Source organism: Streptomyces sp. NPDC051310 (assembly GCF_044455245.1).
GTDB lineage: Bacteria > Actinomycetota > Actinomycetes > Streptomycetales > Streptomycetaceae > Streptomyces.
Genome location: NZ_JBITEO010000019.1, coordinates 57,672 through 113,730 on the forward strand (window position 1 = coordinate 57,672; position 56,059 = coordinate 113,730).

Here is a 56,059-nt window from a genome sequence, read left to right on the forward strand (position 1 = left end):
TGGTGTCGAACTCCTTCATGCGGTCCAGCACGCCGTCCGCCGTCGGGCGGAGCATCTCGTCGACGATGCGGCCGTCGGCGAGGAAGACCACGCGGTCCGCGTACGACGCGGCGACCGGGTCGTGCGTGACCATCACGACCGTCTGGCCGAGCTCACGGACCGAGTTGCGCAGGAAGCCCAGCACCTCGGCGCCCGACCGGGAGTCCAGGTTGCCGGTGGGCTCGTCACCGAAGATGATCTCGGGGCGCGAGGCCAGGGCGCGGGCGACCGCCACGCGCTGCTGCTGGCCGCCGGAGAGCTGGGCGGGCCGGTGCGACAGGCGGGCGGACAGCCCCACCATGTCGATGACCTTGCGCACCCACTCCTTGTCCGGCTTGCGGCCCGCGATGTCCATCGGCAGCGTGATGTTCTCCATCGCGGTCAGCGTCGGCAGCAGGTTGAACGCCTGGAAGATGAAGCCGATCTTGTCCCGGCGCAGCTGCGTGAGCTGCTTGTCCTTGAGCGTGCCGAGCTCGGTCTCCCCGATGCGCACCGAGCCGGAGCTGAAGGTGTCCAGACCGGCCACGCAGTGCATCAGCGTCGACTTGCCGGACCCGGAGGGCCCCATGATCGCGGTGAACTCGCCCTGCCGGAACTCGACGGTGACCCGGTCGAGGGCGACCACCTGGGTCTCGCCCTGTCCGTAGACCTTGGACAGATCCGTGGCGCGGGCGGCCACCGTGGTGGCGCGGTGAGCGAGGGGGGTCGTGGTCACGAGGGGGGCTCCTGTCGGGGCGGTTCTGTGCTGCGAGGACCCGTCCATCGTCTGCTGCGGCCACCCCCCGGGACGTCCGCCCGCATGCCCGTTCCCGGGGCAGCCTGGAGTCGGACCGGGGGGCCCGCCCCTCCTCCTGAGGTATGACGGTGCCCCTGAGACCGCCGGGGCCGCCCGCGGCGCCCCGGACCCCTGCGCGGGCGCCTGTATGCCCGGCCGCCGAGGGGGCAGGGCCCGGCCCGCGGCCCCCCGCCGGGACCCCGGGGCGGACGGGGGCTGCCGCCCGTGCGGAGGCGGCGACTTTCCGTCATTCCTTTGCGCACATATTTGCGGCCGCGAGCCCCGCGTCGCTGCTGTGCAACGCCCTCCACCTGCGCTGACGCTCCCTCAAGCGTCAATAAAATAAGACAACATCGGGCCACTCTTCCGCTGTTCGGGGGACGCGTCCGGATAGGCTCGTGTGCCAACGCGGAGCCGCGTGCCGCGCCCGGATGGTGGAATGCAGACACGGCGAGCTTAAACCTCGCTGGCCTTCGGGCCGTGCCGGTTCGAGTCCGGCTCCGGGCACTCACGACCGCCGCCCCGGGAGCGGTCCCACACCCTTTCTCCGTTACGGTCCGAAAGATCCTCCCGGAGCACTAGGGTGTTTCTTTTGCGTCCCCATTACTCTTGTCTCAAGGCCGCGCACGGCGGCCATGGAGGAGTGAGATGAGGAGCAGCAACCCGGTCTTCTCGCGACGGGGGTTCAGCCGCGACAACGGCGGCTATGCGGGCTTCAACGCGCAGCAGCCGGCCGGGGGCCCCGCCGCTGGAACCGACCCGTACGCGCAGAACCCGTACGCGACCAACCCGTACGCCACCAACCCGTACGCCCCGCAGCAGGACGCGCAGACGGGCCTCCCGCAGGCACCGGCCCGCCCGGGCGCGATGACCATCGACGACGTGGTGACCCGCACGGCCATCACGCTCGGCACGGTCTTCGTCACCGCGGCGCTCGCCTGGCTCCTGCTGCCCGTCGACCCGGCGAACCTCGGCAAGTCCTACGGCATCGGCATCGGCGCCGCCCTGGTGGCCTTCGTGCTCGCCATGGTGCAGGCGTTCAAGCGCAAGGCGTCGCCCGCGCTGATCCTGGGCTACGCCGCCTTCGAGGGCGTCTTCCTCGGCGTGATCTCCAGCGCCGTCTCCACGTACGTCACGGCCGGCGCGGTCCCGCAGGCGGTGCTCGGCACCATGGCGGTCTTCGCCGGTGTCCTCATCGCGTACAAGATGCGCTGGATCCGCGTCACCCGCCGCTTCTACGGCTTCGTGATGGCGGCCGCGATCGGCTTCGTGCTGCTGATGGCCGTGAACGCCCTGTTCGCGCTCTTCGGCGGCGGTGACGGCCTGGGCTTCCGCAGCGGCGGTCTCGGCATCATGTTCGGCGTCATCGGCATCATCCTCGGTGCGTGCTTCCTGGCCCTGGACTTCAAGCAGGTCGAGGACGGCATCACCTACGGCGCCCCGCGCGAGGAGTCCTGGCTGGCGGCCTTCGGCCTCACCATGACCCTGGTGTGGATCTACCTCGAGTTCCTGCGGCTGATCTCGATCCTGCAGGGCGACGACTGACGCGTCCGGGCCCGCTCGCGGGCCCGACGGGGTCCGGCGGTGACCCCGGCCCACGGCAAGGCCCCGTACCGGCGAGAGCCGGGACGGGGCCTTGCCCGTGTGACCGTGGTGTCACCGCCGCCGTCTAGAGCAGCTTGCGCGCGGCCCTGCGCAGGTCGTACTCGTGGATGATCGCCTTGGCATGCCCGTACGCCAGGTTGTGCTCGCCCCGGAGCCAGCTGACCTTCTCCTCGAAGCGGAGGAGGGAAGGGCCTTCCTCTACGGTGCGAAGCCAGTCGGCCACTTCACGACCGGTGCAGGCGGGAATGCGCGAGAGCAGATTTCGGTGGGTCTCTTCGGAGAAGACTTGGGACATCGGCGCCTCCGGACGCTGTGCGCGTGTGCTCCTTCCCGTCACCGTGCCCGAGCGGGGGCGTATTGGCAACAGTGCCGTCCCGGCGCATAGGGTCGCGGCGTGGTTGACACGACTGAACTGACCGCCGCCGTCGAGCGCTTCGCCGACCGGCTGCGAGCCGCGCCGCAGAGCCGCCTGACGCGGGGCGCGGCGGCCGAAGGGCTGGCGCTGGCAAGGGAGTTGGCGGTGCGGGCGCAGCGGCTGGAGGAGCCGGGCGCGGAGCCGCGGATCATGCCGGACGCGGGCGTCTTCGCCGTCGCGGACCAGATTGTGGTGGCCAGCAACGATCTGGCGGAGATTCTGCGAACGGCCCCGCCCGGGCCCGCGGCGGCGGAGCTGGACGAGGCCGTGGAGGCGGTGCGCCGGGCGGCGGCGAGGGCTGCGCTGTAGCGGGCGGGCCCGCGGGGCTCCAGGGGCCGGCGGGACTCCGGGGCGGCCGGCGCGGGTGGGGCCGGCGGGGCTCCGGGCGGGCCGGCGCGGGGGCCGTGCGGGGCGGGTGCTCCCCGGGCGGCGCTGCGGGGTCAGAGCGAGGCGATGACCCGGTCGGCGAGGACGTAGACGTTCTCGGCGTCGTCGCCCTCGCCGCAGGAGAAGGTCAGGGCGTAGCCGCCGGAGAGGCCGGAGCCGCCCAGCAGCACCGGCGCACCGCCCTTGCGCAGGCAGTCCGCGAGGCGCTCGGCGGTCTCGCGGTGGCCGGGGGTCATGCACAGCGTGGTGCCGTCGGCGAAGACGTACACGTCGAGCGTGCCGAGCGGGCCGGGGCGTACGTCGGTGAGCGCGGTGCGGGTCTCGGCCAGCTCCTCCAGCCGGGCGACGGTGCGCTCGTGGTCGGTCACGACGGGCGTCTGCACCGGCACGAAGTCGGGGTGCGAGGGATGGCGGCGGCGGGCCGCGGCCAGCTCGGGGGAGTCCTCGGGGAACTCCGGGAGCTCGTACTCGGCGGCGAACTCCGCGTACTCGGCGTCCGTGTCGTCGCCGTCGAGGTCCAGCGCGTCCAGGCCCGCCAGATCGGCCTGGCGCGGGACGAAGAAGGGGCCGTCGTCGCCCGGACCGGGCAGGCCGCCGCCCAGCAGCGTGCCGGGCGCGTCGGAGGCGTCGCGGGCCTCCTGGGCGGCCCAGAAGGCCCGCGCCTCGGCGAGCTCCCGCTCCCGCTCCTCGGCGAGGGCCTCGGCCACGGCGGCGCGTATGTCGTCGGTGGTCGAGCGGGCATGGGGTACGGCGGGGGTCCGGCCGGTGGTGCCGTTCGCGGCGGCGAGCTCGCTGCGCAGAGCGGCCACCTGCCTGCGCAGCCCGTGGGCGGCGTGCAGGGCAGCGGCGCCCACGGCCGTGGCGGTGGCCGTGGTCAGCAGCAGGGCGAGAGACATGGCGCTCACTGACTTACTCCCGGTTTCAATCGATCCCCCGCACTTCCTACATCAGCTTGTCGTGACCCCGCGCCCCCTGTCAGTGCATTACGTCACGAATTGGACAGGTCTTTTTCCCTTGCGATTTCGCGGAAACCGGCGCTGACCTGCAGAAACGAATCTCCCCCGGGATATAGGTCACATCCTGGGGGAGATTCGGTCACGGCTGGGACGCGACGGGGTTGGAACGCCCGGTGCGGGGCCGCCCCGGGCGGCCCCGCACTCGGCTCCGGATCGGCTCAGGCTCAGCTCAGGCGCTCGATGACCATGGCCATGCCCTGGCCGCCGCCGACGCACATCGTCTCCAGGCCGAACTGCTTGTCGTGGAACTGCAGGCTGTTGATCAGCGTGCCGGTGATGCGGGCGCCGGTCATGCCGAAGGGGTGGCCGACGGCGATGGCGCCGCCGTTCACGTTCAGCTTCTCGAGCGGGATGTCCAGGTCCCGGTAGGACGGGATGACCTGCGCCGCGAAGGCCTCGTTGATCTCGACCAGGTCGATGTCGCCGATGGTCAGTCCGGCGCGCTGCAGCGCCTGCTTGCTCGCCTCCACCGGCCCGTATCCCATGATCTCCGGCGAGAGGCCGGAGACGCCCGTGGAGACGATCCGCGCGAGCGGCGTGAGGCCCAGCTCGCGGGCCTTGGTGTCGGACATGATCACCAGGGCGGCGGCGCCGTCGTTCAGCGGGCAGCAGTTCGCGGCGGTGACCAGGCCGTCGGGGCGGAAGACGGGCTTCAGGCCCTGGACGCCTTCGAGGGTGACGCCGGCCCGCGGGCCGTCGTCCTTGGAGACGACCGTGCCGTCGGGCAGCGTCACCGGGGTGATCTCGCGCTCCCAGAAGCCGTTCTTGAGGGCTTCCTCGGCGAGGTTCTGCGACCGTACGCCGAACTCGTCCATGTCCTCGCGGGTGACGCCCTTCAGCCGGGCCAGGTTCTCCGCGGTCTGGCCCATCGCGATGTACGCGTCGGGCAGCAGGCCGTCCTCGCGGGGGTCGTGCCAGTCGGCGCCCTCCTGCTGGGCGCGGGCGGCGGTCCGGGCCTCGGCCTCGGCGAAGAGCGGGTTGTGGGTGTCCGGCAGGCCGTCGCTGGTGCCCTTCACGGAGCGGGACACCATCTCGACGCCGGCCGAGATGAAGACGTCGCCCTCGCCCGCCTTGATGGCGTGCAGGGCCATGCGGGACGTCTGGAGGGACGACGAGCAGTAGCGGGTGACGGTGCAGCCGGGCAGGTGGTCCATGCCCATCTGCACGGCGACGATCCGGCCGAGGTTGTGGCCCTGCTCGCCGCCGGGCAGGCCGCAGCCGAGCATCAGGTCGTCGATGTCGCGCGGGTCGAGCTCGGGGATCCTGTCGAGCGCGGCCTGCACGATGGTGGCGGTCAGGTCGTCCGGCCGCAGGTCCTTCAGCGAGCCCTTGAAGGCCCGGCCGATGGGGGATCGGGCGGCAGAGACGATCACGGCTTCGGGCATCGGGGCTCCAGGTGCGGTGAGGCGGATGGCGGACCTGTCAGGGAAGTTACCCGCCCGTATCGCGAAGGTCATCGGGCGGAACGTGTGACGAGCACCGCATTTCTAAGCGCTCGCTCAGGCAGCGTTATTCCCGCCGCGGGTGGCATCCACCCCTCCGGGCACTCCGGAGCCTGCGTCCCCGGGCCGCGGCACCCGTGCCCCTGGGGGCCGCAGGGGTGGCAGCCACCCTTCCGGGCGCGCTGAAGCGTGCGCGGCCGGGTCCCGCGGCTCCGGTGCCACCGGGGCCGCGGGGCCGTCCCGCGGAGGGGCGTCGTGGGTCAGGGGCGGTGGTCCCGGGACGGCGGCGCCGGGGCGGGGTCCGTGACCGGGGGGAGGCGCCGGCGGCGGCGGTGCTTCAGCAGGGCCCACGGCGCGCGGGCGCCCGTGACCTCCGTACCGGCCTCCTCCGCGGCCTCCGCGGCCGCCTGCGCCACGGTCAGCATGCCCTCCCGGCGGTCCGCGTCGAGCCGCTCCTCCTCCGGCCAGACGCCCAGCACCGCGCACACCGTCGGCAGGACCGCCATCGCGGCCGTCGCGTAGCCCTCCGCCGACGGGTGGTAGTTGTCCGCGCCGAACATCTCGCGCGGGTTCGCCGCGAACTCCGGCCCCAGCAGGTCGCCCAGCGAGACCGTACGGCCGCCCTGCTCCACGACCACGATCGTCTGCGCCGCCGCCAGCTGGCGCGACGCGCGCCGGGCCAGCCACCGCAGCGGCTGGTAGACCGGCTCGATGGTGCCCAGGTCGGGGCAGGTGCCGACCACCACCTCGGCGCCCGCCGTGCGCAGCCGGCGCACCGTCGTGGACAGGTAGCGCACCGATTGCGTCGGCGGCATGCGGTGCGTCACGTCGTTCGCACCGATCATGATCACGCAGATGTCCGGGACCCGCCCCGGACGCGCCAGCAACAGCGCGACCTGGCGTTCCAGGTCGTCCGACCGGGCGCCTGGCAGCGCCACGTTCCGCAGCTCCACGGGGCGCTCCGCCACCGCCGCCAGTCCCGAGGCCAGCAGCGCGCCCGGTGTATGGCCCGCCCGCCGCACCCCCTGGCCCGCCGCCGTGGAATCACCCAGAAGAGCCATCCGGATGGGCTCACCGGCCCCCTGGAAGCCGCGCCCGTACAGCCCGTCCGCCGCCGGCGGAAGCGGTGCCGTCCCGCCGCTCACGGAACGTTTCGCCAGCTGCATCTCGGCCAGCAGGACCCCTACCGCCGCGGCGCCGAGAAGCCCGATGCCCCCGCCGCCGTACGCCGCACCCGCGGCGATCCGTCGCGCCACCCTCGCCCTCGACATCGGGGCAACCACCTCCTCCAGGCCGTACAAGAGCTAACTGCCCCGTAACCGCCTCCGACTACGCATACGCTGGCGGGACCATTACGGAGACCCCGGAGAACTACGGTGCAATTCCACGACTCGATGATCAGCCTCGTCGGCAACACCCCGCTGGTGAAGCTCAACAGTGTGACCGCGGGCCTGCAGGCCACCGTCCTCGCCAAGGTCGAGTACTTCAACCCGGGCGGCTCGGTCAAGGACCGGATCGCCCTGCGCATGATCGAGGCGGCCGAGCAGAGCGGTGCCCTCAAGCCCGGTGGCACCATCGTCGAGCCGACGTCCGGCAACACCGGCGTCGGCCTCGCCATCGTGGCCCAGCAGAAGGGCTACAAGTGCATCTTCGTCTGCCCCGACAAGGTATCGACCGACAAGATCAACGTCCTGCGCGCCTACGGCGCCGAGGTCGTGGTCTGCCCCACGGCGGTCGACCCGGAGCACCCCGACTCCTACTACAACGTGTCCGACCGGCTCGTCCGTGAGACGCCCGGCGCCTGGAAGCCGGACCAGTACTCCAACCCGAACAACCCCCGCTCGCATTACGAGACGACCGGTCCCGAGCTGTGGGAGCAGACGGACGGGCGGATCACCCACTTCGTCGCCGGCGTCGGCACCGGCGGCACCATCAGCGGGACCGGCCGGTACCTGAAGGAGGTCAGCGGCGGCAAGGTCCGGGTCATCGGCGCCGACCCGGAGGGCTCGGTCTACTCCGGCGGCTCCGGGCGTCCGTACCTGGTCGAGGGTGTCGGTGAGGACTTCTGGCCCAGCGCGTACGACCGGAACGTCACCGACGAGATCATCGCCGTCTCGGACAAGGACTCGTTCCAGATGACGCGCCGCCTCGCCAAGGAGGAGGGCCTCCTCGTCGGCGGCTCCTGCGGCATGGCCGTCGTCGCGGCGCTGCGCGCGGCGGAAGGGCTCGGCCCGGACGACGTCGTCGTGGTCCTGCTGCCGGACAGCGGCAAGGGCTACCTGTCGAAGATCTTCAACGACGAGTGGATGGCCGACTACGGCTTCCTGGAGGACACCGGTCCGTCCGCCCGCGTCGGGGACGTCCTGCGGCACAAGGAGGGCGACATCCCCAAGCTCGTCCACATGCACCCCGAGGAGACGGTCGGCGAGGCCATCGACGTCCTGCGCGAGTACGGCGTCTCCCAGATGCCCATCGTGAAGCCGGGCGCCGGCCACCCCGACGTCATGGCCGCCGAGGTCGTCGGCTCCGTCGTCGAACGGGAACTCCTGGACGCCCTGTTCACCAAGCGGGCCTCGCTCGACGACCCGCTCGACAAGCACATGAGCTCGCCGCTGCCGCAGGTCGGCTCGGGCGAACCGGTCGCCGACCTCATGTCCGTCCTCGGTACGGCGGACGCGGCGATCGTGCTCGTCGAGGGCAAGCCCACCGGTGTGGTGAGCCGTCAGGACCTGCTGTCCTTCCTCGCCAAGGACGGAAAGTAGCTTCGCGCAAACGGTACGAGCACGTCATGTGGCGGCAGCACCCGCTTAACACTGCTCGTGCACTGTTGTCCGTGTCGGCGTCAGGAACTTCCGGAGCGGCTCCCGGACCTCCATGCACGCCGCGGACGCGGAGACCGGCCCTGACCCGGGCCCGTGTCCCCCGCGGGGACCGCCGTCGTCCCGCCCCCCGGTAACGGGGGTGCGGCGGTCCCCGCGCTTTTATCAGGGCTCGGTTCGGCTCCGGGGCGCCTGTTGCCGGTGTCGACGGTCGATCGTGCTCGGTTCCTCGTTCCTCGGAACCTCCGCGCGTTCTCCCTTTCGACACCGCCGCGCCCCTTCGCCTCACTCGCCGCAGGTACCCGGGGGCGAGCCGGGAGGCCCACCGGGCCGGCCCCCGGTACCCATGGCGACGCCCCTGCGCCAGGGGTACCCGGGGGCGGGGCCGAACAGGTGTCGGCGGGTTCAGGCCACCGGGGCGGCGGCCGAGCGGATTTCCGCCTGGTCCGGGAGGAGCTCGGTGATCCTCGTCCAGATGGTCTTCGCGTCCACGCGGACGAGCCGGAACGGGCTCGTCGGGGTGATGCGCTCGGCGGGTACCGGCTCCTCGGGGAGCTCCCGCAGCCAGTAGCCCAGGGGGCCGCAGTCCCAGACCGCGAAACCGCGCGCCGAGACGCCCGCCTGCTCCCCGGAAGTCCCCCGCCAGGCGGCGGTCATGCGCCAGCTCGACCGCAGCTCGCAGATCAGCTCCGCGAGGTGCGTGGCCGAGGGCTCGGCGAGGGGGCCGCCCGTCGTGATGGAGCGGTGCACGAGGGCCCGCTCCTCCTCGCCGGACCGGGCCCGGGATGCGCCGTCGAGACCTGCGAGGCCCGCCTCGACCGTGCCGACGGTGGTGTCGAGGAGGGAGAGTGCCGTGTCGTGGGAGGCCGGCGACTGCTGGAGGTTCACCATGTCGGCGAGCTTCCAGACCAGCATCTTCGGCTGCACGAGGGAGTACTCGGCTTCGTCCGTGCCGGGCCACGCCTCGTGGGCGACGACGTGGTCCTCACCGATGAGCATGCCGTGGCGCAGTTCGCCCTGCCGGCCGCCCGCCTCCAGGGATATGACCACCCCGGGATTCAGGACCGTCTTGAGCAGCGGCAGGAGCGAATGGACCAGTTCACCACCCGGGTTGATCAGGCCGCTGTCCACCAGCTCCTTACGGGCGGTGGCCAGATCTTCGGGCACCTCGTTCCCGGCCGCGACCTCGCACAGCACGATGAGGTGATCGTCGGCCAGGCGGAACCGGGACCGGGAAATGTCGAACGAAGGCATACACACTCATTTGTTAGTCGCGGTCAGGGGGTGTAGGTCTCGGCCCAGAAGTGGGAGATCCTCGCGATGCCGGCGCGCACCGCGCCTCCCCTGGTGAGAACGGCCCGGTCGACTCCGGAAAAGAGGACCGCCAGGGCCAGATCGGCGGGCAGGACCCGGCCGTTCGCCTGGACGGAGACCTTCTTGCCCTTCCCGAGCCCCGACTGCCGCACCGTGAGGACGACGCCGGGGTCGTCGGCGTCGGGCGTCCGCGCGAGCGTGTACGCCTTCCGGTCGATCGCGGTCAGCCTGTAGTGGTCACCCAGGTACGTCATGCGCAGGGAACGGCCCCTCTTCGTCATGGCGAACCTGTTCCGGCTCAGTGACGCGAGGCCGTCGCCCACGCGCACGGTCGAGCGGTTCAGGGACGGCAGCACCAAAAGCTCGGCGTGGATGCCGCGGGTCTCCAGGGTCACCGTCGGAATGAGCTCGCCGCTCACCTGTGTGGCGATGCGCTCGTCGACGTGGGGAGGCGCGGGCCAGAGGACGCGGATGTCCCCGTATTCCGGAGACGTACCCTGCCAGCCGCGCGGCCGCGGCTTGCCCGGAGGCCGCTCCCCCTTCCAGAAGGTGAGCGTGAACGGGGTGATGGTGGTGTGCATGGGATCTTTCGCTAGTCGAACGGATTGAGGGCGCTGCCCAGCTTCTTCGCACCGCTGGAGATGCCTTCCCCGAGGTCCGATGCCTTGTCGCCGATCCAGTCGCCCGCCTTCTCGATCCCGTCGCCGATGGCCTCGTGGTTGTCCCAGATCAAGCAGCCGGCGTACACCACGCCCGTGCCGATCGTTAGACCGAGCGTCACCGGGCTGGGTGCCACGGTAAGCGCGGTCAGGGAGCCGTTGAAGGCCGTGCCGCTGAGGTCCGAGGCGAACTTGGCCGGGTCGGCCTTGATCATGTCCCCGTTGTATGTGCTCAGGTTCGCCAGACCGTAGGCGGTTGCCGCGACGCCACCCACCACACCGGCGCCACGAAGCCAGCCCGCGGTCTTCGCCGCTTCCGCGAGACCGCCGTTCTTGGCGACGGTGATCAGGCTGGCCTCGGCCGCTGTGGGGACGAAGGCGGAGCCGGCCCTCGCGTACGCGAGCTTGGCGGCCTCGTCCGAGCCGGTGAGGGCGCCCACCAGATTGGGTGGCATACGGCTCCAGAAGCTGCCCGGGGCGGCGGAGGCGATCCGCGCGTTGATGCGGCTCCCCAGGAAGGTGCCGGCCGCGGTGATCGGCTTCTCCTTCTTCAGGTACTTGTACAGCTTCAAGCCGGACGAGCCACTCTTGCTGATAGCCCTGGCGAAGGCCCCGGCGGTGATCGTGCCCTTCTGGACGGCTGCGAAGAGATCCGCTATCTCCTTGCTGCCGCTGATCTTCTCCACACCGGTGCGCTGCAGGCGCAGCAGGTAGTCCTCGAGGGTCTCGTTGTCGCGGATCTTCAGCGCGGCGAGCTGCGTACGGTCCTGCTTCTGCTTGTCGTCCGCCTGCGACACCTTGCCGGCATCGCCGTTGAAGCCGGTGCCGAGGGTTTCGTCGTTCTTGTTGCCGTAGCCGTCCTTGACGACGGCCTCCAGATCCTTCTTCAGGTCCTTGTCGGCGTCGTCGACGGCCTTGACGCACGCCTTGATGTAGTCGGCCCAGGACTGCTCGCTCTCGCGGACGGTACGGGCGTGGTCCGGGTCGTGGCGGGCCGCGGTGCGCTCGGCCGGGGTGAGCTTGTCCCAGTCGTAGGCGACGTTGCCCTGCTCGGACACCTTCATCCCGGCCTTGACGGCGTCCGCGCGGGCGTTCTCCAGCTGCTTCTTCAGCTCGACGAACTGCTGATGGGCGTTGCGCAGCAGGGTGGCGGTGGCCTTGGCCTGGGTCTGGGCGGCCTGGTACTCGTAGCGCGTGGCGGCGAAGTTGGTGTGCGCCACGGTGGCGCTCTCACCCAGCCACTGCGGGCCCAGGGTGATCTTCTGGACGCTGTCCCGGTAGGCGAGCTCCACCTTGTGGATCTCGTCCGCCATCGACTGCCACTTGTCGGCAGCGGTGTTGAGAGGTCCGAAGTCGGTCGACATGATCTCGTGGTACGTCAGCATGGTGGTTCCCTACGGGCGACGGTGCATCGGCATCGGACGGGTCACGTACATGACGGCCGGTCAGTACGTGTTGATGTTCGACGGGATGCTGCCGATCTGCTGACCGCGGCCCACATCGACGCCCGTCAGGGTGGTGACGGTGGCCCGCAGGGCGCCCTTCTCCCGGTCCAGGCGGCCGATCAGGGTCTTGACCTGCTTGTCCCACGTGTCCTGGACGGTCTTGAGGCCCGTTGCCGTCTCCCAGCCCTTGAGCGCTCCCATGGCGCCCGTCGTGGCCTCGTCCGCCCAGTCGGTGGCCTTCTTGGTGTCCGGCACCAGAGTGGTCTCGATGGTGTTGGCGGCCGCGCGCTTTTCGGAGGGTGTGGACGCCATCTTCCCGCCGGCACCCCCGCCGCCCTGGTCGGCGGGCAGCTGGTTCAGCCGCATCGACGCCCCCCGCCGCTCAGCGGCCTCGGCCCGCAGCTGCGCCCATTCCTCGTCGAATCCCATGCCGACCCCCGTGGCTGTTGATCAAAGGTGTGTCGCATTGTATGTGCGGCGTGCTGGAGATGACGGAACCGGCCGTACCGGAAAGACCTGCGATGTGCCGGACAACACGGCTGCCAGGCAAGCGGATTGGGGGCTGTGAGGATCCGGTGGAGAATGCGAGCGGATTACCGGTCCGTGCTCTGAGGGCGGCGCAAGGGCCACCGGGACAGGCCGCGGGCGACCTGCGCCGCGTTCGCGCCGACGATGCCCAGCCAGGTCACGACCAGGCCCGCGAGGCCCGTGTGGGACACCGCTATCGCGGACAGCGGAACCGCCAGGACCAGCGACACGGCCGCGAACCCGACCCGCTCGCCGAAGCCGCCGGGCGACCCGGAGCCGCCGGGCGACCCGGAGCCGCCCGCCCGGCCGTCCCGGGCCACGGTGAGCTGGCGCTCGGCCAGCCCCCGGCGGACGTGCCGGTCGATCGTGCTGTCGAGGCGCTCCTCCACCTTCTCCAGGAAGGACTCGATCAGCGCCGACTCGTACTCCGTGCCGAGCTCGCGGCGGGCTTGGAGGGTGGCGTCCAGGTCGCGCTTGAGTTCCGTGTCGCGGGTCTCCATGCCCTCCACGCTAGGCGGGTCCGGGCGCCGTGTCGGTGGGGCTAGCCCCCGCTTTCGCCGGGCCCCGGCTCTTGCATATGGTCTATTCAGTCACTGGGGTGACTGAATAGACCAGGCGAAGGACAGGGGGACCGGCATGAGCGACACCCCGGGCGCACGGCTCCAGGCGCTCTTCGAGGGGCACCGGCTGACGCCGACCCAGCGGCGGATCGCCCACTGGATGGTGCGGCGCGCCGCCGACGTGCCGTTCCTGTCCAGCGTCGAACTGGCCGAGCTCGCCGGGGTCAGCCAGCCGTCGGTCACCCGCTTCGCCGTCGCCCTCGGCTTCGACGGCTACCCGGCGCTGCGCAAGCACCTGCGCGAGGTGGCCCCGGCCGAGCCGGCCCCGAGCGGCTCCGGGTTCAACGAGTACCAGCAGGCCGTCCACGCCGAGATCGAGAACCTGCGCCACCTCGCCGAGCTGCTCGCCGACCCCGCCCCCGTCGAGCGGGCCGGCCGGCTGCTGGCCTCCTCGCGACCGCTGCCCGTGCTGGGACTGCGCGCCGCCTCCTCGCAGGCGCGTGGTTTCGCGTACTTCGCGGGCAAGGTCCACCCCGACGTACGCCTGCTGGACGAGGGCGGCACGATGCTCACCGACCGGATCGACGGGGCGGTACGGGCCGGGGCGACGGTGCTCCTGTGCTTCGCCCTGCCCCGCCATCCCCGCGAGGTCGTCGAGGCCCTGGCGTACGCGAGGTCCGCCGGGCTGACGGTGGTGACGGTCGCCGAATCGGCGTTCGCGCCGGTCGCCAAGCACAGCGACGTCCTGCTGCCCGCCGCCGTCGGCACGGGCCTCGCCTTCGACACCGCCTGCGCGCCGATGCTGCTCGGCCGGGTGCTGCTGGAGACGATGTGCGACGGACTGCCGGACGCGCAGGCGCGGCTGGAGGAGTTCGACACCGCGGCGGCCGCACGCGGCCTGTTCGTCGAGTAGCACGCCCGGACCGGCTTCCTCTCAGGAGACTTTAAGAGTCGGGCGTTACGCTCCCGCCGCACACACGCAGGTCGAGCAGGGAGGCGGACGTGGGGCGCGGAGGGCAGGCGCTGGCGAGGGTGGCCGTGGTCGTACGGGCCGGGGCGGCCCCTCTGTGGTGGCCGGGGCTGCTGGCCGCCGGGGTGGGCGCGCTGGTGCCCGGGATGACCGGGCGGCGCATCGGACTGCTCGCCGGAGCGGCGCTCTTCCTGGTGACCGCCGCCGCCGTGGCGCTGGCCCGGCACGGCCGCTACACCCGGCTGGCGGACGGGGCCGTACGGGCCGCCCGCGCCGACTTCCTCCAGGACCGGGCCGTGACCGTGCGCAACTGGCGGCGGTCGCGCCGCTGGTGGCTGCTGCTCGCGTTCCTCGCCGCGCTCGGCTCGTCCTTCGTGCTGCCCGGCGCGGGCGGGCTGTGCCTGGCGGGCGCCGGTGCGGGGCTGTGGCTGAAGGCGGTCCGGCTGGGCCGCCGGGAGAGCGGGTGCGAGGTGCTGCTGTGGGTGCCCGTGGACCGGCTCGCCAAGGGGCCCGCGGGCCGGCCCGTCGAGGCGTACCGCATCACGGGCATCGCCGCGGGCGACGCCGCACCCGGCGGGGCGCGGCGCCGCCGCTGAACGTCGCGGCGTTCAGACCTCCAGCTCGGACTCGATCCGCCGGAGCTGGTGGCGGGCCATCGCCAGGTTGGCCCGGTCCTTGTCGAGGGCGAGGTACAGGAACAGGCCGGTGCCACCGCGGCTCTTGAGCAGCCGGATGAGGTGGTACTGGCTGCCCAGCGTGATCAGGATGTCCTCGATCTCCTCCTTGAGGCCGAGCATCTCCATGGTGCGGACCTTGGCGCGCACCACGTCGGTGTTGCCCGCGGCGGCGACGTTCAGGTCGAGCTCCTTGCCACCGCCGAGCGTGCCCAGGGCCATGCCGCTGGTGTAGTCGACGAGAGCGGCGCCCAGGGCACCGTCGATACCGGTGGTGGCTTCCTTGAGGGCGGTTTCGATGTTGGCCATGGACCTCTCACGCTTCCTTCGGTTTATGGGACGGGCGGGGTGGTACGGGGGTGGCGGTGATCTCGCGGTCCCGGCGCTCCAGCGCGCCGTCGACCAGTTCGCCGATGCGGGCGCTGGAGCGCCGGGCCTCCAGATGCAGCCGGCCGACGTTGATGCGGGGCTCCGCCAGGAGGGTCAGCACGGCCGAGCCGCCCGCCGCGTACGTCGCGACGTAGCCCTGGTCGCCCCGGACGAGCAGCTCGCGGAAGCCGCCCTGGCCGGTCGTGTCCGTGAGCCGCAGGGCGACGCCGAGCGCGGCCGCGGTGAGCGCGGCCACGCCTTCCGCCGCGCCCCTGTCGCCGGTGTCGTGGGCGAGGACCAGGCCGTCGGCGCTCGCCGCGAGGGCCCCGGTCAGCTGCGGGAGGCGGGCCCGCAGGCGTCTGAGCTCGCCGAGCACCTCGCCGAGCGCTTCGGTTTCGGCCGCCGTCATGACCACCTGTCTCCTTCCGGCGCGCTGTCGCAGGGCGCGCCTCATGACTCGGTGTGGGGCGTCACAGCTGGGCCTCCAGGGCGTCGCGGAGCCTGCGGAGCAGGGCGATGTCGGGGTCGGGCGCGATGTCCCCGACCCAGGACGGGACGGGTGGAACGGGCGGGGCCGACGAGGCTGCCGGGGCCTGCGGGGGGTACGGGTCCCGCCCGGGCCGGCGGACGGGCAGCACCGGCGGTGGCCCGCCGCCGGCCGGCCCGCCGGGGGGCGGGGGCAGAAGGTGCGGTACGGACGCCCCGGCCGCCCCGGGCGGAGCCCCGGGGTCCCAGGGGCCGGGGCCGCACGGGCCGGCCTGCCATCGGCCGGGCCCCCGCCCGTCGGCGTTCCACCGGTCGGGACCCCACTGGTCGGGCACCCGGGGGCCGGGCACCCTCCCTGCGGCGCCCGCGGAGCCGGGGTGAGGGAAACCGGGGCGGGTGGTGGCGGGGGGAGTGAAGCCGGAAGGAGTGGATCCGGGGTCCGGGGCGCCGGGGTCCGCGGAGGCGGGGGGAGTGAAGCCGGAAGGAGTGGATCCGGGGTCCGGGGCGCCGGGGTCCGGGGCGCCCGGCCGCGGAAGCGCGGGCGCGGGGGGCTCGCCGGCCGGACCTTCGGCGGACGGGGCGTCGAGCGGTGTGGCGACGAGACCGGCCGCCGCCAGCCGCCGCACGTCGAGCAGCGTGTGGAAGGCGGGGCGGCCCAGCACCCGCGCCAGGTCGGACGGTGTACGCGTCCCGTCCGCGTACCCGAGCAGTTCGCGCTGGCGGGCGGTCACCGGCTGGCCGGGGGCGCCCGCGCGGCGCACCACCGGCGTGGTGTCGACGGCCGGATACGGCCAGACGCCGTCCAGGAGCTCCCGGCGGCGCAGGGTCTCCCGCTCGACCTCCGCCACGGAGACCGGGCGCACCGTGCCGAACCAGTGCCCGACCCCGTACCGGAAGCGCGCCGGGCCGCTGCCGGGCGTCAGCGCGAAGAACGCCGCGTCGAAGAGGGCGCCCAGGTGGCATATCTCCAGCTCGCCGTCGCCGAGCCGTCCGCTGTCGACCAGGAACCGCCCGACCGCGTGGCGGGCCCCGGCCCGGGCGACCGCCTCGTCCCAGCTCCCCCGGGGCAGCCGTCCGCCCGCCGTGAGCAGGACGTCGACGCCCGGAGCGACGGGGCTCTCCGCGTGCACGACGCGCCCGTCGAGCAGGTAGAGCGTGCCGTGGTCGCGCAGCAGCGCGCCGGTGGCCCGCTCGGCGGCCAGCCGCAGCAGCATCGGTGAGACGACGGTCATCCCAGGACCAGCCGTTCCGCGAGGTCGCGCAGGCGGATGCGGGCCATGGCGAGGTTGCCGGTGGACCGGTCGAGCCACAGGTGGAGGAAGACGCTGCTGTCGAAGGTCGTCTCGACGAAGCGCAGGACGTGGTAGCCGGTGCGGGTGGTGACGATGACGTCCTCGACGGGCTGCCCCTTGGGCAACTCGTCGGTCGCCGCGTCGGAGGGGGCGAACGACTCGTACTCGGCCGCCGCGCGGGCCAGTTCGGCCGTCTCGGCGGCGGTGGTCTCGTGGTCGCCCACCGGGGAGTCGCCGATCACGCCGAGGGCGAGCCCGCTGGTCCAGTCGACGAGGGCCGCGCCCCGTGCACCCGGCACGGTCATGGCTTCGAGCAGGCACTCGTCGATTCCGGGCACGCGGGCTCCCCTCCCATTTCCCCGTTGCGTGGGACACGGCTGTGACGGCGACGTTACTCAACGTTCGCTCGCTCAGGGGGAGTTCTGGCATTTGCGGCTGGAACATGCCCCCGAGGCGCTAGGGTTCGCCCGACGTCCCGACGTGTACGTCCCGCCCGTGCGCGTCCGTCACGCCCGCGCGCCCGCCCGCAGGCCGCCCGCGCTCCGTCCCGCGCCTACGCCTCCCCGCGTACGCGCATCACCGTCTTGTTGAGCACCCACAGCCCGATGCCGATCGCCAGCAGGACTCCGGCTCTGATGTACACGTCCGCCTCCCGGTCCGCCAGGGGGCTGGCCAGAATCAGAGCCGTGATCGCGCCCAGGACCGGCAGCGCCGTCGGTGTGCGGAAGTGCGGGTGCTCGACGCGGTCACGGCGCAGCACCAGGACGGCGGTGTTGACCACGGCGAAGACGCACAGCAGCAGGAACGCCGTGGTGTCGCCGAGCCCCGCGATCTCGCCGGTCGACACCAGCCCGATCGCCAGCGCCGTCACGAAGAGGGTGCCGGTCACGGGCGTGCGCCGCACCGGCAGGACGCGGCCCATGACGCGCGGCAGGATCCGCTCGTTGGCCATGCCGTAGCAGAGGCGGGACGCCATCATGATGTTGATGAGCGCGGAGTTGGTGACGGCGAACAGCGCGATCAGCGCGAACGCCTTGGGCGGGAAGTCCAGCCCGCCCGCCTTGACCACCTCCAGCAGCGGTCCGCTGGACTTCTCCAGCGTGCGGTGGTCGACGAGGAGCGAGGAGACCAGCGCGACGAGGACGTACACGGTGCCGGTCACGGCGACGCCGGTGAAGATCGCCCGGGGGAACGTGCGGACCGGGTCGCGGGTCTCCTCGGCCATGTTGACCGAGTCCTCGAAGCCGACGAAGGCGAAGAAGCCCAGTGCGGTCGCCCCGAGCACGCTGCTGAGCAGCGCGTATCCGGCGCCGCTCGCCTGGAACTCGCCGAGCCGCGACGGTTCGCCCTCGCCGGTCAGCACCGCCCACGCGCCGATGGCGAGGATGATGACCAGACCCGTCAGCTCCACGAGGGTCAGGACGACGTTCGTCCTCACCGACTCCGACACGCCCCGCAGGGCGAGGGCGGCGAGGGCGACGATGAACAGGATCGCGATCAGGGTGGGCGGCACCGCGTCCGTGAACTCGGCGAGATAGTCGCCGCTGAAGGCGCGCGCGGCGGCGCTCGCGGACGACAGGCCCGAGCACATCACCATGAAGGCGACGATGAAGGTCAGGAACGGCACCCGGAAGGCCTTCTGGGTGTAGAGGGCGGCACCGGCGGCCTTCGGGTACTTGCCGACCAGCTCGACGTACGACGCCGCCGTCAGGACCGCCACGACGAAGCCGATCACGAACGGCAGCCAGAGCGCACCGCCGACCTTGCCCGCCACCTTGCCGGTGGTGGCGTAGATGCCGGTGCCCAGGATGTCGCCGATGACGAAGAGGAGCAGCAGCTTGGGCCCGATGGCCCGCTTGAGCGGGGGCGCCGGCGCGGCCCCGCGGGGCTCGCCCGGCCCCGTGGGCTCCCCGGGGCCGCGGGGGGTGGTCTCTTCTCCTGGCATGCGGGAGTTCTGCCCTCCGGGGTCCGGCTGATTCCCGGTCAGTCGCGGAGTAGTACGTCCGGGTGTCCGCCACCTGCCTCGGCGACGATCTCGGCCACGGTCTGCGGTTCCCGCACGGTCGCGAAGCGCACCGACCCGTCCTCGCGGACGGTGAAGCCGTACACGCCGGGCCGGGTCAGTGAGTTGTACCCGTAGTGGTGCGCGAAGTAGTACGCGCCGGTGTCCAGCGCGGCGACCAGGTCGCCCGGCTCCAGCAGGGGGAGGGGGCGCTTCACGGCGAGCAGGTCGCCCGCGAAGCAGGCCGGCCCCGCCACGTCCTGGTCGACGGCCGGGCCGGTCCTCGGCTCGCCCGCGGCGTCGTACGCGGCGATCCGCAGCGGCCAGGAGGCCGGGTCGTAGACGGTACGGGTGGCGACCTGGACGCCCGCGTGGGTGAGGGCGATGCGGCGGGAGCCGGAGGTCTTGGTGTACTCCACTCGGGCGAGGACCGTGCCGTGCCGGGCCAGCAGGGACCGGCCGAACTCGGTGACCAGGCCGTAGCGCCCGTCGAACAGGCCGGGGATGCCGTCGGCCAGGAGCCGGGCGTACTCGGCATGGGTGGGGGTGTCCTCGTCGGAGGCGAAGTTCACCGGGAGGCCGCCGCCGATGTCGAGGGTGTCGACCTGGCGGCGCCCGGCGGCCGTGTTGATCTCCTCGGCCAGTTCGTACGCCGCGCGGACGCCGTCGACGAGCAGTGGCAGCGGCATGCCCTGGGAGCCCGAGTGGGTGTGCAGCCGGGTCAGCCAGGGCCGGTCGAGGAAGGCCCGCACGACCCGGGCGCGGGCGCCCTCGTCGCGCAGCGCGATGCCGAACTTGGAGGTGGGGGTGGCGGTGGACAGGGCGTCGATGGTGCCGCCGCCGATCTGCGGGTTGACGCGCAGCCCGAGCGGGGAGCGGGTGGGCGCCCCCGCGACGAGCGCGTCGAGCCGGGCCAGCTCCTGCGGGTTGTCGGCGTTCACGGCGATCCCGAGGGCCAGCGCCTCGCGCAGCTCGGCAGGCGTCTTGGCGGGGGAGTCGAGGACGATCCGCTCCGGGGCGACGCCGGCGGCGCGGGCCAGGGCCAGTTCGCCGGGGCTGGCCACCTCCGCGCCGAGCCCCTCCTCGTGCAGCAGGCGCAGCACGGGTACCAGGGGGCATGCCTTGACGGCGAAGGCGTGCAGGACGGGCGCGTCGGTGACACCGGCGAAGGCCGCGCGCAGGGCGGCGGCGGAGGCGCGGACGCCGGCGAGGTCGAGGAGGGCGGCCACGGGCGTGGCCGGCGTGAGGAGGGCTTGGTCGACGGCTGCTCGTACGGCCTGATCGCGGCGGTGGGGAGCCATGTCCCCCAGCCAATCACCCGGCGTCGGGCAGCGCAGCCGTTGACTACATCTATTCAGCACGACAAGATGTGAATAGCTCGATCTGCAATCGGCATGCGCACGGCATCCGCACCCCCACCCCGAGGAGGCATCCCCATGTCAGGACCCCGACCCGTACGGGCCCCGCGCGGCACGGAACTGAACACCCTGGGATGGCAGCAGGAAGCCGCGCTGCGGATGCTGCAGAACAACCTCGACCCCGAGGTCGCCGAGCACCCCGACAAGCTCGTCGTCTACGGCGGCACCGGCAAGGCAGCCCGCGACTGGCGCTCCTTCGACGCGATGGTCCGCACGCTGCGCACGCTGAAGCAGGACGAGACGATGCTCGTCCAGTCCGGCCGCCCGGTCGGCGTCATGCAGACCCACGAGTGGGCGCCGCGCGTGCTCATCGCCAACTCCAACCTGGTCGGCGACTGGGCGAACTGGGAGGAGTTCCGGCGCCTGGAGCAGCTCGGTCTGACCATGTACGGCCAGATGACCGCCGGCTCCTGGATCTACATCGGCACCCAGGGCATCCTCCAGGGCACGTACGAGACGTTCGCCGCCGTCGCCGCGAAGAAGTTCGGCGGCACGCTCGCCGGGACCACCACCCTGACGGCCGGCCTCGGCGGCATGGGCGGCGCCCAGCCGCTCGCCGTCACCATGAACGACGGCGTCGCGATCTGCATCGACTGCGACCCGCGGGCCATCGAGCGCCGCATCGAGCACCGCTACCTGGACGTCAGGGCCGACTCCCTCGACCACGCGCTGGCCCTCGCCACCGAGGCGCGCGACGCCCGCCGCCCGCTCTCCATCGGCGTCCTCGGCAACGCCGCCGAGCTCGTCCCGCAGCTGCTGGCGATGGGCGCGCCGATCGACATCGTCACCGACCAGACCTCCGCCCACGACCCGCTCGCCTACCTGCCGGTCGGCGTCGCCTTCGACGACATGGCGTCGTACGCGGCCGAGAAGCCCGCCGACTTCACCCAGCGGGCGCGGGAGTCGATGGCCCGGCACGTCGAGGCCATGGTCGGCTTCATGGACGCGGGCGCCGAGGTCTTCGACTACGGCAACTCCATCCGCGGCGAGGCCCAGCTGGCCGGGTACGACCGGGCGTTCGCCTTCCCCGGCTTCGTCCCCGCCTACATCCGCCCGCTCTTCTGCGAGGGCAAGGGCCCCTTCCGCTGGGCCGCCCTGTCCGGCGACCCCAAGGACATCGCCGCCACCGACCGCGCGATCCTCGACCTCTTCCCCGAGAACGAGTCCCTCGCCCGGTGGATCAAGATGGCCGGTGAGCGTGTCCACTACCAGGGCCTGCCCGCCCGCATCTGCTGGCTCGGCTACGGCGAGCGCGACCGCGCGGGCGAGCGCTTCAACGACATGGTCGCGAGCGGCGAGCTGTCCGCACCGGTCGTCATCGGCCGCGACCACCTCGACTGCGGCTCCGTCGCCTCCCCGTACCGCGAGACCGAGGCCATGCTCGACGGCTCCGACGCCATCGCCGACTGGCCGCTCCTGAACGCCATGGTCAACGTCGCCTCCGGCGCCTCCTGGGTCTCCCTCCACCACGGCGGCGGCGTCGGCATGGGCCGCTCCATCCACGCGGGCCAGGTCACGGTCGCCGACGGCACGCCGCTCGCCGGCGAGAAGATCCGCCGGGTCCTCACCAACGACCCGGGCATGGGCGTCATCCGCCACGTCGACGCGGGCTACGACCGCGCCGACGAGGTCGCCGGCGAGCGCGGCGTCCGCGTCCCCATGCGTGAGGGTGACGACGCGTGACGTTCCACGCCATGTGGGCCGACCTCGCGCCCATCGGCCGCGACGCGGGCAGCGGCGGCTACCGCCGCTACGCCTGGACCGGCGCCGACGCCGACTGCCGCGCCTGGTTCCGCGACCAGGCGGAGTCCCGCGGCCTCACGTACGAGACCGACCGCAACGGCAACCAGTGGGCCTGGCTCGGCGACCCCCTCGGCGAGGGAGCCGTGGTCACCGGCTCGCACCTGGACTCCGTCCCCGACGGCGGCGCCTTCGACGGCCCGCTCGGTGTCGTCTCCGCCTTCGCCGCCCTCGACGAGATCCGCGGCCGGGGAGCGGAGTTCCGCCGGCCCCTCGCCATCACCAACTTCGGTGACGAGGAAGGCGCCCGCTTCGGCCTCGCCTGCGTCGGCTCCCGGCTCACCGCCGGACAGCTGACCAAGGAGGCGGCCCACCGGCTGCGCGACGGCGACGGCGTGACGCTGCCACAGGCCATGGAGGCGGCCGGGTACGACCCCGACGCCATCGGGCCCGACCCGGAACGGCTCGCCCGCATCGGCGCGTTCGTCGAACTCCACGTCGAGCAGGGCCGCGCCCTCGACCTGACCGGGGACGCGGTCGGCATCGCCTCCGCGATCTGGCCGCACGGCCGCTGGCGGTACGACTTCCGCGGCGAGGCCAACCACGCCGGCACCACCCGGCTGGCCGACCGGCGCGACCCGATGCTCACGTACGCCGAGACCGTCCTCGCCGCCCGCCGGGAGGCCGGGCTGGCGGGCGCGGTGGCCACCTTCGGCAAGATCTCCGTCGAGCCGAACGGCGTCAACGCCATCCCGTCGCTGGTCCGCGGCTGGCTGGACTCGCGCGCCGCCGACCAGGAGACGCTCGACACCGTGACCGCGGCGATCGAGGCCGCCGCCCGCGCGGCCGCCGAGCGGCAGGGCATCGACCTCGCCGTCGTCCGCGAGTCCTTCACGCCGGTCGTCGAGTTCGAGCACGCCCTGCGCGACGAGCTGGGCAAGATCCTCGGCGGGCAGGTCCCGGTCCTCGGCACCGGCGCCGGGCACGACGCCGGCATCCTGTCCGCGGCCGTCCCCACCGCCATGCTGTTCGTGCGCAACCCCACGGGCGTCTCCCACTCGCCGGCCGAGTACGCCTCCGAGGACGACTGCGTCGCCGGAGTCCACGCCCTCGCCGACGTACTGGAGGGCCTGGCATGCCGGTGACCACGTACTGGCTGGAGCACGCCTGGCTCGGCAGCCACGCCGAGCCGGGAGTCGCCCTGGAGGTGTCCGGCGGCCGCATCACCGCCGTCCGCACCGGCACCGGCGCCCCGCCGCCCGGCGCGGCCGTCCTGCGGGGCCTGACCGTCCCCGGCCTGGCCAACGCCCACAGCCACGCCTTCCACCGGGCCCTGCGCGGCACGGTCCAGGTCGGCAGCGGCACCTTCTGGACGTGGCGCGAGGTCATGTACCAGGTCGCCTCCCGGCTGACCCCCGACACGTACCACGCCCTGGCCCGCGCCGTGTACGCCGAGATGGCCCTGGCCGGCATCACGGCCGTCGGCGAGTTCCACTACCTCCACCACGCCCCCGGCGGCGCCCCGTACGCCGACCCCAACGCCATGGGTGAGGCGCTCATCGCGGCCGCCGGCGAGGCGGGCATCCGCATCACGCTGCTCGACACGGCGTACCTGTCGGCCGGGTTCGGCGAGCCGCCCAACCGGCACCAGACGCGGTTCTCCGACGGCACGGCAGAGGCGTGGGCGGAACGCGCCTCGCTGCTGAAGGAGCGGGACGGCGTCCGCATCGGCGCGGCCGTGCACTCGGTGCGCGCGGTCCCGGCGGCGCAGCTGTCCACCGTCGCCGAGTGGGCCGCCGCCCGCCGCGCCCCGCTGCACGTCCACCTCTCCGAGCAGACGGCGGAGAACGAGGCGTGCCTCGCGGCCCACGGCTGCACCCCCACCCGCCTGCTCGCCGACCACGGCGTGCTCGGCGCGCACACCACCGGCGTCCACAACACCCACCTCACCGACGAGGACATCGCCCTGCTCGGCGGCTCCGGCACCGGGACCTGCATGTGCCCGACGACCGAGCGGGACCTCGCCGACGGCATCGGCCCGGCCGCCGACCTCCAGCGGGCCGGCTCCCCGCTGTCGCTGGGCAGCGACAGCCACGCCGTGATCGATTTGCTGGAAGAGGCGCGGGCCATGGAGCTCGACGAACGGCTGCGCACCCGCACCCGCGGCCACTGGACCGCCGCGGCGCTGCTGCGCGCCGCCACGGCCGACGGCCACGCGGCCCTCGGGTGGGCCGACGCGGGCCGCCTGGAGGCGGGCGCGCTCGCCGACTTCACGACGATCGCGCTCGACTCGGTCAGGACAGCGGGACCGGTACCTCGCCTGGCCGCCGAGACAGCGGTATTCGCCGCGTCGGCAGCGGACGTGCGTCATACGGTCGTGGGTGGCCGCCATGTCGTGCGGGACGGAGCCCACACAGGGATCCCGGACGTCCCGCGGGCCCTGACGGACGCGATCGCCGCACTGCACGACCGGAACGGCTGAACCGGTCGAAACGGCTGTACCGGCCGGGACGACCGGTACGGCCCCCACGGCTGAAGGAGACACCCCTCATCATGAGCAGCGGTCCCGAGACCACGAACAACCCCCCGGCGACGCCGGCCCCCGCCACGACGAACAGCGCCGTCGCGGCGGCGGCCACCGCCATCACCAACATCGCCAGCCTGGTCACCAACGACCCCTCCCTCGGTGACGGATCCCCCCTCGGCCTGATCCAGGACGCGGCCGTCGTCATCGACGGCGACCGCATCGTCTGGGTCGGTGAAACCAGCAAAGCACCCGCCACTGACAACCGGGTCGACGCCGGCGGCCGGGCCGTGATCCCCGGCTTCGTCGACTCCCACTCCCACCTCGTCTTCGCGGGCGACCGCACCGCCGAGTTCAACGCCCGCATGTCCGGGCAGCCGTACGCCGCCGGCGGCATCCGCACCACCGTCGCCGCCACCCGCGCCGCGACCGACGAGGCGCTCGACGCCAACGTCACCCGCTACCTGCGCGAGGCCCTCCACCAGGGCACGACCACCTTCGAGACCAAGTCCGGCTACGGCCTCACCGTCGAGGACGAGGCCCGCGCCCTGCGCATCGCCTCCCGCCACACCGACGAGGTCACCTACCTCGGCGCGCACATCGTCCCCCCCGACTACGCCGACGACCCGGCCGGTTACGTCGACCTGGTCACCGGCCCGATGCTGGACGCCTGCGCCCCGCACGCCCGCTGGATCGACGTCTTCTGCGAGAAGGGCGCCTTCGACGGCGACCAGGCCCGCGCGATCCTCACCGCCGGCAAGGCCCGCGGCCTGCACCCGCGCATCCACGCCAACCAGCTCTCCCATGGCCCCGGCGTCCAGCTCGCCGTCGAGCTCGACGCGGCCTCCGCCGACCACTGCACCCACCTGACGCAGCAGGACGTCGACGCGCTCGCCAGCGGCACCACGGTCGCCACCGTGCTCCCCGGCGCCGAGTTCTCCACCCGCGCCGAGTGGCCGGACGCCCGCCGCCTCCTGGACGCGGGCGTGACCGTGGCCCTGTCCACGGACTGCAACCCGGGCTCGTCGTTCACCTCCTCGATGCCGTTCTGCGTCGCGCTGGCCGTACGGGACATGCGCATGACCCCCGACGAGGCGCTGTGGTCCGCCACGGCCGGCGGCGCCGCGGCCCTGCGCCGCACCGACATCGGCCGCCTCACCCCCGGCTCCCGCGCCGACCTCACCCTGCTGGACGCACCCTCCCACGTGCACCTGGCCTACCGCCCGGGCGTCCCGCTGGTGAAGGCCGTCTGGCGCCGGGGCGAGCGCGCGCTCTGACCCGGCGCCGTACCGCACGAGGCACCCCGCGCCGTACCGCACGACGCCCCGGCGCCGCGCACCCCGCGCCCGCCCGTCCCTCCGGACACATGGTCCCCACCCGTCACACTCCTTCACGGATCGGTCACAAGATGGGCGAATGCCCCTGTCGGGGAGGGAAGCGGGCCGGTAGCGTCTCGTACCGGCACGGCTCAGGGGGAGACCGGGGGACCGGCGGCCGGGGGGTCGGAGTTGAGCACTGCACGGAATCAGGCTGTCCGCATCCACGTCAGGAGGCCGGGGGAGCTCCGCACCGGGGACCTCGAAGCGTGGCGTGACCTGCGCGCCGCGTCCCGCGCGCCCGCCAGTCCCTTCATGGAGCCGGAGTTCACCCTCGCGGTCGGCCGGGCGAGACCCGCCACCGCCCGGGTCGGGGTGCTGACCGAGGACGGCGATCCGGTCGGGTTCTTCCCGTACGAGCGGAGCGCCCTCGGCCACGGGCGGGCCATCGGGTTCGGCGTCTCCGACAGCCAGGGCGGGGTGTTCCGGGCCGGGCTGCGGGTGGGCGCACGGGAGGTGCTGCGGGGCTGCGGGCTGGCCGCCTGGGAGTTCGACAACCTCGAAGCCGGACAGGCCGTCTTCGCCCCGCACGCCGCGGAGGAGCTGCCCTCGCCCGTCATCGACGTCGGCGAGGGCTGGGCCGCCTACGAGAACGCGCTGCGCGAGCGGTCGCCCAAGTTCCTGCGGACCACCCGCGCCAAGGAGCGGCGCCTCGACCGGCAGGCCGGCGGGCTCCGCTTCGTGTTCGACGAGCACGACCCGGCCGCCCTGCGCACCCTCATGGCCTGGAAGTCCGCCCAGTACCGCCGCACCGGCCGCCGCGACCGCTTCGCCCAGGAGTGGATCAGCACGCTCGTCCGCGACCTGCACACCACCCGCGCGCCCGGCTGCTCCGGCGTCCTGTCCGTGCTGTACGCCGGCGGCCGGCCCGCCGCCGCGCACTTCGGGCTGCGCTCCCGCACCGTCCTGTCCTGCTGGTTCCCCGCGTACGACCCGGCCTTCGCCAGGTACTCACCGGGCCTGGTGCTCCACCTGCGCATGGCCGAGGCGGCGGCCGCGGCCGGTATCGGGATGCTCGACCTCGGGCGCGGCGGCGCCGAGTACAAGGAGGCCCTGAAGACCGGCGAACTGCGCGTGTACGAGGGCTCCTGCGTGCGCCCCGGGGTGCGCGCGGGCCTGCACTGGATCGGCCGCGCGCCCGTGCGGCGCGCCCACCGCCTCGTCCGCGGCCGCCCCCGGCTGGCGGGGTTCGCGCAGCAGACCCTCAACCAGGTCGGCCGCCTGCGCCACGGCCGCTGAAGGAGGCCCCTCATGCCCATCGCCGTCGCCGATCTCGACCTCGACGCACTCGACGGGACCGTCCTGTCGTTCCGCTGCGACGACGTCCCCGAAGGCCGCGTCCACGCCCTCGTACGCCTCCGGGGGCGCCCGGTCGGCACCGTCCTCGCCCACCTCCCGCCCGGCACCGGCGACCCCGCCCGGGCCCTCGCCGCGGTCGCCCGCGAGCGGCTGGCCGGCCGGGCGCCGCGGCCCGTGGCGTACGGCACCCCGCCGCGGACGTCCGTCGTCGTCGCCACCCGCGAGCGCGCCGGCGTGCTCCCCGGGGCCCTGGACTCGCTCCTCGCGCAGGACCACCCCGACTACGAGGTCGTCGTCGTCGACAACGCCCCCCGCACCCCGGCCACCCGCGAGCTGATCGAGGCGAAGTACCCCGGCGTCCGGTACGTGCGCGAGGACGTGCCCGGGCTCGCCGGCGCCCACAACCGGGGCGTCGCCGCCGCCGACGGCGAGGTCCTCGCCTTCACCGACGACGACGTGGTCGCCGACCCGCACTGGCTGACCGCCCTCACGGCGCCGTTCGCCGCGGACCCGCGCATCGGCTGCGTCACCGGGCTGATCCTGCCCGCCCGGCTGCGCACCCCGGCGCAGATCCTGCTCGAGAGCCACGGCGGCTTCGCCAAGGGCTTCACCCCGCGCACCTGGGACCCGCGGCACCCGCCCGCCGGCGAGCCGCTCTTCCCGTTCGCCGCCGGCAGCTTCGGCTCGGGTGCCAACATGGCCTTCCGCGCCACCGCCCTGCGCGCGGCGGGCGGCTTCGACCCGGCCACCGGCACCGGCACGCCCGCCCGGGGCGGCGACGACCTGTACGCCTTCGTCCGCGTGCTCACCGCCGGGCACCGGCTGCACTACACGCCCGACGCCCTCGTCTGGCACCACCACCGCGAGACCTGGCAGGACCTGCGCGGCCAGGCGTACGGCTACGGCGCCGGCCTCACCGCGTACCTCACCGCCCTGGTCGTCCGCCGCCCGGACCTGCTGCCCGCCCTGCTCGCCCGCCTCCCGCGCGGCCTGGCCCACGCGCGGGCGATGACCGCCGCACGCGGCGCCGCGGAAGCCGGCACGCCGGGCGCACACGGCGCGCAGGGCCACCCCTGGCCGCGCGGCCTGTCCCGGCTGGAGCGGCTCGGCATGCTCTACGGGCCGATCGGCTACGCCCGCGCCCGCGCCCGGCTGCGCGCCCGCACCGGACCCGGCGGCACGGCCCCGCTGCGGCGCACCGGCACACCGGGCACCGAGGGCGGTGGGGCGCGATGAGAACACCCGTACCGGTGCTCCTGTACCACGCGGTGACGGACGACCCGCCGCCCTGGATCGCCGAGTTCACCGTCACGCCCCGCGCCTTCGAGGCCCAGCTCGACGCGGTCGTCGCCAGCGGCCGCACCGCCGTGCCGCTGTCGGTGCTCGCGAGCCACCTGGCCGGCCGGGGCGGGCTCCCGCCCCGGCCCGTCGTGCTCACCTTCGACGACGGCTTCGCCGACCTGCCGGGCCGGACCGCCGAGGCGCTCGCCTCCCGCGGCCTGCCCGCCACCGCCTACCTGACGACCGGGGCCCTCACGCCCGGCCGGGCCTGCCTGCTGCCGCCCGCGCCGATGATGGCGCTCGCCCAGGCGCCCCTGCTGGAGCAGTACGGCATGGAGGTCGGCGCGCACACGGTCACCCACCCCCAGCTGGACACGCTGGCGCCCCGCGCGCTCCGCCGCGAACTGTGCGAGGCCAAGGCCACGCTGGAGGACGTGCTGGGGCACCGGGTGGCGCACCTGGCCTATCCGCACGGCTACAACAGCCGCGCCGTGCGCCGGGCCGCGCTCGACGCCGGGTACGCGTCGGCCGTCGCCGTACGGCACGCCCTCAGCTCGGAGTCGGACGAGCCGTACCGCATCGCGCGGCTCATCCTGCGCAGGTCGCACACCGTCGCCGACGTCGAGCGGTGGATGGAGGGGCACGGCGCGCGGACCGCGCCCTTCCCCGACTCGCCGGCGACGGCCGGCTGGCGGATGTACCGGCGGGCCAGGGCCCTGGTCCGCGGACCGGGATTCGCCGGCTGAACCACGAGCCGGCCCACCGGCCGATCCACGACAGACGACTTCGTACGAGAGCCGCCCGGACCCGAAGAACGTTCCCGTACTTCGCTCGAGCGGCCGCATGCGTGGGGGGAGTGGCACAGTGCAGCAGCAGCACCGCGTGCCCGCACCGGCCGCCGCCCGGCCGGCCGGTGACGGGGCGGACGCCGGGGCGGGCGCGCCGCCGCCGGGAGGCGGCGGATGGCCGCTGCAGACCCTCTTCAGCTGGCTGCCCCTGCCCGGGGCGGCCGCCCTGTGGGTGTACGCGCTGCCGCGCACCGGCTTCCGGGACATCGGCGACCACGGGCTGCTCGACCGCTTCCCGGCGGCGTACTACGCCGCGCTCGCCGTCCTGACGGCCGGGTTCGTCATCACCCTGCGCCGCGCCGGCACGGCGCGCCGCTGGCCCGCGACGTACTGCGTGGCCATGCTGGTGGCGCTCAAGGCGCCGCCGGCCGTGCTGTACGACGGGGTGCGGTACGCCTGGGCCTCCAAGCACGACGCCGTGATCACCCGGCTGCTCGCCGACGGCACGGTCCACCCGTACACCGAACTGTCGGGCGGCATGTCGGCGTACGACCAGTGGCCCGGCTTCTTCTCCCTCAACGCCGCCCTGGTGCGGGCCTTCGGCGTGGAGGCGGCCGCCTCGTACGCCAACTGGGCGCCCGTCGCCCTCGGGGTGCTCACGCTGCCCGTCCTGCTGCTGCTCTACCGCACCTTCAGTGACGACTGGCGGCTGGTGTGGACGGGCGTGTGGATCTTCCAGCTGGCCAACTGGGTCGGCCAGGACTACCTCGCCCCGCAGGGCTTCTCCTACCTGCTCCACCTCACCGTCCTCGTCGTCGTCGTACGGCACTTCGTGCGGCCGGGGTCCGCCGGGCCGCTGCGCGACCGGGCGTGGCTGGACCCGGCGGCAGCGGCCGTGCCGCCGCCCACGGGCACCCGGCAGCGCGCGGTCGGCGTCCTGGTCCTCGCCCCGCTGATCGCCACCGTCAACGCCTCCCACCAGCTCACGCCGGTGATGCTGTGCGCCACGCTGTTCACCCTGTGCCTCACCCGCCGCTACCGCAACATCGGGCTGCTCGTCGTCGCCGGGCTGCTCATGCTGGCCTGGGACCTGACCATGGGGCGCGTGCTGTTCCTGGAGACCCTGGGCACGCTGCGCGACTCGGCCGGCGACCTCCTCGGCAACTCCCGGGCGGGGTACGCCGGGGAGCCCACGGGACCCGGCCCGGAACTGGTCGGCACGGCCAACGTCGCCGTGGTGCTCGTCCTCGCCGCGCTCGCCGGCACGGCCGTGCTGCTGCGCCGCCGGCTGGCGCGCAGCGCGCTGCCGCTGCTGCTGGCGGCCGCGGCGCCGGTGCCGATGTTCGCCGTCAACGACTACGGCGGCGAAATGCTCTTCCGCGTCTACCTGTTCGGTCTGCCCGGTACGGCGTTCTTCGCCGCCGCGGCGCTGGTGCCGGCCGCCGGGGCGGCCGGCCGCGGCGCCCGGGCCGCCCGCCGGGTCACGGTGGTCGCCCTGCCCGTCGCGCTGACCGTCCTGCTGGCCGGGTTCCTGCCCTCGTACTACGGCAAGGAGGGCATGCACTACGCGCCGCCCGCCGAGACCGCGCTCGTCACCCGCGCCTACGACCGGGCTCCGGCAGGGTCGCTGATCCTGGCCACCACGGGGTCCTTCCCCGGCGCGTACACCCGCTACGACCGGTACGAGCGCTGGTTCTTCACCGAGCAGGAGATCCCGGAGAACCTCAGGATGCTCCGCGACCCCGCGGGCTACCTCGCACGCGGCATCCCCGAGGGCCGCCGGGCGTACGTGATCCTCACGCCCACCCAGGAGGAGGCGGTCACCGGCGAGGGCTACCTGCCGCCCGGCGGCTTCGACACCCTCGTGGCCGGCCTCAGGGCCTCGCCGCTGTTCCGCGTGGTGGAGGAGAGCAGGCACGGGCTCGTACTCGTCCACGTCCCCCGGTGACAGGAGGTCGCCATGCAGAGGAACCGCACCTGGTACAGAGCCGCCCTGGCGGCCTCCGGATGGCTCGCCCTGGCGGCCACCGCCCTGCCGGGCGGATCGGCCCTGCGCTGGATCCCGGTCCTCGCCTTCGTCGCCTTCGGGCCCGGCCTCGCCCTGCTGCACCCGCAGCCGCGGGGGCTGCGCCCCGGTGCGCGGCTGGAGGCGCTGGCGCTTGCCGCGCCGGTCAGCCTGTCGCTGGCCACGCTCACCGCCACCGCGCTGTTCCTGCTGGAGGGCTTCACCACGACCGCGTTCCTGATCCCGCTGGCCGCCTTCGCGACGGTGGTGGCCGCCCTGCCCGGGGTGCCGCTCCCCGCGGCCACCCGCGGCGCCGCCGGACGGGCCGGACCCGACGGACCGGACCGGTGAGCGGGCGGCACACCGGCGGCCGTCGCCCCCGGCCGGTCACCGCGCTGGTGCTCGCCGTCGTCGGGACGCTGCTCCTCGGTCTCGGCATAGGGACCGCCACCCGGCCGGACGGCGCCTCCGGCGACGCACCGCGGGGGCCGTGCGCGCCGACCGCGCTGCTGGAACCCCCGTGCGGGGCCTGGTGGGGCGCCTACGTGCCCTACGCGGCCAACGGCTCCCTCACGGACGCGGTCCACGGGTTCGAGCGGAGGATCGGCCGGAAGCTCGACCTCGTCTACAACTACCACGACATGTCCGGCACGGAGCTCGACGGACAGCTCCTCACCCCCGACGAGCGGGAACTGGGCCGCGAGCGGCTGCTGATGCTGGCCTGGGAGTCCACCGTCTGGACCGAGCCCCACCACGCGAACTGGACCGAGCGGCAGCTCGGCTGGAAGAACATCGCCTCCGGTGCGTACGACGAGGACGTCATCGACCCGCAGGCCCGCCGCATCAAGGCGTACGGCAAGCGCGTCTTCCTCTCCTTCGACCAGGAGACCGACTTCCGCATCAAGGAAGGCGCGGGCACGCCCGAGGAGTTCGTCGCCGCCTGGCGTCACCTGCACGACCGCTTCGCCCGGCTCGGCGTGGACAACGTGGTGTGGGTGTGGACGGTCTCCGGCTACCTGGGCCACGCCCGGCAGATGAAGGCGTTGTACCCCGGTGACGCGTACGTCGACTGGATCGGCATGGACCAGTACAACTACTACCTCTGCCACAGGTCGACCCGGTGGCTGGACTTCGACCGGAGCCAGCGGCCCTCCTACGACTGGCTGCGCGCCCACATCTCCGGCGACAAGCCGATCATGCTCGCCGAGTTCGCCACCGCGCCCGACCCGGTGCGCCCGCAGCGCCAGCGCGACTGGTACGCCGAGATCCCCCGGGTCGCGCCGACGCTGCCGAAGGCCAAGGCGCTGGTCCACTGGAACCGGCCGGTCCCCGGCGAGGGCTGCGACCTGACCGTCGACGACGGGCCGGGCCTGGAGGGCTACCGGATCGCCGGGCAGGACGGCTATTTCCGGCAGCCGCTCCCGCCCCGGTAGCGGCGGACGACGAACGCCGCCGCGGCCGCCGCGCACCAGGCCAGGAACACCGGCACCGCGGCGGCCGCGAACGCGTCCTGCGCCGCCCACCCCGCCACCGCCAGCACCCACACCGCGCCCGCCGTCCCCCGCCCGCCGGCGCCCGCCGCCCGCAGCGCCACCACCGCCAGACCCAGGCACAGCACCTGGAGCACGAAGGGCGCCACGGCGAGCACCCCCTGCGCGCCCGACAGCCCCGCCACCCCGGCGAACAGCCGCGCCGCTTCCCCGGACCACGGCCCGCCCGCCGCCTCCGGCCGCAGACCCAGCAGCAGCGGCGCCGAGTGCAGGGCGGCCACCGTCACCATCAGGGCCGCTGCCGTCAGCGCGGGCCGCACCCGCCGCAGCGAGAGCGCCGCGCAGTGCACGACGACCAGGAGGATGCCCGCGGTCACCGTCACCGGGGGCAGCGCGTCCAGCAGTTCGGCTCCCGACACGGCCCCCGTCAACCGCTCCCGCCCCGACTGCCGGACGCGCGCGAGCGGTACCCAGAACAGCCCGGCGGCCAGCGCCAGCAGCAGCCACAGCCGGCGGGCCGGCCACCGCTCGTCGTCCACCGCGCCCGGCGCCCGCGCCCGGACGTACACCGGCAGACCGACCGCGGGCGTCGCCGTGTCGTGCCCGCCCCGCAGGTACGCCGACTGGCGCGCCCGCTCCGTGCCGTGGCGCTCCTCCTGGCGGGCCGCCCGCTCCGCCGCCTCCCACGCCCAGCGCGTGCCGTACTCCGGCCCGCGGGCCCGCCGCCACCGCGGCGGACGGGGCGCACGGCCGGCCAGCGCCCCGCGCAGCCCCGGCACCGACACCAGCGCCATCACCGTCATGGCCGCGAGCATCGCGAGCCCCGCCCCCGCGATCCCGGCCGGGACCGTCAGCACCGCCGCGCTGCCCAGCACCAGCACGCACATCGCGCCCTGCACGGCGGCGAGCACGCCGGTGCGCCCCTGGACGCGCAGCACCCCGATCCAGAGCTCGACCGCGACCCGCGGCAGCGCGGCGGCCGCCAGCAACCGCAGGACCAGCGTGCCGTGTTCGGCGTACGCGGCCCCGAACGGCAGGAGGATCCACGGTGCGAAGAGGACCAGCACCAGCACCACCGGCACCAGCAGCAGCGCCATCCGGCGCAGGGCGCCCCGCACCCCCTCGGCGAGGGACTCCGGGCTGTGGGAGGCGTGCGCGGTCAGCGACGAGGCCATGTTGATGGCCATGAACTCCATGGTCCCGCCGACCGTGTACGCGGTGTAGAAGAAGCCGTTGTGCGCGGCGTCGAAGCGCACGGCGACCATCACCGGCAGCAGGTTGATCATCGCCAGGCTGAACAGCGCGCCCACCGCGTCGCCGGCGAGGAACCGCCCCATCTCCCGCGGCGTCGGCGGCTCCCGGTCCCGGTCGGCGGCCGCCTGCCGGGGGATGAGCCGGCGGAACACCAGCCAGCCGAGCGGCAGGACGGACAGGGCTATGGCGACGGCCCACGAGACGAAGATGCCGAGCACCGGCAGCGCGGTGGCGCACACCACCAGCAGGAGCAGCTTGGCCGTCGAGAAGACGGCGTTGCCGACCGGCACCCACACCGCCTTGCGCAGCCCGGTCAGCACCCCGTCCTGGAGGGTGAGCAGCGCCCAGGCCACGCACGCGGCGGTGAAGAACAGCCCGGCGGGCAGCCCGCGCAGGGGCGCGTAGGACGGCCCCCACAGGTCCAGCGTGGCCAGGAACGCGGCGCTCGCCGCCGCCACCACCACGGAGCTCACGGCGTACGCGCGCCACACCAGCGGTCCGGTCGCGCGTCCGGCCCGCGGCACGTAGCGCACCACCGCCCCGATCATGGTGGTGGCGGTGACGGAGGCGAGCAGCCGCATCGCGGCGATGGCGGCGGAGCCCTGCCCGACGGCCTCCTCGGTGTAGTAGCGGGCGGCGATCAGCCAGAACCCCAGGCCGAGCGCCGCGGAGACCCCGGTCGACAGCATCAGCGCGTACGCGTTGCGGAACATCGAGTCGCCGCTGGACGGCGCCCCGCCCCCGGCGCCCTCCGCCGGCGCGGTGCCGTGCCGGACGGTCGTCTCAGCCACCGTGGCGGCCCGCGGGCCGTGCGCCCGACGCGCGCAGGACGGCGAGGACCGCGTCGGCGCGCAGCGGGTCGGCGGGCAGCGCGTGCCGGGCGAACCACCGGGCGGCGCCCGGAGCGGGCGAGGGGTCGGCGAAGGCCGCGCCCGCGTAGTCGTCCAGGGGCGGGTCGTAGAGGTAGCCGGTGGTCAGCCGGGCCCGGGCCAGCGCGGCGACGGCCGCGTCCCGGTCGGCGACCAGCAGCGGTACGCGGAACAGCGGCTGGAGCGCGGCCGGCGGGGTGCCCCAGGGCGAGGCGCCCCAGGGAGAGGCGAGGAGCTTCTCCGTACCGGCGCGGTGGGCCGCCAGGGTCGCGTCGAGCCGCCCGAGGAGCCGCTCGGTGCGCCGCAGCCGGGCGGACCCGGGGGTGAGCCGGTACGCGTGCAGGTCGACCCGTACCCACGGGTGGAAGGGGGTGAGACCGGGGGCGGCGGCCACCGCCCGTTCCAGCGCGGCCGGCCGCAGCGGCATCCGGATCCCCTCCCGCTCCTGCCGGCCCAGCGCCCGCAGCGCGGCCCGGGCGGCCTTCACCAGCCGCAGGCCCCGCACCGCCGCCTCGGCGTACGGCCGCAGGGCGTAGGCGAGTTCGGCGCCGGCCCTCGCGGGGTGGAGCAGCGCGTCCCGGGCCCGGGCGAGCTCGTCGCGCAGGCCGGCGTCGCGCACGGCGAGGAAGCCGCCGGTCGCGGCGCCGGTGTGCTTGGAGAGGCTGAAGGCCGACGCGTCGCCGTACGTGCCGACGGGCCGGCCGCCGACCTCGCTGCCGATCGCGTGCGCCGCGTCCTCCAGCAGCGGGATGCCCCGCGCGCGGCAGGCGGCGGCCAGCTCCGGCGCCGGGTCGGGGTTGCCGTACAGATTGGTGGTGAGCACCGCGGACAGGCCCCGCCACACGTCCTCGGGGACGGCGGCGACGTCGAGGGAGGCGTCGTGCGGCTTCAGCGGTGCCTGGACGGGGCGCAGCCCGGCGGCGAGGACGACGAAGAGGATGACGTCGTCGTTGACGGGGGACATGAGCACCCGGCCGCCCGGCGGGCACCAGTGGCGCAGCGCCAGGTACAGCCCGAGCCGGCACGACGGCACGTACAGGCATGCCCGGCCGAGCCGTGCGCGCATGCGTTCTTCCAGAGCCGCGTACCGCATGTGATACCCCCCTGAGCCCCGGGACAATGTCGCCCCATGGGGACGATCCCGTCAAGACGGCGGAAGGGCCCATCCCTTGACGGAACGGGCCCTTCCGGGAGGGTCTGCGGGGGTGTCACTCGTCGAGGGTCAGACCCTTGCGGAGCTTGCCCAGGGTGCGCGAGAGCAGCCGGGAGACGTGCATCTGCGAGATGTTGAGCTCCTCGCCGATCTCCGACTGCGTCATCCCGGCGACGAAGCGCAGCGAGAGGATCTTGCGGTCCCGGGCGGGCAGCGCGGCGATCAGCGGCTTGAGGGACTCGACGTACTCGATGCCCTCCAGTCCGTTGTCCTCGTACCCGATGCGGTCGGCGAGGGCGCCCTCGGTCTCGTCCTCCTCGGGCTGCGCGTCCAGCGAGCTCGCGGTGTACGCGTTGCTCGCCGCCATGCCCTCGACGACCTCTTCCTTGGTGATGCCGAGCTTCGCGGCGAGCTCACCGACGGTCGGGGCGCGGTCCAGTTGCTGGGCGAGCTCGTCCCCGGCCTTCGCGAGGTCGAGGCGCAGCTCCTGGAGCCGGCGCGGGACGCGTACGGACCAGGAGGTGTCGCGGAAGAAGCGCTTGATCTCGCCGATGATGGTTGGCATCGCGAAGGTGGGGAACTCGACCCCACGGGCCAGCTCGAACCGGTCGATGGCCTTGATCAGGCCGATGGTGCCGACCTGGATGATGTCCTCCATCGGTTCGCTGCGGGAGCGGAACCGGGAGGCGGCGAACTTGACCAGGGCGAGGTTGAGCTCGACGAGGGTGTTGCGGACGTACGCGTACTCGTGCGTGCCCTCCTCGAGCGCTTCAAGCCGGGCGAAGAGGGTCTTGGACAGGGCCCGCGCGTCGAGCGGTTCGACCTCGTCGTACGGCGGGATCTCGGGCAGACCGAGACCGGCGAGGGGGTCGGCCGTGCCGGTGATCTCGTAGGGGATGTGCTGGGGCGGAGTTGTCGACGTCGCGTGGGGGGTGCGCGGTGCGTCGAGCCGGGGTGACATGGTCTCCTCCATCGTTCTCGGCATAAGGCCGCCGATGCCGATCTACGTCGCTGCGGTGTGCGGCGCCTCCGAAGCCGGCCGTGTCGGGGGTGTCCCGCTGACGGGTGTCCCCTGCGAATGGGTGTCCCTACTAGCCCTACCTGCTCTTCATGGATCGTTGCAAGTGTCAATTGTCCCATATGTCCGGGTTGCAGGGGAGTCCGACTACCGACCGGTGGGGAGAAGGCGTAGGGTTCTACCGACTCAACGGCATCGGCGAAGAGGGGCGGCATGGACCGCGGGACGGTCGGCAGCGCGAATCAGGGCCGACTCAGCGTCGGGGTCCGGACGGAGGGCCGGAGCGAGGTCGTCACACCGGTGGGTGAGCTCGATCACCACACCGCCGACCTGCTGCGCGAACCGCTGGAAGCCGCGCTCGACAAAGGGCGATCACGGCTGGTGGTCGACTGCTCGCAGCTCGCTTTCTGCGACTCCACCGGCCTCAACGTGCTGCTCGGCGCACGGCTGAAGGCCGAGGCGGCAGGGGGAGGGGTCCATTTGGCCGGGATGCAGCCCGTGGTGGCCCGGGTCTTCGAGATCACCGGCGCCGAGGCGGTCTTCGCCGTGCACGAGACCCTGGAAGCGGCCCTCTCCGAATAGGTCCCGCCGGCGGGGCCGCACCCCGCTGTCGGTCTGCTCATGACCGCGAGGTGACGAACCGGGTGTTGTACCCGGAACGCCGGGCAGAAGAACCTGCGCGAGGGGGCGTGAGAGAGCCAGGGTCGGCTCCCCCTCTCTGTATCGATGTAATGGCGACTTGGTGAATCGGTGAGGTGAAGCGCTGATGGGCAGCACCCAGCAGCATCCGCCGAGCGATCTCGGTGGTGAGCCGGGCGGCTCGGGCCTCGGGGCCGCGGGCGCCGCTGCCGTCGGCGCGGGTGCCGAGCCGGTCGCGGGATCCGTGGCGCCCGGCGCGCCGGGCGGGCCCGCTGCGGGGACCGACGGCGGCGTCACCGCCCCGGGCGCGGATGCGCCCGCCGGCGCGGGCGGGTCTTCCGGCGCGGTGCCCGGGACGGATGCGGGCACGGCCGCCGGCCCCCTCGGCGCCGACGCCGGTGCGGGTGCGGCGATGACGGCTCCGGCCGTCGCGTCCGGGATCCCCTCCGCCGGGCCCGGTGCGCCGGCGGACCCTCCGGCGGGCATGCCGGCCGCTGCCGCGCACGCCGCGCCCGGGACACCGGCCGCCGACGGCGGCGCGACCGGTGCCTCCGGTACGGACGGCTCCGGTACGGGCGAGCCGGTGGCGAGCGGCTCCGGTGCGAGCGGCTCCGGTACGAGCGACTCGGCCGGGCGCCGGAGCCGCAGGCTGGAGCTGGGCAGCGCCAGCGGCATCGTGCCGCTCGCCCGCGACTTCACCCGCCAGGCGCTCTACGACTGGGGCTGGCTGCCCGCCGCCACCGCCGACCGCCGCGCCGCCGCGGAGGACGTCCTGCTCGTCGTCTCGGAACTGGTCACCAACGCCTGCCTGCACGCCGAGGGCCCCGAGGAGCTGCGCGTCTCGCTGGACGCGAAGGTGCTGCGGCTGGAGGTCGAGGACCGGGGCCCGGGCCAGCCAGCGCCGCGCACACCGCACCGCGCCGGACGGCCGGGCGGACACGGCATGTTCATCGTGCAGCGCCTCTGTCTGGACTGGGGCGTCGTGCGGGCCACCGGCGCACCGGGCAAGACGGTCTGGGCGGAGCTGGCGGCGCCCGCGTAGCGACCCGCGTCCCGCGCGGGTCTTCGGAGTGCTTGGGGGAGCACGGCGAACGGCCGTGCTCTTTGTCATGTGCCCCTGTCCCGCCGCCCGTCCGTGCACGTGTCTTCCCTCTCCACGGTCACCGGCGTACCTTGAGCGCCGATCTGATGGGCCGTCAGGCGTGAGGTGATCTCGTGGTGTCGTACCGGAAGCGGACAACTCTGGCGCTGGCGGCGGCGGTTGCGGGCACCGCCGTGCTGACGGCCGCACCGGCCGCCCACGCCACCGTGGTCGACGTCGACTACGCGTGCCGGACCCCGATCGGTGACAAGGGTGCCGTCTCCCCGATCGACATCACGGGCGTCAGGAGCGGCAGCGGCTACCGGCTCACCATGTCGTTCCGCAAAGGCGTCTCGTCCAGCCCCGTGGAGCTGGGCAAGGGGGCCATGAGCCCGAGCGCGGTCATCCGGGTCGGCGGCGCGGACCGCGGGACCGTCACCGTCTCGGGACCGGCGAACCCCGAGAGGATCCCCGCCGACACCCCCATCAGGATCGGCGATCTGTCGGGCACGTACACCCCGTCGAAGAGCGGCAAGGTCACCTTCACCGCCGGGGTGCTGACCATCGAGGCGCTCGGCACCACCACCACCTGCACCCCGCGGAACAACCCGGGACCGTCGCTGGAGCTGGACGTCACCGCGGCGGGCGGCGGCTCGGGGACGGAGTCCGGTTCCGGTTCCGGGTCGCGGCCGGCCCCGCCGGGGAGCGGCGAACTGCCCAGGACCGGCCCCCTCGACTCGGCCGCGGCGCTCGGCACGCTCGGCGGCACGGTGCTGCTCGCCGGAGTGGCCGGTGCGCTGTGGCTGACCCGCCGCACGGGCCACCGGCGGGCATAGGGGCATGCGCCCCCGCGCCGCGGCCGCCCCCGCCGTCCTGGCCCTCGCCGCGACGGTGTTCTCCGCGACGCCCGCGGCCGGAGCCGGGACCGCCTCCGGCGAGGCCAGGCCGTACCTCTACCTGGAGGGGCCGCCCGGCACCGTGCTGGAGGACACCCTGTCGCTGACCAACACCGGTCACCGCCCGCTGACACTGCCCCTGCGGGCCACCGCCCCCTGGGTGACCTTCGCCGCGAACCCGGTCACCGTGCCGCCCCGGACCCGGGCCGAGGTGCCGTTCTCGGTGACCGTCCCCGCGGACGCGCCCCCCGGCGACCACGCGGGCGCCCTGCTGGCCGGGAAGGCCGTGACCGTGCCGGTACGGGTACGGGTCGGCGGGCCGCGGCTCGCCGCGCTCACCGTCGAGGACGTCCGCGTCACGGGCGGGGCCGTCCGGTACGCCCTGGTCAACCGTGGCAACACCGTCCTCGCGCCGCATCTCGCGGTGCGCGCCGAGGGCTTGTTCGGCGAGGTCCTGCGCCGGGCGGAGCGCCCGCTTCCGCTGCGGCTGCGCCCGGGCCGGCGGGCCGAGCTCAGCGAGCCCTGGCCGGAAGGGCAGCGCCCGCTCCTGGACCGGGTGACGGTCCGCCTCAGCGCCACCGCGGGCGGCGGCGCGCGGGCGGAGGCGTCGACGACCCGCACCTTCGGCGCCGGCGGGGTGGCGGCCGGTACGGGCGCGCTCCTCGCCGCCGCGGTGATCCGGGGCCTCGTACGGCGCCGGATCACCGCGGCGGCGAGGGGAGCGTACGGATGAAGCGGAGCGCAAGCCGGACGGCCCGGGCGGGCGGGTTCCGGTGGTGGCGCGCGGCGGGCGGGCGGGCGTTCCGTGCGGGCGCCGTGGCGGTGACCGCGCCCCCGGCCCTCGTGGCGGCCCTCGTCCTGGCTCTCGCCCTCGTCCTGGCGCCCGCGGCGCGCGGCGCGGCCGCGGCGGAGGGCAGGCCGGCCGTGGAGCTGTCGCGCCAGGAGGCCGGCACCGGCGGTGAGCTCACGGTCGGCGGCACGGGCTGGCGGCCCGGCGCCCTGCTGATGCTGCTGGTCTGCGGCGAGGCCGCCCCCGGTCGCGGCCTGGTGAGCGGCACGAACTCCTGCGCCAACGCCGACGGCCGCGCCGTCACCACCGACGCGCGCGGCGCGTTCAGCAGGAAGCTCCCGGTTCCCGCGCCGCCCGTGCCGTGCCCCTGCGTGGTCCATGTCGCCACGGTCACCGGCGAGCAGGCCGGCGTGGACGCCCCGCTGCGAATCACCGGGCACCCGGTGGCACCGCTGCCCGAGCCCTCCGGCGACGGCAGGCTCGCCGTGCTGGCGGGCCCCCGGCTCGAAGGGTCGAGCGGCCTCCTCGTCCGGTTCGGCGCCCCGGCGCGGCGCACCCTCGTCCTCACGGTCGGCAACCTCGGTCCCGCACCCGTCCGGAACCCGGTGTTCGAGGTGGGCACCGCCCACGGCGTGTTCGCCCCGCAGTGGCAGGAGCGGCAGTGGCGCGGCACCATCGCGCCCGGCCGCAAGGCGCGCGTGGAGCTGCCGGTGGAGCTGGCGGCGGGCGCCCACGGCGACTACCAGGTCTCCGTGCGCTACGGCGGCCGGGTGCTGGCCGAACAGCCGTGGGGCGTCGACCGGCCGTGGGGCGTGGTGCTCTTCCAGATCCTGCTGGTCCTGGTCGTGCCGGCGGGGCTGTACCGGATCGGGATGGCCGTCGTGGACCGGGTCCGCCCGCGCCGCCGGCCGGCCTCCGGCGCACCTCCCCGCGCGGCCGGCGGGGATTCCGGAACGGTCACCGGTCCGGTGGCCCCGGCGGCCCTCCCGTGGTTCGCACCCGACTCCGCACCGACGCAGAACCGACCCACGACGAAGGGACACGCGTGAGCACGCAACGGAGAATGAGTGCGGCCGGGGTCGCGGTGATGCTCGGCGGTGCGGGGATCCTGCCGGCCGCGGGACCCGTGCAGGCGGCCGAGGTGTCGTACGCCACGGAGTGCGTCCCGCCGGCCATCTCGGGGCTGCCCCCGGTGCAGGGCACGTCGAAGGTGCTGATCACCGCACCGGCGGAGGCGAAGGTCGGCGACGAGATCGAGGTGGTGTGGCGGACCGTCGAGGCGGCGTCCCGGAACCCCGGCGTCCTCGACCTGGAGAAGGACACCGTCAAGCCGGCGGGAACGGTCAGGGTCACGGGCGCGTGGACCGCCGACCTGGCGGTGGCGGGGCCGCGGCAGAACCCGCCGATCCCCAAGAACAGCCCCATGGTGCTGCCGGACATGACGGGCCGGCTGAAGCTGACCCGGCCGGGGGAGATCACGCTGACGCCCGGCGCGTACACCATCAACGTCTCCAAGCCGCTGTCCACGGACACGAAGTGCGCGCCGGAGGAGACGGTCCGGCCCGCCCACACCATCAAGGTCACGGAGGGCGGCGACCCGCCGCCGACGGGTGGCACGGCCTCCGGCGGCACCGCGACGGGTGGCACGGCCTCCGGCGGCACGGCTTCGGGCGGCACCACGGCAGGCGGTACGGCCTCCGGTGGCACCACGGCAGGCGGTACGGCCTCCGGCGGGACGAGCGGCGGCGGGGACGGCGGCCCGGCCGCGTACCCGGGCAAGGAGGTCAGCGTCCCGTACGCGTGCCGGACGCCCATCGGGGACAAGCAGGCCACCTCCCCCGTGCGGATCGACGCCCGCGGGAGCGGCGGGAGCTACGCCCTCACCGTGAGGTTCTCCCGGTCGGTCATGGACAGTCCCGCCGACATCCCGGCAGGGACCGTGAAGCCTTCCATGGAGGTCGCCCTCGGTGGCGCGGACAAGGGCACCGTCCACGTCGAGGGCCCCGCCAACAAGGAGCCCATCAAGGCCGGCAGCCCGATCGGGATACCGGACCTGACCGGCACGTACAAGCCGGGCGCCACGGGCCGGGCGACCCTGAGCCCAGGGGTCCTCACGGTCGAGGCGCTCGGTACGACGACGACCTGCACCCCGCCCCCGAACGTCCGGGTCTCCCTGGAGCTGGACACCACCGCCCAGCCGGGCGGCGCCTCGGGCGGCACGAGCTCCGGCGGCACGGGCTCCGCGGGTCCGGCCACCGGCGGGAGCTCCGCCTCCGGCGGCGGCCTCGCCGAGACGGGCGCCGAGGACGGCGGCGCGCTGCGCGCCCTCGCCCTGGTCGCCGGCACGGTCGTCCTGCTGGGCGGCGCGGTGTTCGCCTTCACGCCGTGGCGGCTGCTGCGCCGCTGACAGGCGGCCGCCGGAAACGGCGAGGCCGCCGTACCGGACGGATCCGGTACGGCGGCCCTCCCCGTGCGGGGGACGTCCCGCGGGGGACGTCAGTGCACGCCGCCCATGAGGGGCTGCACCTTCCTGCGGTACATGAAGATCGCCACACCGGCGAGGACCGCGAGCGCGCCCTGGCTGGCGAACCACCACCCGGTGTCGGTCGGCGCGCCCATCAGCTGGAGCAGGGCGATGACCGAGTCACCGGCGGTGACGGCCAGGAACCAGACGCCCATCATCTGCGAGGCGTACTTGGCCGGGGCCAGCTTCGTCGTCAGCGACAGGCCGACGGGCGAGAGGGTGAGCTCACCGACGGTCTGGATGAGGTAGACCGAGCACAGCCACAGCGGGGTGACCTTGACGTCGCCCGCGGAGGCGGCCTGGGCCAGCATCATCACGAAGAACGAGGCACCGATCAGCACCAGGCCCTGCGTGAACTTCACCAGCGTGCTCGGCTCCTTGCCGCGGCGGGCGAGGGCCACCCACAGCCATGCGAAGAGCGGGGCCAGGGCCATCACGTACAGCGGGTTCAGCGACTGGAACCAGCTGGCCGGGAAGGAGAAGCCGAACAGCGAGCCGGCGGTGTTGTGCTCCGCGAACAGGCTCAGGGTCGAGCCGGTCTGGTCGTAGATGCCCCAGAAGACGGCGGCGGCGACGAAGAACCAGACGTACGCCGACATCCGGGACCGCTCGACCTGGTCGAGGTCGGTGTCGCGCTTGATGCGCAGCAGGTACCAGGCGGGCAGCACCAGGCCGAGGATGGTCAGCGGCCACAGCACCCAGTCGATGCTCAGCTCGCCGGTCAGGCCGACGATGCCGTACGCGGCGGCGGCGACGGCCAGCCAGATCAGCGCCTTCTTGATGATGCCGGCGCGCTCGGCGTCCGACAGCGGGGCCGGGACCTGGTTGGACTCGGGGGCCAGGTTGCGGAAGCCCAGGAAGTAGAAGGCGAGGCCGATGGCCATGCCGATGCCGGCCATGGCGAAGCCGTAGTGCCAGTTGATCTTCTGGCCCACGTACCCGATGGTCAGCGGGGCGACGAAGGCACCGAGGTTGATGCCCATGTAGAAGATCGTGAAGCCGCCGTCACGGCGCGGGTCGTTCTTGTCCCGGTACAGGTGGCCGACCATCGTCGAGATGTTGGCCTTCAGCAGCCCGGAGCCGGCGGCGATGAACGCCAGGCCGATGAAGAAGGAGAACTCCATCGGCAGGGCGAGCAGGAAGTGGCCGATCATGATGATCGTGCCGGAGATCGCCACGGTCTTCCGCGCACCCCACACGCGGTCACCGAACCAGCCGCCCGGCAGGGCGAGCAGGTAGACCATCGCGTTGTAGACGGAGTAGATGGCGACGGCGGTCGCCGTGTCGAAGCCCAGACCGCCCTTGGCCACGGAGGCCGACAGGTAGAGCACGAGCAGGGCCCGCATGCCGTAGAAGCTGTAGCGCTCCCACATCTCGGTCATGAAGAGGTTGGCCAGACCGCGGGGGTGGCCGAGGAACGTCTTCTCCAGGCCAGGGGTACTGGCCGGGTCCCTCGTCAGGCTGGACGCCATGTCGATCCTTGGTAGCTCGGGACGCGCCGCGCTTCGTGAGCGTGTCGCGCCCGGTGGGGGGCGGCCGGCACCGGCGCGGGGACGACCCGTCCCCCCACGCCCGGACAGGGGTCCGCCCCCGTGGCCCGCACGGAGGCGAAGGATCGGACCGCACCGGGATCCACGCCCCGGACGCTTCGTCACGGCACGGGGCCCGGCCCACAGGTCGTTCACCGCCCGGGGCCGGCGGAACCGGTCCTGGACAGCAAGGAGACCCTTGGCGCTGTTTGCGGGCCAAAGGTCCCGGAGTAGTGCATCAGGCGTCTCGCCACCATACGACACGACACTGCGGCATATGGAAGGACTTGAGATATGGATCACAGGTGTCGCTGGAACCATCTGCCCACAATCGAAGGTGTTAAGCAGGATGGGATCCGTGAGTCCCAGGCGGGAACGATCATAGTTTGATCAACGGTCGATCCCGGCCCGGCCCGTACGGCACGCGGACTACCATCACCCCATGACCCGTGTACTGCTCGCCGAGGACGACGCATCCATCTCGGAACCGCTGGCCCGCGCCCTGCGGCGGGAGGGGTACGAGGTCGAGGTGCGCGAGGACGGACCCAGCGCACTCGACACCGGGCTGCAGGGCGGTGTCGACCTCGTGGTGCTGGACCTCGGCCTGCCCGGCATGGACGGACTGGAGGTCGCCCGGCGGCTGCGCGCCGAGGGGCACACGGTGCCGATCCTGGTGCTGACCGCCCGCGCGGACGAGGTCGACACCGTTGTCGGGCTGGACGCGGGCGCCGACGACTACGTCACCAAGCCGTTCCGCCTCGCCGAGCTCCTCGCCCGGGTCCGGGCCCTGCTGCGGCGCGGCTCCACCGAGCCCGCCCCGGCGCCCGCCACCCACGGCGTCCGCATCGACGTCGAGTCGCACCGCGCCTGGATGGGCGACGAGGAGCTCCAGCTCACCGCCAAGGAGTTCGATTTGCTGCGGGTCCTGGTCCGGGACGCCGGCCGAGTCGTCACCCGCGACCAGCTCATGCGGGAGGTGTGGGACACCACCTGGTGGTCCTCCACCAAGACCCTGGACATGCACATCTCCTGGCTGCGCAAGAAGCTCGGCGACGACGCCGCCAACCCCCGCTACATCGCCACCGTCCGCGGTGTGGGCTTCCGCTTCGAGAAGAGCTAGCAGGGCACCGTGCGCCGCCGACTGATCAACTCCACGCTCGCGGTGGTGCTCGTCGTCATCGCCGTCTTCGGCGTCTCCCTCGTCATCGTGGAGACCCGCACCATCAGCAGCAGCGCCCAGGAGAGCGTGGACTCCGAGGCGGTGAGCCTGATCAGCATCGTGGAGAGCCGGCTGATCGGCGGCGAGCCGGTGAACCCCGACATCCTCGCCGAGCAGAGCGGCGCCAAGCGGTACGCGGTGATCCGCATCCCCGGCCGCGCCCCCATCGAGATCGGCAAGCGCCCCGAGGGCAGCGTCATCCGGGGGACCGCGGAGGGCGGGCGCGGCGAGACCGTCACCGTGGAGGAACCGCGCTCGGCCGTGACCGCCGAGGTCGGCCGGACCCTGCTGATCATCGCCGCGGTGGCGCTGCTGGCCGTGGTGGCCGCCGTCCTCCTCGCCGTACGGCAGGCCAACCGGCTCGCCTCGCCGCTGACCGACCTCGCCGAGACCGCCGAGCGCCTCGGCTCCGGCGATCCGCGGCCGCGGCACCGGCGGTACGGGGTCCCGGAGCTGGACCGGGTCGCGGACGTGCTCGACGCCTCCGCCGAGCGCATCGCCCGCATGCTCACCGCCGAGCGGCGGCTGGCCGCCGACGCCTCGCACCAGCTGCGCACGCCGCTGACCGCGCTGTCCATGCGGCTGGAGGAGATCTCCGTGACCGACGACCTGACGACGGTCAAGGAAGAGGCGCAGATCGCGCTCACGCAGGTGGAGCGGCTGACGGACGTGGTCCAGCGGCTGCTGACCAACAGCCGCGACCCCCGCACCGGCTCGGCGATCGCCTTCGACCTCGACGAGGTCGTCAAGCAGCAGATCGAGGAGTGGCGGCCGGCCTACCGCAGCGCGGGGCGGGCGATCGTCCGCTCCGGCAAGGTCGGCATGCGGGCCGTGGGCACCCCCGGCGCGGTCGCCCAGGTGCTGGCCGCGCTGATCGAGAACTCGCTCATGCACGGCGGCGGCACGGTCGCCCTGCGCACCCGCGTCACCGGGAACCAGGCCGTGGTGGAGGTGACCGACGAGGGGCCGGGCGTCCCGGCGGACCTCGGCGCGCGGATCTTCGAGCGGACCATCAGCGGCCGCAACTCGACGGGCATCGGCCTCGCCGTCGCCCGCGACCTGGCGGAGGCGGACGGCGGACGCCTGGAGCTGCTCCAGCAGCAGCCCCCGGTCTTCGCGCTGTTCCTCAGCCGCGAGGTGCGCAGCCGCGGCACCAAGGCCTCGGAGGACCCGCCGACGGTCCGCTGAGCCGCCCGCGCGGCGGCGTGTGCGGACCCCCGGCCTAGCGCCCGCGCGGGCCGACCGGATCGCCGGTGCGCGCGTCCCGGTGCCGCCGCTGCTCCAGGAACGATTCGGCGGCCGGCCGCCCCGGCGGCGCCGGCGTCTCGCGCTCCGGCAGCGCACGGAACACCCACGTGCGGTACGACCAGAAGCGGAACAGGGTCGCGACGCCGATCCCGAGGAACTTGAAGAAGTTGCTCTGCAGCGGGCTGTCCCAGCCGAAGCCGTACGTCGCGACGTACAACAGACCGTTCTCGATGACCAGGCCGACCAGGCTGAACAGCAGGAACAGCGTCAGCTCGCGCGTCCGGCCGCTCTTGTCGCGGTCCCGGTAGGTGAAGTAGCGGAAGCCCACGTAGTTGAAGGCGATCGCGACGACCGTGGCCACCAGGCTGGCCCGTACCACCGGGAGCTCGGTGGTGTGGCGCACCAGGTTGAAGACCGCCATGTTGACGAGCAGGCCGAGACCGCCGACGAGACCGAATTTCGCGATCTCGCGGAGGAGCTGCTCCAGTCGCACCCGAAGTGCGCCCCGTTCACTCATGGTGATCTTTCAGCCCCGTCCGGTCGAATGGGTCAACCAAGCCATGCTAACCACCCGCCGCCCGGCCCGCGCGGGGACGTCGCCCGCCCCCGCGGAAGGCCCGCTTCCACCCGTGCCCCCGGGCGCGTGGGGCGACTCGCGGGGGCGGATACCCTAAGAGGGTGACGTTCCCGGTAGTAGGCATGGTGGGCGGCGGTCAGCTGGCCCGTATGACTCACGAGGCGGGCATCCCCCTCGGCATCAAGTTCAAGCTCCTCAGCGATTCCCCCCAGGACTCCGCGGCGCAGGTGGTGAGCGACGTCGTCATCGGCGACTACCGCGACCTGGACACGCTGCGTGAGTTCGCACGCGGCTGCGACGTGATCACCTTCGATCACGAGCACGTACCGACCGAGCACCTACGGGCCCTGGAGGCGGACGGCATTCCCGTCCGCCCGGGGCCCGACGCGCTGGTGCACGCCCAGGACAAGGGCGTGATGCGCGCGAAGCTCGACGCGATCGGCGCTCCGTGCCCGCGCCACCGCATCGTGGCCGACCCGGCCGACGTGTCGGCGTTCGCGGCCGAGGGCGGGGGCTTCCCCGTGGTCCTCAAGACGGTGCGCGGCGGGTACGACGGCAAGGGCGTGTGGGTCGTCCGCTCCGAGGCCGACGCCCACGACCCCTTCCGGGCGGGCGTGCCGGTCCTCGCGGAGGAGAAGGTCGACTTCGTCCGCGAGCTGGCGGCGAACATCGTCCGCTCGCCGCACGGCCAGGCCGTGGCGTACCCCGTGGTCGAGTCGCGGCAGGTCGACGGCGTCTGCGACACCGTGATCGCCCCGGCGCCCGGCCTGTCGGCGGAGCTGGCCGGCCAGGCACAGGAGCTCGCGCTGCGCATCGCCCAGGAGCTCGGTGTCGTCGGCCACCTGGCCGTCGAGCTCTTCGAGACGGCCGACGGCCGCATCCTCGTCAACGAGCTCGCGATGCGCCCGCACAACTCGGGCCACTGGAGCCAGGACGGCGCGGTCACCTCCCAGTTCGCCAACCACGTCCGCGCCGTGCTCGACCTGCCCCTCGGCGACCCGCGCCCGCGCGCGGCCTGGACCGTCATGTGCAACGTGCTGGGCGGCGACTTCCCGGACATGTACCCCGCGTACCTGCACTGCATGGCCCGCGACCCGCAGCTGAAGATCCATATGTACGGCAAGGACGTGAAGCCCGGCCGCAAGGTGGGGCACGTCAACACCTACGGCGACGACCTGGACGACGTGCTGGAGCGCGCCCGCCACGCCGCCGACTACCTGCGAGGAACGATCGTTGAGTAACGCACCCGGACCCGTCGTCGGCATCGTCATGGGCTCCGACTCGGACTGGCCCGTCATGGAGGCCGCCGCCGGGGCCCTCGACGAGTTCGAGATCCCGTACGAGGTCGACGTGGTCTCCGCGCACCGCATGCCGCGCGAGATGGTCGCGTACGGCGAGCGCGCGGCGGACCGCGGGCTGAAGGCGATCATCGCGGGCGCCGGCGGCGCGGCCCACCTGCCGGGCATGCTCGCCTCCGTCACCCCGCTGCCGGTGATCGGCGTCCCCGTCCCGCTGAAGTACCTCGACGGCATGGACTCCCTGCTGTCCATCGTCCAGATGCCGGCGGGCGTCCCGGTGGCCACGGTGTCGGTCGGCGGCGCGCGCAACGCGGGCCTGCTGGCCGCCCGCATCCTGGCGAGCTCCGACCCCGAGCTGCTGTCCCGCATGACCGAGTTCCAGCAGGAGCTCAACGACCAGGCGACGGAGAAGGGCAGGCGGCTGCGCTCGAAGGTCGGCAAGTGACGACGGCGGACCTCCTCGCGCAGGCGCGCGACCTCCTCGGGGACTTCCCCGTGGTGGACGGCCACAACGACCTGCCGTGGGCGCTGCGCCAGCAGGCCCGCTACGACCTGGACCGCCTCGACATCGCGGCGGACCAGGCCGGCCGGCTCCACACCGACATCCCGCGGCTGCGGGCCGGCGGCGTCGGGGCGCAGTTCTGGTCGGTGTACGTGCGCAGCGACCTGGCCGGGGACGACGCCGTCAGCGCCACGCTGGAGCAGATCGACTGCGTCGACCAGCTCCTGGCCCGCTACCCGGCCGACCTCGCGCCCGCGCTGACCGCCGACGACATGGAGGCCGCGCGGGCCGCAGGCCGCATCGCCTCCCTGAAGGGCGCCGAGGGCGGGCACTCCATCAACAACTCCCTCGCCACCCTGCGGGCCCTGTACGCCCTGGGTGTCCGTTACATGACGCTCACCCACAACGACAACGTGGCGTGGGCGGACTCGGCGACGGACGAGCCGGGGGTGGGCGGGCTGTCGGCGTTCGGCCGGGAGGTCGTCCGCGAGATGAACCGCCTCGGCATGCTGGTGGACCTCTCGCACGTCGCCGACACGACGATGCGCGACGCCCTGGCGGCCAGCGAGGCACCGGTGCTCTTCTCCCACTCGTCGGCGCGCGCGGTGTGCGACCACCCGCGCAACATCCCCGACGACGTCCTCGCGCTGCTGCCCGCCAACGGCGGCGTGGCCATGGCCACGTTCGTGCCCAAGTTCGTCCTGCCCGCGGCGGTGGCGTGGACGCGGCGCGCCGACGACAACATGCGGGCGCACGGCTTCCACCCGCTGGACACGACGCCCGAGGCGATGCGTGTCCACGAGGCGTTCGAGGACGCCGACCCCCGTCCGGTCGCCACCGCCGCAACGGTCGCCGACCACCTGGACCACATGCGGGAGGTTGCGGGCATCGCCCACATCGGCATCGGCGGCGACTTCGACGGCACGGCCTTCACGCCCTCGGACCTGGCGGACGTGTCTGCGTACCCGAACCTGGTGGCGGAACTCCTGTCCCGCAAGTGGTCCCGTACCGACATCGCCATGCTGACCTGGTCCAACCCGCTGCGCGTGCTGCGCGACGCGGAGTCGGTCGCCCGGGGCCTGGCGGGCCGCGCGCCCTCCAACGCCACACGGGAGTCGCTGGACGGATAGCGCCCGGCGGACGGGCAGGACCCGGGGGCCCGCTCCCGCCCCGCGGCATCGCGCCCCGGGGGCCGGCCCGTCCGGCGGCATGGCGCCGGGGCGGGCAGGAACCACCCGGACGCAGTACACCGCCGCGACCCCCGCCCCCGGCCGTGCCACCGTGGCGCTATGGCTCGCAACGCCGTTCACGGAGCCGGAGCCCCCGTCATGGCAGACCTGCAGGACCTTCCCTACGTCGCACCGACCACGCGCGGTGAACCCGACGACACGGTGCTCGGCGCCGACCCCGCCGAAGCCCCCACCCCCTCCGAAACCGACCTCGGCCGCGCCCGCGTCCTGCTCGCCGCGCAGCTCGTCGTCGACGGCCACAACACCCTCGCGCAGGAGCTGGACCGCACGCACCACCACGCGCTCCGGCACGGCGAGGCGGCACTCGACACCGACATACCCCGGATCCGGGCCGGTGGCGTCGGAGCGCAGTTCTGGTCGCTCCACGTCGCCCCCCGGCACGGCGCCGACCGGCTCATCGGCGGCACGCTGGACCTGATCGACGGCGTACGGACGCTCATCGAGTCGTGCCCGGAAGCCCTCCGTCTCGCCCTCACCGCCGCCGAGATGGCCGCCGCACGCGACTGCGGGCGCATCGCCTCGCTCCTCGGACCGGTCTCCGGCGCCGCCCTCGGCGACTCGCTCGGCACGCTGCGCGCCTACCACGCCCTCGGCGTACGCAGCGCCGGTGTCGCCGGCACCTCCTGGACCGCCGGCCCGGACGGCCTGACGCCCTTCGGGCAGGACGTCGTCCGGGAGATGAACCACCTCGGGGTCCTCGTCGACCTCTCCGGCGCCTCAGCCGACACCATGCGCCGCGTCCTGGACGTCACCAAGGCGCCGGTGATCCTCTCCCACTCGGCCGCGGCCACGCTCACGCCCCACCCGGTGAACGTCACCGACGACGTCCTGCGCCGGCTGCGCGCCAACGGCGGCGTCTGCATGGTGACCTTCGCGCCGGACCAGGTCGCCCGGCTGGCCGGCGTCCCCGCCGCCCTCCAGGACGTCGCCGACCACCTGGACCACGTCCGCAGGGTCGCCGGTCCGGAGTGCGTGGGCATCGCGGGCTCCTTCGGGACGGCGACGCACGCCCCCCACACCGTCGGCCTGGAGGACGCGTCCTGCTACCCGAACCTCATCGCCGAGCTGCTGCACCGCGACTGGCCCGAAACCGACATCGCCGCGCTGACCTGGGGCAACGCGGCCCGTGTCGTACGGGAGGCCGAAGCGGTGGCCCGGGGGACGTGACGCCGGCCGGGCCGGGCCGGCGGGACGGCCCTACGCCCGGCACAGGCAGAACGGGTGCCCCACCGGGTCCGCGTAGACCCGCCACGACCGGCTGCGGTCGTCGGCGTCCAGCGCCTTGGCGCCCAGGGCGAGGACCCGCTCCTCGGCCGCGTCGAGGTCCTCGACGGTGAGGTCCAGGTGGAACTGCTGGGAGCCGTCCGGGGAGGGCCAGCGCGGCGGTACGAAACCGGGCGCTGCCTGGAAGGCGAGCGGGGTGCCGGCGTGCCCGGCGAGATCGACCCAGGTGTCGTCGCCCTGTGTCGTGCCGCCGAGGACCGCGGCGTAGAAGGCGGCGAGGGCGTGCGGGTCGGGACAGTCGAGGACGACGGTACCGAGCTTGGCGAGAGCCATGACATGCCTCCAGGGGTGTCGGAGTTACCGGTATTACGGGTCAACCGGTAACCGTTACCGCATGGTGCCGCATGACGGGTAACGTCGCAACCATGAACGACAGAGCGCCCGCTCCCGGCGGCCTCGGCCTGATCGAGGCACTGGTGAACTCGCTGAACATCGAGACGGGCGCCGACTCCCTCGCCACCGAGGCGGGCCGGGCGGCCTTCGGCCTCACCGGGCCCGAGGTGGAGGGCGCCCGCGAACTGCGGGAGGCACTGCGCGCGGCCTGCCTCGCGCACGCGGGGCACCCGCCGCACCGCGCCACGCCGCCGCTCGACGAGCTGCTGGCCGCCGCCCCGCTGCTGGTCACGGTCGCGCCCGGCGACGGCGCGGCGGCCCTGCGCCCGGCCCGCCCGGGCACCCTCGCCTCGCGGGTCGCGGAGGCCATCGCGGCGGCGGTGGCGGACGGCACCTGGCTGCGGCTCAAGGCGTGCGAGGCGCCGGACTGCCACTGGGCGTACTACGACCGCAGCCCGGCGGGGCGCAGTCGCTGGTGCTCGATGTCGGTCTGCGGGGCCCGCGCCAAAATGCGCACCTACCGCGCCCGCCGCGGCTCCCCGCCCTCCTGAGGGCCTGCCCGGCGATCGCACGGACCATGATTCGCGTGGGCCTGCGTGCATCCGCCCGGCGCCCGGCCCCGCGGGTGCCCGCCCGCCGGGTGTCCCGCCCCGCGTGCAGCCTGCGTGCGTCCGCCGGGTGTCCGGCTCCGCTGGGTGGCCGCCCGCCGGGTGTCCAATCCCGCGTGCGGTCTGCGTGCCTCCCGTGCCGCGTGCGGCCCCGCGGGTGCCCGCCCGCCGGGTGTCCCGCCCCGCGTGCAGCCTGCCGGGCGTCCAGCCCCGAGGGTGACGGCCCGCCGGGCGTCCCTCCCCGCCCGCTACGCCCGCGGGCGGCCCATCGCGCGGTACGTCCAGCCCGCCTCGCGCCACCGCGTCGGGTCCAGCGCGTTGCGGCCGTCCAGGATGACCCGCGACGCCACGACCTCGCCCAGCTCGCGCGGGTCCAGCTCGCGGAACTCGCTCCACTCCGTCAGGTGCAGCACCACGTCGGCGCCCCGGACGGCCTCCAGCGCGCTGTCCGCGTACGCCAGCGTCGGGAACAGCCGCCGCGCGTTGTCCATCCCCTTGGGGTCGTACACCGTCACCTGACCGCCCTGCAGGTGGATCTGCCCGGCCACGTTCAGCGCCGGCGAGTCCCGTACGTCGTCGGAGTCGGGCTTGAACGCGGCGCCGAGCACCGCTACCCGCTTGCCCAGGAACGTCCCGTCGCCCAGCGCCTCGCGCGCCATGCCGACCATCTGGCCGCGGCGCCGCATGTTGATGGAGTCGATCTCGCGCAGGAACGTCAGCGCCTGGTCGGCGCCCAGCTCGCCCGCCCGCGCCATGAAGGCGCGGATGTCCTTCGGCAGGCACCCGCCGCCGAAGCCGATGCCGGCCCGCAGGAACTTCGCGCCGATCCGGTCGTCGTACCCGATGGCCTCCGCGAGCTTGACGACGTCACCGCCCGCCGCCTCGCACACCTCGGCCATGGCGTTGATGAAGGAGATCTTGGTGGCCAGGAAGGAGTTGGCGGCCGTCTTCACCAGCTCCGCCGTCGGGAAGTCCGTCACCACGAAGGGCGACCCTTCCTCCATCGGAGTGGCGTACACCTCACGCAGCAGCTTCTCCGCGGCCGCGCTCTGCACGCCCACGACGATCCGGTCCGGGTGCAGCGTGTCCTGCACGGCGAAGCCCTCGCGCAGGAACTCGGGGTTCCACGCCAGCTCCGCGTCCGCGCCCACCGGCGCCCGCTCGGCCAGCAGCCGGGCGAGGCGCTCCGCGCTGCCGACCGGCACGGTCGACTTGCCGACGACCAGCGCGGGGCGCTGCAGATGCGGGGCGAGGGAGGTGAAGGCGGCGTCGACGTACCGCATGTCGCACGCGTACTCACCGTGCTTCTGCGGCGTGTTCACGCACACGAAGTGGACGTCGCCGAACGCGCCGACCTCCTCCCAGGAGGTCGTGAAGCGCAGCCGCCCGGTGGAGCCCTCGAACCCGGCGACGTGCTTGCGCAGCAGCTCCTCCAGCCCCGGCTCGTACATCGGGACCCGGCCCTGGGAGAGCATCTCGATCTTCTCGGGGACGACGTCGAGGCCCAGCACCTCGAACCCCAGCTCCGCCATGGCCGCCGCATGGGTGGCGCCGAGGTATCCGGTGCCGATCACGGTGATCTTGAGGGCCATGCGGTGCTCCTGGTCGGTGCGGGGCGGACTGCGGCCCCGAGCATAGTCGGGCCCCGGACCGGGGACCGTTTTCGCTGTCAGCAAGGTCACCTATGCCATCCGGTCGGGGCCCACTAAAATTTGGGTTACTTAACGGTAGTTAGCACACGTCCAGGGGAGTGAGTGATCGTGGCGGGAACGCCTGATTTCGACCTGTACCGCCCGTCCGAGGAGCACGACATGCTCCGGGACACCGTCCGCTCGCTCGCCGAGGCCAAGATCGCGCCGTTCGCCGCCGCGGTGGACGAGGAGGCCCGCTTCCCGCAGGAGGCGCTGGACGCCCTGGTCTCCTCGGACCTGCACGCCGTGCACGTGCCGGAGACGTACGGCGGTGCCGGTGCCGACGCGCTCGCGACCGTGATCGTCATCGAGGAGGTCGCCCGTGTGTGCGCCTCGTCGTCCCTGATCCCGGCCGTGAACAAGCTCGGCTCGCTGCCCGTGATCCTCTCCGGCTCCGAGGAGCTGAAGAAGAAGTACCTGGGCCCGCTCGCCAAGGGCGACGCGATGTTCTCGTACTGCCTCTCCGAGCCCGACGCGGGCTCCGACGCCGCCGGCATGAAGACCAAGGCCGTCCGCGACGGCGACTCCTGGGTCCTCAACGGCGTGAAGCGCTGGATCACCAACGCCGGCGTGTCCGAGTACTACACGGTCATGGCCGTCACCGACCCGGCCAAGCGCTCCAAGGGCATCTCGGCGTTCGTCGTCGAGAAGGGCGACGAAGGCGTCTCCTTCGGCGCCCCGGAGAAGAAGCTCGGCATCAAGGGCTCCCCGACCCGCGAGGTCTACCTCGACAACGTCCGCATCCCCGCCGACCGCATGATCGGCGAGGAGGGCACCGGCTTCGCCACGGCGATGAAGACCCTGGACCACACCCGCATCACCATCGCGGCCCAGGCCCTCGGCATCGCCCAGGGCGCCCTGGACTACGCCAAGGGGTACGTCCAGGAGCGCAAGCAGTTCGGCAAGCCGATCGCCGACTTCCAGGGCGTGCAGTTCATGCTCGCCGACATGGCGATGAAGATCTCCGCCGCCCGCGCCCTGACCTACCAGGCGGCCGCGGCCTCCGAGCGCGGCGACGCCGACCTCACCTACCTCGGCGCGGCGGCGAAGTGCTTCGCCTCCGACATCGCCATGGAGGTCACCACGGACGCCGTCCAGCTGCTCGGCGGCTACGGCTACACCCGTGACTACCCGGTCGAGCGCATGATGCGCGACGCCAAGATCACCCAGATCTACGAGGGCACGAATCAGGTTCAGCGGATCGTGATGGCCAGGAACCTTCCGTAACGACCGTTCGCAGGCACCGCCCGCCTGCCCCGCCTGTCCGTCGATGCCCCCGGTACGCCACCGGGGGCATCGACGTTCCGTCGTGGTGGTGCCACCAGGGCCGGCGCGACCGCGGACCGTGTCGCCCGCCGCCGCGCCCGTGCCCCGGCGGAACACCGGGCACACCGGTTCAGTTGCCGGTGACGGTGACCTTCTCGTCGTTCTGGATCTGCTTCACCAGCTGCTGCACCTTGGCCTTGTCCCAGACCAGGTTGCCGCCGCGGCTGCCGTTGACCGGGATGTTCATGGAGGTGCCGTCGCCGCCGCTGATGCCCTTCATCGCGAAGAACATCTCACCCAGGTCGAAGAGCG

The 56,059-nt window shown here is 73.6% G+C and carries 52 protein-coding genes, 1 tRNA gene and 1 pseudogene (2 of these 54 only partly in view); 30 read left to right on the forward strand and 24 right to left on the reverse strand.

Annotated features, from left to right (window positions below; translation table 11 throughout):
* A protein-coding gene (locus ACIA79_RS24955; RefSeq protein ID WP_031068454.1) for an ABC transporter ATP-binding protein crosses the window boundary here: on the reverse strand, positions 1-754 show its 5' portion. The gene continues 17 nt to the left of window position 1, outside the view; only the first 754 of its 771 coding nucleotides appear in the window; its start codon is at positions 752-754; the stop codon falls past the left edge of the window.
* A 485-nt stretch (positions 755-1,239) separates the two neighbouring features.
* Between ACIA79_RS24955 and ACIA79_RS24960 the strand changes: the two genes are divergently transcribed.
* Together ACIA79_RS24960 and ACIA79_RS24965 are read left to right on the forward strand one after the other, a co-directional pair.
* Positions 1,240-1,321, forward strand: a tRNA-Leu gene (locus ACIA79_RS24960).
* Positions 1,322-1,462: 141 nt separating this feature from the next.
* On the forward strand, positions 1,463-2,359 hold the full coding sequence (locus tag ACIA79_RS24965; protein ID WP_399430544.1) for a Bax inhibitor-1/YccA family protein: 897 nt from the start codon (positions 1,463-1,465) through the stop codon (positions 2,357-2,359).
* 124 nt (positions 2,360-2,483) lie between these two features.
* Here ACIA79_RS24965 and ACIA79_RS24970 read toward each other — a convergent pair whose 3' ends face one another.
* The gene (locus ACIA79_RS24970) at positions 2,484-2,714 is read right to left on the reverse strand and encodes a DUF4287 domain-containing protein (RefSeq protein ID WP_031068451.1); all 231 of its coding nucleotides are present in this window, start codon (positions 2,712-2,714) and stop codon (positions 2,484-2,486) included.
* Positions 2,715-2,813: 99 nt separating this feature from the next.
* On the opposite strand from ACIA79_RS24970, the gene ACIA79_RS24975 reads away from it, so the two are divergent.
* The gene (locus ACIA79_RS24975; RefSeq protein WP_399430545.1) at positions 2,814-3,143 is read left to right on the forward strand and encodes a hypothetical protein; all 330 of its coding nucleotides are present in this window, start codon (positions 2,814-2,816) and stop codon (positions 3,141-3,143) included.
* Between the two features lie 131 nt (positions 3,144-3,274).
* Here the strand turns inward: ACIA79_RS24975 and ACIA79_RS24980 are convergent, their stop codons facing one another.
* The 3 genes from ACIA79_RS24980 to ACIA79_RS24990 all read right to left on the reverse strand — a co-directional run bounded on the left by ACIA79_RS24980 (position 3,275) and on the right by ACIA79_RS24990 (position 6,950).
* On the reverse strand, positions 3,275-4,117 hold the full coding sequence (locus ACIA79_RS24980; protein WP_399430613.1) for a hypothetical protein: 843 nt from the start codon (positions 4,115-4,117) through the stop codon (positions 3,275-3,277).
* A 284-nt stretch (positions 4,118-4,401) separates the two neighbouring features.
* On the reverse strand, positions 4,402-5,622 hold the full coding sequence (locus ACIA79_RS24985; protein ID WP_399430546.1) for an acetyl-CoA C-acetyltransferase: 1,221 nt from the start codon (positions 5,620-5,622) through the stop codon (positions 4,402-4,404).
* 317 nt (positions 5,623-5,939) lie between these two features.
* Entirely contained in the window at positions 5,940-6,950 is a 1,011-nt protein-coding gene (locus ACIA79_RS24990) for an SGNH/GDSL hydrolase family protein (RefSeq protein WP_399430547.1), read from the reverse strand.
* Positions 6,951-7,055: 105 nt separating this feature from the next.
* On the opposite strand from ACIA79_RS24990, the gene ACIA79_RS24995 reads away from it, so the two are divergent.
* A complete protein-coding gene (locus ACIA79_RS24995) occupies positions 7,056-8,441 on the forward strand; it encodes a cystathionine beta-synthase (RefSeq protein WP_399430548.1) in 1,386 nt (461 codons plus the stop codon).
* 462 nt (positions 8,442-8,903) lie between these two features.
* On the opposite strand, the gene ACIA79_RS25000 is transcribed toward ACIA79_RS24995, so the two are convergent.
* The 5 genes from ACIA79_RS25000 to ACIA79_RS25020 all read right to left on the reverse strand — a co-directional run bounded on the left by ACIA79_RS25000 (position 8,904) and on the right by ACIA79_RS25020 (position 12,944).
* A complete protein-coding gene (locus ACIA79_RS25000; RefSeq protein WP_399430549.1) occupies positions 8,904-9,752 on the reverse strand; it encodes a histidine kinase in 849 nt (282 codons plus the stop codon).
* A gap of 23 nt (positions 9,753-9,775) precedes the next feature.
* Positions 9,776-10,393: a hypothetical protein gene (locus ACIA79_RS25005; RefSeq protein ID WP_399430550.1), complete on the reverse strand. Its 618-nt coding sequence runs from the start codon at positions 10,391-10,393 to the stop codon at positions 9,776-9,778.
* An 11-nt stretch (positions 10,394-10,404) separates the two neighbouring features.
* Complete coding sequence (locus tag ACIA79_RS25010) at positions 10,405-11,856, reverse strand: hypothetical protein (RefSeq protein ID WP_399430551.1); 1,452 nt, start codon at positions 11,854-11,856, stop codon at positions 10,405-10,407.
* A 60-nt stretch (positions 11,857-11,916) separates the two neighbouring features.
* Positions 11,917-12,345: a hypothetical protein gene (locus ACIA79_RS25015; RefSeq protein ID WP_399430552.1), complete on the reverse strand. Its 429-nt coding sequence runs from the start codon at positions 12,343-12,345 to the stop codon at positions 11,917-11,919.
* Between the two features lie 164 nt (positions 12,346-12,509).
* Positions 12,510-12,944 (reverse strand): hypothetical protein, encoded by a 435-nt coding sequence (locus ACIA79_RS25020; RefSeq protein WP_399430553.1) that lies wholly within the window; start codon positions 12,942-12,944, stop codon positions 12,510-12,512.
* A gap of 136 nt (positions 12,945-13,080) precedes the next feature.
* On the opposite strand from ACIA79_RS25020, the gene ACIA79_RS25025 reads away from it, so the two are divergent.
* Positions 13,081-13,917, forward strand: a complete 837-nt coding sequence (locus ACIA79_RS25025) for a MurR/RpiR family transcriptional regulator (protein ID WP_399430554.1) — start codon at positions 13,081-13,083, stop codon at positions 13,915-13,917.
* Between the two features lie 89 nt (positions 13,918-14,006).
* On the forward strand, positions 14,007-14,570 hold the full coding sequence (locus ACIA79_RS25030) for a hypothetical protein (RefSeq protein WP_399430555.1): 564 nt from the start codon (positions 14,007-14,009) through the stop codon (positions 14,568-14,570).
* Between the two features lie 12 nt (positions 14,571-14,582).
* Here the strand turns inward: ACIA79_RS25030 and ACIA79_RS25035 are convergent, their stop codons facing one another.
* The 6 genes and pseudogenes from ACIA79_RS25035 to ACIA79_RS25060 all read right to left on the reverse strand — a co-directional run bounded on the left by ACIA79_RS25035 (position 14,583) and on the right by ACIA79_RS25060 (position 20,098).
* Positions 14,583-14,957, reverse strand: a complete 375-nt coding sequence (locus ACIA79_RS25035; protein WP_031068420.1) for a hypothetical protein — start codon at positions 14,955-14,957, stop codon at positions 14,583-14,585.
* A 7-nt stretch (positions 14,958-14,964) separates the two neighbouring features.
* A complete protein-coding gene (locus ACIA79_RS25040) occupies positions 14,965-15,426 on the reverse strand; it encodes a roadblock/LC7 domain-containing protein (RefSeq protein ID WP_399430556.1) in 462 nt (153 codons plus the stop codon).
* Positions 15,427-16,033: 607 nt separating this feature from the next.
* A pseudogene (locus ACIA79_RS25045) lies at positions 16,034-16,717 on the reverse strand (transcriptional regulator); the annotation flags it as partial.
* Positions 16,718-16,731: 14 nt separating this feature from the next.
* A complete protein-coding gene (locus ACIA79_RS25050; RefSeq protein WP_399430557.1) occupies positions 16,732-17,133 on the reverse strand; it encodes a hypothetical protein in 402 nt (133 codons plus the stop codon).
* Positions 17,134-17,348: 215 nt separating this feature from the next.
* Positions 17,349-18,740: an APC family permease gene (locus ACIA79_RS25055; protein WP_399430558.1), complete on the reverse strand. Its 1,392-nt coding sequence runs from the start codon at positions 18,738-18,740 to the stop codon at positions 17,349-17,351.
* Between the two features lie 38 nt (positions 18,741-18,778).
* Positions 18,779-20,098 (reverse strand): diaminopimelate decarboxylase, encoded by a 1,320-nt coding sequence (locus ACIA79_RS25060; RefSeq protein ID WP_399430559.1) that lies wholly within the window; start codon positions 20,096-20,098, stop codon positions 18,779-18,781.
* Positions 20,099-20,233: 135 nt separating this feature from the next.
* Here ACIA79_RS25060 and hutU point away from each other — a divergent pair, with 135 nt between their 5' ends.
* From hutU to ACIA79_RS25110, 10 genes are all read left to right on the forward strand, one after another.
* Positions 20,234-21,898, forward strand: coding sequence for a urocanate hydratase (gene hutU / locus ACIA79_RS25065; RefSeq protein WP_399430560.1), 1,665 nt, complete (start codon positions 20,234-20,236; stop codon positions 21,896-21,898).
* Positions 21,895-23,100: an allantoate amidohydrolase gene (locus tag ACIA79_RS25070; RefSeq protein ID WP_399430561.1), complete on the forward strand. Its 1,206-nt coding sequence runs from the start codon at positions 21,895-21,897 to the stop codon at positions 23,098-23,100. Before hutU ends, ACIA79_RS25070 begins: the two co-directional genes overlap by 4 nt.
* On the forward strand, positions 23,091-24,437 hold the full coding sequence (locus ACIA79_RS25075; RefSeq protein WP_399430562.1) for a formimidoylglutamate deiminase: 1,347 nt from the start codon (positions 23,091-23,093) through the stop codon (positions 24,435-24,437). Before ACIA79_RS25070 ends, ACIA79_RS25075 begins: the two co-directional genes overlap by 10 nt.
* 71 nt (positions 24,438-24,508) lie before the next feature.
* Entirely contained in the window at positions 24,509-25,756 is a 1,248-nt protein-coding gene (gene hutI / locus ACIA79_RS25080; RefSeq protein ID WP_399430563.1) for an imidazolonepropionase, read from the forward strand.
* Positions 25,757-25,987: 231 nt separating this feature from the next.
* Positions 25,988-27,094, forward strand: coding sequence for a GNAT family N-acetyltransferase (locus ACIA79_RS25085; protein ID WP_399430564.1), 1,107 nt, complete (start codon positions 25,988-25,990; stop codon positions 27,092-27,094).
* Between the two features lie 18 nt (positions 27,095-27,112).
* Positions 27,113-28,390: a glycosyltransferase gene (locus ACIA79_RS25090; protein ID WP_399430614.1), complete on the forward strand. Its 1,278-nt coding sequence runs from the start codon at positions 27,113-27,115 to the stop codon at positions 28,388-28,390.
* Positions 28,387-29,181, forward strand: a complete 795-nt coding sequence (locus ACIA79_RS25095; protein WP_399430565.1) for a polysaccharide deacetylase family protein — start codon at positions 28,387-28,389, stop codon at positions 29,179-29,181. The genes ACIA79_RS25090 and ACIA79_RS25095 overlap by 4 nt, the downstream gene beginning before the upstream one ends.
* 118 nt (positions 29,182-29,299) lie before the next feature.
* Positions 29,300-31,171, forward strand: coding sequence for a hypothetical protein (locus ACIA79_RS25100; RefSeq protein ID WP_399430566.1), 1,872 nt, complete (start codon positions 29,300-29,302; stop codon positions 31,169-31,171).
* Between the two features lie 12 nt (positions 31,172-31,183).
* A complete protein-coding gene (locus ACIA79_RS25105) occupies positions 31,184-31,579 on the forward strand; it encodes a hypothetical protein (protein WP_399430567.1) in 396 nt (131 codons plus the stop codon).
* Positions 31,576-32,661, forward strand: coding sequence for a glycoside hydrolase family 26 protein (locus tag ACIA79_RS25110; protein WP_399430568.1), 1,086 nt, complete (start codon positions 31,576-31,578; stop codon positions 32,659-32,661). Before ACIA79_RS25105 ends, ACIA79_RS25110 begins: the two co-directional genes overlap by 4 nt.
* Here the strand turns inward: ACIA79_RS25110 and ACIA79_RS25115 are convergent.
* From ACIA79_RS25115 to ACIA79_RS25125, 3 genes are all read right to left on the reverse strand, one after another.
* The gene (locus tag ACIA79_RS25115; RefSeq protein WP_399430569.1) at positions 32,631-34,763 is read right to left on the reverse strand and encodes a lipopolysaccharide biosynthesis protein; all 2,133 of its coding nucleotides are present in this window, start codon (positions 34,761-34,763) and stop codon (positions 32,631-32,633) included. The genes ACIA79_RS25110 and ACIA79_RS25115 overlap by 31 nt on opposite strands.
* Positions 34,756-35,907 carry a DegT/DnrJ/EryC1/StrS family aminotransferase gene (locus ACIA79_RS25120; RefSeq protein ID WP_399430570.1) on the reverse strand — a complete coding sequence of 384 codons (1,152 nt, stop codon included), beginning with the start codon at positions 35,905-35,907 and terminating at the stop codon, positions 34,756-34,758. The genes ACIA79_RS25115 and ACIA79_RS25120 overlap by 8 nt, the downstream gene beginning before the upstream one ends.
* Before the next feature lie 142 nt (positions 35,908-36,049).
* Complete coding sequence (locus ACIA79_RS25125) at positions 36,050-36,955, reverse strand: RNA polymerase sigma factor SigF (protein ID WP_399430571.1); 906 nt, start codon at positions 36,953-36,955, stop codon at positions 36,050-36,052.
* Positions 36,956-37,225: 270 nt separating this feature from the next.
* Here ACIA79_RS25125 and ACIA79_RS25130 point away from each other — a divergent pair, with 270 nt between their 5' ends.
* From ACIA79_RS25130 to ACIA79_RS25155, 6 genes are all read left to right on the forward strand, one after another.
* Entirely contained in the window at positions 37,226-37,594 is a 369-nt protein-coding gene (locus ACIA79_RS25130) for an STAS domain-containing protein (RefSeq protein ID WP_399430572.1), read from the forward strand.
* Positions 37,595-38,135: 541 nt separating this feature from the next.
* Positions 38,136-38,693, forward strand: a complete 558-nt coding sequence (locus ACIA79_RS25135) for an ATP-binding protein (protein ID WP_399430615.1) — start codon at positions 38,136-38,138, stop codon at positions 38,691-38,693.
* A gap of 176 nt (positions 38,694-38,869) precedes the next feature.
* Positions 38,870-39,568, forward strand: a complete 699-nt coding sequence (locus ACIA79_RS25140; RefSeq protein WP_399430616.1) for a peptidase — start codon at positions 38,870-38,872, stop codon at positions 39,566-39,568.
* Between the two features lie 4 nt (positions 39,569-39,572).
* Complete coding sequence (locus ACIA79_RS25145; RefSeq protein ID WP_399430573.1) at positions 39,573-40,361, forward strand: hypothetical protein; 789 nt, start codon at positions 39,573-39,575, stop codon at positions 40,359-40,361.
* The gene (locus ACIA79_RS25150; RefSeq protein ID WP_399430574.1) at positions 40,358-41,467 is read left to right on the forward strand and encodes a hypothetical protein; all 1,110 of its coding nucleotides are present in this window, start codon (positions 40,358-40,360) and stop codon (positions 41,465-41,467) included. The genes ACIA79_RS25145 and ACIA79_RS25150 overlap by 4 nt, the downstream gene beginning before the upstream one ends.
* 14 nt (positions 41,468-41,481) lie before the next feature.
* On the forward strand, positions 41,482-42,825 hold the full coding sequence (locus tag ACIA79_RS25155) for a hypothetical protein (protein WP_399430575.1): 1,344 nt from the start codon (positions 41,482-41,484) through the stop codon (positions 42,823-42,825).
* 89 nt (positions 42,826-42,914) lie between these two features.
* Here the strand turns inward: ACIA79_RS25155 and ACIA79_RS25160 are convergent, their stop codons facing one another.
* Entirely contained in the window at positions 42,915-44,414 is a 1,500-nt protein-coding gene (locus ACIA79_RS25160) for a peptide MFS transporter (protein ID WP_399430576.1), read from the reverse strand.
* Positions 44,415-44,913: 499 nt separating this feature from the next.
* On the opposite strand from ACIA79_RS25160, the gene ACIA79_RS25165 reads away from it, so the two are divergent.
* Together ACIA79_RS25165 and ACIA79_RS25170 are read left to right on the forward strand one after the other, a co-directional pair.
* Complete coding sequence (locus ACIA79_RS25165) at positions 44,914-45,591, forward strand: response regulator transcription factor (RefSeq protein ID WP_031068368.1); 678 nt, start codon at positions 44,914-44,916, stop codon at positions 45,589-45,591.
* A gap of 9 nt (positions 45,592-45,600) precedes the next feature.
* Positions 45,601-46,878, forward strand: coding sequence for an ATP-binding protein (locus ACIA79_RS25170; protein WP_399430577.1), 1,278 nt, complete (start codon positions 45,601-45,603; stop codon positions 46,876-46,878).
* A 34-nt stretch (positions 46,879-46,912) separates the two neighbouring features.
* On the opposite strand, the gene ACIA79_RS25175 is transcribed toward ACIA79_RS25170, so the two are convergent.
* Entirely contained in the window at positions 46,913-47,455 is a 543-nt protein-coding gene (locus tag ACIA79_RS25175) for a GtrA family protein (RefSeq protein ID WP_399430578.1), read from the reverse strand.
* Between the two features lie 182 nt (positions 47,456-47,637).
* On the opposite strand from ACIA79_RS25175, the gene ACIA79_RS25180 reads away from it, so the two are divergent.
* The 4 genes from ACIA79_RS25180 (at position 47,638) to ACIA79_RS25195 (ending at position 51,732) form a co-directional block, all read left to right on the forward strand.
* Complete coding sequence (locus ACIA79_RS25180; protein ID WP_399430617.1) at positions 47,638-48,756, forward strand: 5-(carboxyamino)imidazole ribonucleotide synthase; 1,119 nt, start codon at positions 47,638-47,640, stop codon at positions 48,754-48,756.
* Between the two features lie 28 nt (positions 48,757-48,784).
* The gene (gene purE / locus ACIA79_RS25185; RefSeq protein WP_399430618.1) at positions 48,785-49,258 is read left to right on the forward strand and encodes a 5-(carboxyamino)imidazole ribonucleotide mutase; all 474 of its coding nucleotides are present in this window, start codon (positions 48,785-48,787) and stop codon (positions 49,256-49,258) included.
* The gene (locus ACIA79_RS25190) at positions 49,255-50,445 is read left to right on the forward strand and encodes a dipeptidase (protein ID WP_399430579.1); all 1,191 of its coding nucleotides are present in this window, start codon (positions 49,255-49,257) and stop codon (positions 50,443-50,445) included. The genes purE and ACIA79_RS25190 overlap by 4 nt, the downstream gene beginning before the upstream one ends.
* Before the next feature lie 198 nt (positions 50,446-50,643).
* Positions 50,644-51,732 carry a dipeptidase gene (locus ACIA79_RS25195; RefSeq protein WP_399430580.1) on the forward strand — a complete coding sequence of 363 codons (1,089 nt, stop codon included), beginning with the start codon at positions 50,644-50,646 and terminating at the stop codon, positions 51,730-51,732.
* Between the two features lie 30 nt (positions 51,733-51,762).
* Here ACIA79_RS25195 and ACIA79_RS25200 read toward each other — a convergent pair whose 3' ends face one another.
* On the reverse strand, positions 51,763-52,122 hold the full coding sequence (locus ACIA79_RS25200; RefSeq protein WP_399430581.1) for a VOC family protein: 360 nt from the start codon (positions 52,120-52,122) through the stop codon (positions 51,763-51,765).
* 92 nt (positions 52,123-52,214) lie between these two features.
* Between ACIA79_RS25200 and ACIA79_RS25205 the strand changes: the two genes are divergently transcribed.
* Positions 52,215-52,733, forward strand: a complete 519-nt coding sequence (locus ACIA79_RS25205) for a CGNR zinc finger domain-containing protein (protein ID WP_399430582.1) — start codon at positions 52,215-52,217, stop codon at positions 52,731-52,733.
* Positions 52,734-53,038: 305 nt separating this feature from the next.
* Here ACIA79_RS25205 and ACIA79_RS25210 read toward each other — a convergent pair whose 3' ends face one another.
* Entirely contained in the window at positions 53,039-54,382 is a 1,344-nt protein-coding gene (locus ACIA79_RS25210; protein ID WP_399430583.1) for a UDP-glucose dehydrogenase family protein, read from the reverse strand.
* 168 nt (positions 54,383-54,550) lie between these two features.
* On the opposite strand from ACIA79_RS25210, the gene ACIA79_RS25215 reads away from it, so the two are divergent.
* Positions 54,551-55,708, forward strand: coding sequence for an acyl-CoA dehydrogenase (locus ACIA79_RS25215; RefSeq protein WP_399430584.1), 1,158 nt, complete (start codon positions 54,551-54,553; stop codon positions 55,706-55,708).
* 169 nt (positions 55,709-55,877) lie between these two features.
* Here ACIA79_RS25215 and ACIA79_RS25220 read toward each other — a convergent pair whose 3' ends face one another.
* On the reverse strand, positions 55,878-56,059 hold the final stretch of the coding sequence (locus ACIA79_RS25220) for an LCP family protein (protein ID WP_399430585.1). Its footprint extends 1,057 nt past the window's final position; 182 of the gene's 1,239 nt are visible here — the last part of the coding sequence; its start codon lies beyond the right edge, outside the window; the stop codon is at positions 55,878-55,880.

Coding starts and splice junctions, on each gene's coding strand:
- ACIA79_RS24965 (WP_399430544.1), top strand. CDS start 1,463: ATGAGGAGCAGCAACCCGGTCTTCTCGCGACGGGGGTTCAGCCGCGAC.
- ACIA79_RS24970 (WP_031068451.1), bottom strand. CDS start 2,714: ATGTCCCAAGTCTTCTCCGAAGAGACCCACCGAAATCTGCTCTCGCGC.
- ACIA79_RS24980 (WP_399430613.1), bottom strand. CDS start 4,117: ATGTCTCTCGCCCTGCTGCTGACCACGGCCACCGCCACGGCCGTGGGC.
- ACIA79_RS24985 (WP_399430546.1), bottom strand. CDS start 5,622: ATGCCCGAAGCCGTGATCGTCTCTGCCGCCCGATCCCCCATCGGCCGG.
- ACIA79_RS24990 (WP_399430547.1), bottom strand. CDS start 6,950: ATGTCGAGGGCGAGGGTGGCGCGACGGATCGCCGCGGGTGCGGCGTAC.
- ACIA79_RS25000 (WP_399430549.1), bottom strand. CDS start 9,752: ATGCCTTCGTTCGACATTTCCCGGTCCCGGTTCCGCCTGGCCGACGAT.
- ACIA79_RS25005 (WP_399430550.1), bottom strand. CDS start 10,393: ATGCACACCACCATCACCCCGTTCACGCTCACCTTCTGGAAGGGGGAG.
- ACIA79_RS25010 (WP_399430551.1), bottom strand. CDS start 11,856: ATGCTGACGTACCACGAGATCATGTCGACCGACTTCGGACCTCTCAAC.
- ACIA79_RS25015 (WP_399430552.1), bottom strand. CDS start 12,345: ATGGGATTCGACGAGGAATGGGCGCAGCTGCGGGCCGAGGCCGCTGAG.
- ACIA79_RS25020 (WP_399430553.1), bottom strand. CDS start 12,944: ATGGAGACCCGCGACACGGAACTCAAGCGCGACCTGGACGCCACCCTC.
- ACIA79_RS25025 (WP_399430554.1), top strand. CDS start 13,081: ATGAGCGACACCCCGGGCGCACGGCTCCAGGCGCTCTTCGAGGGGCAC.
- ACIA79_RS25035 (WP_031068420.1), bottom strand. CDS start 14,957: ATGGCCAACATCGAAACCGCCCTCAAGGAAGCCACCACCGGTATCGAC.
- ACIA79_RS25040 (WP_399430556.1), bottom strand. CDS start 15,426: ATGACGGCGGCCGAAACCGAAGCGCTCGGCGAGGTGCTCGGCGAGCTC.
- ACIA79_RS25055 (WP_399430558.1), bottom strand. CDS start 18,740: ATGCCAGGAGAAGAGACCACCCCCCGCGGCCCCGGGGAGCCCACGGGG.
- ACIA79_RS25060 (WP_399430559.1), bottom strand. CDS start 20,098: ATGGCTCCCCACCGCCGCGATCAGGCCGTACGAGCAGCCGTCGACCAA.
- hutU (WP_399430560.1), top strand. CDS start 20,234: ATGTCAGGACCCCGACCCGTACGGGCCCCGCGCGGCACGGAACTGAAC.
- ACIA79_RS25075 (WP_399430562.1), top strand. CDS start 23,091: ATGCCGGTGACCACGTACTGGCTGGAGCACGCCTGGCTCGGCAGCCAC.
- hutI (WP_399430563.1), top strand. CDS start 24,509: ATGAGCAGCGGTCCCGAGACCACGAACAACCCCCCGGCGACGCCGGCC.
- ACIA79_RS25095 (WP_399430565.1), top strand. CDS start 28,387: ATGAGAACACCCGTACCGGTGCTCCTGTACCACGCGGTGACGGACGAC.
- ACIA79_RS25105 (WP_399430567.1), top strand. CDS start 31,184: ATGCAGAGGAACCGCACCTGGTACAGAGCCGCCCTGGCGGCCTCCGGA.
- ACIA79_RS25120 (WP_399430570.1), bottom strand. CDS start 35,907: ATGCGCGCACGGCTCGGCCGGGCATGCCTGTACGTGCCGTCGTGCCGG.
- ACIA79_RS25125 (WP_399430571.1), bottom strand. CDS start 36,955: ATGTCACCCCGGCTCGACGCACCGCGCACCCCCCACGCGACGTCGACA.
- ACIA79_RS25130 (WP_399430572.1), top strand. CDS start 37,226: ATGGACCGCGGGACGGTCGGCAGCGCGAATCAGGGCCGACTCAGCGTC.
- ACIA79_RS25135 (WP_399430615.1), top strand. CDS start 38,136: ATGCCGGCCGCTGCCGCGCACGCCGCGCCCGGGACACCGGCCGCCGAC.
- ACIA79_RS25145 (WP_399430573.1), top strand. CDS start 39,573: ATGCGCCCCCGCGCCGCGGCCGCCCCCGCCGTCCTGGCCCTCGCCGCG.
- ACIA79_RS25150 (WP_399430574.1), top strand. CDS start 40,358: ATGAAGCGGAGCGCAAGCCGGACGGCCCGGGCGGGCGGGTTCCGGTGG.
- ACIA79_RS25155 (WP_399430575.1), top strand. CDS start 41,482: ATGAGTGCGGCCGGGGTCGCGGTGATGCTCGGCGGTGCGGGGATCCTG.
- ACIA79_RS25160 (WP_399430576.1), bottom strand. CDS start 44,414: ATGGCGTCCAGCCTGACGAGGGACCCGGCCAGTACCCCTGGCCTGGAG.
- ACIA79_RS25165 (WP_031068368.1), top strand. CDS start 44,914: ATGACCCGTGTACTGCTCGCCGAGGACGACGCATCCATCTCGGAACCG.
- ACIA79_RS25175 (WP_399430578.1), bottom strand. CDS start 47,455: ATGAGTGAACGGGGCGCACTTCGGGTGCGACTGGAGCAGCTCCTCCGC.
- ACIA79_RS25180 (WP_399430617.1), top strand. CDS start 47,638: ATGGTGGGCGGCGGTCAGCTGGCCCGTATGACTCACGAGGCGGGCATC.
- purE (WP_399430618.1), top strand. CDS start 48,785: ATGGGCTCCGACTCGGACTGGCCCGTCATGGAGGCCGCCGCCGGGGCC.
- ACIA79_RS25195 (WP_399430580.1), top strand. CDS start 50,644: ATGGCAGACCTGCAGGACCTTCCCTACGTCGCACCGACCACGCGCGGT.
- ACIA79_RS25200 (WP_399430581.1), bottom strand. CDS start 52,122: ATGGCTCTCGCCAAGCTCGGTACCGTCGTCCTCGACTGTCCCGACCCG.
- ACIA79_RS25205 (WP_399430582.1), top strand. CDS start 52,215: ATGAACGACAGAGCGCCCGCTCCCGGCGGCCTCGGCCTGATCGAGGCA.
- ACIA79_RS25210 (WP_399430583.1), bottom strand. CDS start 54,382: ATGGCCCTCAAGATCACCGTGATCGGCACCGGATACCTCGGCGCCACC.